The organism is Streptacidiphilus melanogenes, from assembly GCF_000787835.1.
Classification (GTDB): domain Bacteria; phylum Actinomycetota; class Actinomycetes; order Streptomycetales; family Streptomycetaceae; genus Streptacidiphilus; species Streptacidiphilus melanogenes.
The window spans coordinates 1-43,434 of the sequence record NZ_BBPP01000029.1; the positions used below are offsets into that span (position 1 = coordinate 1).

Here is a 43,434-nt window from a genome sequence, read left to right on the forward strand (position 1 = left end):
GCCAACGGCTGGTCGGGCTCGACGAGTTCGCCGGGCCCACTGGGCTCGGTGGGTTCAGTGGGTTCATTGGGTTCGCCCGGTTCGCTGGAGGCCGCCGAGCGGTCGGTCGTCGACGGGCACCCCTACCACCCGTGCTGCCGCAGCCGTCCCGGCTTCACCGTCGCCGACCAGCTCGCCTTCGCCCCCGAGCACGGAGCCGACGTCGCCCTGGAGCTGTTCGCGCTGCTGCCCGAGCGCACGCTCGCCGTAGGGGACTGGCCCGCGTGGCTGCGGGACGACCGCGGCGCGACACTGCTGCCCGTCCACCCATGGCAGGCCCGGGAGGTGCTGCCGGGCCTCGGCCTCTCGCCCACCGACCTCGCCCCCACCGGTCGCACCTTGCCCGCCGCGCCGCTGATGTCGGTGCGCACCCTCGCCCCGCTCGACGGCGGCCCACACCTGAAGACCTCGCTCTCGCTGCGGATGACCTCGGCCGTCCGGGACATCTCCGCCGGTTCGGTGCGCAACGCGCCCGCGATCTCCGCTCTGCTGGAGCGCCTGGTCGCGCCGCTGAAGGGCTCGCTGCGCATCACCCGCAACCTGGCGGCGGCCGCCGCCCTGGTCGACGGCGAACCCTGTGCCGACCTCGCAGTGATCGCCCGCGAGTCCCCGTCGGCGGTCCTGCGACCCGGTGAGCGCGTCATCCCCCTGGCGGCCCTGGCCGTCCACCCGCCGAGGACCGAGGATCCGGCCGCCTGGCTGCGCGCCTTCGCGCGCCTCACCTGGCCGCCGCTGCTGTCGCTGTGGGACGGCGGCGTCGCGCTCGAAGCGCACGGTCAGAACCTGCTGCTCGTCCTGGACGGCGCCGACCGCCCGGTGCGGCTCGTGTACCGCGACCTGAACGACATCCGGGTCAGCCCGGAGCGCCTGGCTCATCACGCACATGGCGGCGGCTCCGGACGAGCTCTGCCCGTCACCGGGCACGTGATCAGCGACGACCCGCTGGTACTGCGCCGCAAACTGCTGGGTTCCCTGGTCGGCAGCGCCTTCGGCGGCCTTGTCTCCGGATACGGAGGGGGCGACCGAGACCTCGAGAACCGCCTGTGGCGGGTGGTCGCCGCCGAGGCGCGACATTCGGCGGCCGAGCTGCTCCACGACCCGGCGGACCGCCGCGCGCTGCTTGAGGAACCGCTGCCGGTCAAGGCACTGGCCCTGATGCGGCTGGACGGCCGGACGGCCGGGGACCGGTGGACGGAGGTGCCGAACCCGCTCGCCTGATCCGTTGATCCGTGGTCCACCTCGGACGCCACGGCTGCACAGCTCCGAGGCGGCTCTGAGGTGACTCTCAGACGGTGCCCCTCCGCTGGACAGTGGTGATGTTGGTAAGGCTAACCTTGCCTGGTGAGCATCTGTGCGAGAGTGTCGGAGGAGCTGGCGGAACCGCTGGCCGGCAGCGCGCCGCGGGCCGCCGCCTGGCTGCTGATCGAGCAGTCCGGCCCGTGGGGGCCGCGCGCCCTCACCGAGAGCCACTTCCACCCCGAACTCGGCCGCGAACTGCAGGAGCTCACCCGCGGCACCGGCGTCGAGATCGCGCTGATCCGCCGCCCCGGCAAGCACGCCGACCGGCCGCCGACCGGTGAGCGCGCCGTCTACCTCGCCCACACCGCACCGGGCCGCAGCTGGATCCGCGCCACCCATCTGGCCGACCCGCACGTGCTGCGCGACCTCGACTTCGCCGCGATCGGCGCGGGCGACCACGGCGACTTCGGCGCCTCCTACGAGGGCGACCCGCTCGCCCTCGTCTGCACCAACGGCCGACGCGACCGCTGCTGCGCGCTGCTCGGCCGCCCGCTCGCGAGCGAGCTCGCCGCCGCCGGCCACGCCCAGGTCTGGGAGGTCACCCACCTCGGCGGTCACCGCTTCGCACCGACCATGCTGGTCCTGCCCTACGGCTTCACCTACGGCCGGCTGACCCCGCCCGACGCCAAGGAGGTCCTGGAGGCGACCCACCACGGCCGCATCGTCCCTGAGTTCTGCCGCGGCCGCTCCTTCTGGGACCGCCCCGGCCAGGCCGCCGAGCTGGCGGTCCGCCAGAACTACGCGATCGACGATGCCGAGGCGCTGACGGTCGTCCAGGCCGCCGACCCTGTCGCCGCCGACACCTGGACCGTCCACGTCCACCACACCGACGGCCGTTCCTGGCAGGCCGGAATCCACCGCTCCGCTGCCACCCCGGCCCGGCCCGAGAGCTGCCTGAAGGCCCCCACCACGCCCGACCGCTACGACGTGATCTCCCTCGCCCCTCTGACCGCCGCAGCCGCCTGACGGCGGTCGCCGGCCCGGGCCCGGCGCCGCCGGCGCCGGGCCCCAACGGTGCCCTGGTGCGGTGTCCTTATGCGCTTGCTTTCGAGCGGCTGCTCGCCTTGGCTCGAGCCGTGACAGAGAAACCGACCCTGCTGCGGACCGACCGCCTCCTCCTGCGCCCCTGGCGCGAGACCGACCTCGCCCCCTGGGCGGCCATGAACGCCGACCCCGAGGTCCGGCAACACCTGGGCGGGGTGATGACGCGGGACCAGAGCGACGCGTCCGTGCGCCGCTTCCAGGAGGAGTTCGCGGCGCGCGGCTACGGATGGTGGGCCGTCGAGGTCCGCGAGAGCGGTGCCTTCGTCGGGTTCGCCGGGCTGGACGACGTGGACGAGGAGATGCCGTTCACGGGGGTGGAGATCGGCTGGCGGCTCGACCGTTCGGCGTGGGGGCACGGCTACGCCACGGAGGCCGCGCTCGCGTGCCTGGACTTCGGCTTCGAGCAGCTCGGACTCGACGGGATCCTCGCCCTCACGACCGTCGGCAACCTTCGGTCGCAGGCCGTGATGCGCCGGATCGGCATGACCCGCGACCCCGCCGAGGACTTCGACGACCCGACCGTGCCGGACGGGCCGCTCCGGGCGAACGTGGTCTACCGGATCAGTCGGGAACGGCGCCGAAGGGATGCCGCACGTCAAGCCGGTCAGGCGCGTCGTGGCCGGTGAAGCCCGCGGAGGCCGGTGAAGCCGGTGATGCCGGTCGGGCACCTCGTCCCGGTGAGGCCGGCGAGGCCGGTCAGGCCGCGCGGTAGCGGTGCTCCGGGCGGCCGGTGGAGCCGTAGCGGAGTTCGAGACGGGCCATGCCCTCGCGGACCAGGTAGGAGAGGTAGCGCTGGGCCGTCGCCCGGGAGACGCCGGTGAGCTCGGCGACCTCGGCAGCCGAGAGGTCACGCCGGGCGGTGCGGACGGCGTCGCGGACCAGGGCGAGGGTCGGCGCGGAGTGGCCCTTCGGCGGCACCGTCGGGAGCGGCGCGGCGCGGCCCGCGCTGAAGAGCGCGTCGACGTCCGCCTGGTCGGTCTCCTCCGCGTCGACCAGCGCGTCCATCCGCTGCCGCAGTTCGGCGTAGGCGACCAGCCGCTGTTCGAACGCGGCGAAGCCGAACGGCTTGACGAGATAGCCGACCGCGCCGAGCTGCATGGCCTCGCGCACCGAGTGCAGGTCGCGCGCGGCCGTGATCATGATCGCGTCGGGGCGTCCCGCGTGGGTGACCGCCAGGTCGGGCGGCTGCGCGGCAAGGCGGCGCAACAGGTCGAGGCCGGTGCCGTCCGGCAGGTAGATGTCGAGCAGCAGCAAATCCGGGTGGAGCGCGCGGACGGCCTCCTCCGCCGCGGCCACGCTCGCCACCTGCCCCGCGACCTCGAAGCCGGGCACCTTGGCGACGTACGCCGCGTGGATGCCGCTCACCCGGAAGTCGTCGTCCACGACCAGGGTTCTGATCACCAGCGCGTCCTTCCCGAGTTCGGTCCTGCTGTCGTGCTTCTTCCCGCGTTCCCCGCGCCCACCGCGTTCCCCGCAGCCGCCGCATTCTCCGGGGGCACCGGAGGCGCGGCGATGAACACCGCTCCGAGCGGGGCCGGTTCCGTGTCGGGCAGCGGCAGGCGGACGGTGAAGACCGCCCCCTCGCCCTCGCTCACCGTGATCTCGCCTCCGTGCCGGGTGACCAGTCGGTGGACCATGGCCAGGCCGAGCCCGCGGCGGGCGGTCCCACGGTCGGGCCGGGTCGACCAGCCGTCCTCGAAGATGTGCGCGCGGGCTTCGTCGGGAACCCCGGGACCATTGTCCGAGACGCGGACCGTGATCTCGTCCCCGCTCTCCCGGATCAGCAGCTCGACCTCGGCCGGACCGCTCGCGGCGCGCCCGCCGCCGAGCGCCGGGGTGGCGGTGGCGTCGACGGCGTTGTCCAGCAGGTTGCCGACGACGGTGAGCAGCCGCCGCAGATGGCCCGGCTCGGCGCCGAGCTTGGACGCCGGGTCCAGTGTGAGCCGCACACCGCGCTCGGCGGCGACGGTGCACTTGGCCACGATCAGACCGACCATCAGCGAGTTGGCGATCCGTTCGCGGATCTCCGCCGCCTGCGTCCGGTCCGTCGAGGCCAGCTCGACCGCGTACTCGAGCGCCTGCTCCTGCTCGCCGAGCTCCAGCAGCCCGGCGAGGGTGTGCATCCGGTTCGCGAACTCGTGCTGCTGCGCACGCAGCGCGTCGGTCAGGCCCCGCACGGAGTCGAGCTCGCGCAGCATGCCGACGATCTCGGTGCGGTCGCGGACGGTGACCACCGCGCCCAGGGCGCGGCCGTGCAGCACCACCGGCATCCGGTTGATCGCCAGACAGTGGCTGTCGGTGAGGACGTGGATCTCGTCCGGTCCCAGCTCGCCCGCCAGGGCCCGTCGCAGGCGGCCCTCGGGCAGCAGGTCCTCCAGTCGGCAGCCCAGCGCGGTGCCGAGGCCGAGCAGGCGCCGGGCCTCGTCGTTGACCACGCTCACCTTGTCGCTCTGGTCGAAGGCGACCACGCCCTCGCGGATGCCGTGCAGCATCGCCTCGCGGTCCTGCAGCAGCCCGGCGATCTCCTCCAACTCCAGCCCGAAGGTGGTCCGCTTGAGTCGCCAGGCCAGCGCGTAGGAGGCCAGCACGCCGACGGCCAGCGCGATGCCGATGTAGAGCGCGAAGACGGACAGCTCGTTCAGCAGGCTGGGAACCACGTCCCGCTCGTCGATGCCGACGGAGACCTCGCCGATGATCCGCCCCGAGGAGTCCCGGAGCGGAGTCCGGGCGTTGGCGGACCGTCCCCGCGACCCGTTGTCGATGAAGAAGTGGTCGTGCCCGTCCAGGGCCACGACGGGCTCGGTGACGGCCTGGCCGATCTCGCCCACGATCGGATGGGAGTGCCGGACGTGCCGGCGGTCGATCACCACGACGTAGCGGGCCCGCGCGGCGTTCATGATCCGGGTGGCGGCCGTCTGGACCGGGCCGTGCGGGCCCCGGCCCGGATCTCCGGCACTCATGGCCGCGACGATCTGCGGGTCAGCGGCGGCGATCTCCGCGATGGAGAGCGCGCGTTGCTCGTTGACGTGGTCGATCTGGGACCGCTGCGCGAAGCCCAGCAGCACGAGGCCGACGACGCTGGTCACGGCGAGGATCATGAGTTGGCTCACCAGGATCCGGCCGGAGAGCTTGCGCCGCGAGAACAAGTCGGCCTCCAACCGGGGTGAACTGGGGCGAAAGCCCCGTTGCCACGCCCATGTCCCGGCGATTGTGCCTGGTGAGGCGGCCCTTGCCTACCCCCGTCACCGTGCGCAGAATGCGCAGAACCCTCGGTAACGCGAGAAATGCACAACTCCCACACTCCTGAGGCCGGTGGGAGCTACGCTGGAAGTCAGCCCCCGGGCGCGCCTCCCCCGTCGCGCCCGGGGGCCCCGCTGTTCCGTGCCGTTCCCCGTTGTTCCGTGCTGTTCCGCATCGTCCAGCCCGAGGCGGGGGCGTTCAGACCGCGCCGGCGCCGGTGAGCGCCCTGACCTCCAGCTCCGCGTAGGCGTCGGCCTCGGCCCGCTCGCGCGAGGTCACCGTGCCCAGCCAACCGGCCAGGAACCCGCACGGCACCGAGACCAACCCGGGGTTCTGCAAGGGGAACCAGTCGAAGTGCTCGGTGGGGAAGATCGCGGCCGCGTTGCCCGAGACCACGGGCGAGAGCACCACCAGGGCCAGCGCGGGGATCAGCCCGCCCCAGATCGCCCAGGCCGCGCCGCGCGTGGTGAACCGTCGCCAGAACAGGGTGAACAGCAGCGCCGGCAGATTGGCGGAGGCCGCGACCGCGAAGGCCAGCGCGACCAGCGTCGCCACGTTCAGTTTCTGGGCGTACAGGCTCAGGCCTATGGCGACACCGCCGATGACGACGGCCGCGATCCGGGCCACCGCCACCTCCTGCCGTTCGGTCCGCGGCTTCTCCTCCGGGCGACGGAAGGTGTGGGCCCACAGGTCATGGGCGAAGGAGGCGGAGGAGGCCATGGTCAGCCCGGCCACCACCGCGAGGATGGTGGCGAAGGCGACGGCCGAGGTCACACCGAAGAGAACCGTTCCGCCGAGCGAGTCGGCCAACTGCGGCACCGCCGTGTTGCCCGCACTGTTGGCGGCCTTGATCGCGGGCGCGCCGATCAGCGCGGCGGCGCCGAGGCCGAGCACGATCGTCATCAGGTAGAACGCCCCGACCAGGCCGACCGCCCACATCACCGAGCGCCGGGCGGCCCGCGCCGTCGGGACGGTGTAGAAGCGGGAGAGGATGTGCGGCAGTCCGGCCGTCCCCAGCACCAGGGCCAGACCCAGGCTGACGAAGTCGAGTTGGTCGGTCAACCCGTGACCGAAGCGCAGCCCCGGCAGGAGGTAGGCATTTCCGTGGCCGCTGCCCTGGGCGGCGGAGCGCATCAGCGAGCCGACGTCACCGTGGAAACGGAGCAGGACCAGAGCGGTCAGCAGAACCGTTCCGCTCAGCAGGAGCACGCACTTGACGATCTGGATCCAGGTGGTGGCCTTCATGCCGCCCACCGTCACGTAGAAGACCATCAGCACGCCGACGCCGACGATCGATCCGGCCCGCGCACTCGGGGAGTGAAGGTTCAGCAGCAACGAGACCAGCGTGCCCGCGCCCACCATCTGCCCCAGCAGGTAGAGCAGCGAGATCACGATCCCGGAGACCCCGGCCGCGATCCGGACCGGACGCTCCCGCAGCCGCATCGTCAGCACGTCGGCCAGCGTGTACCGGCCGCAGTTGCGGACCAGTTCGGCGACGAGCATCAGCACCAGCAGCCAGGCCACCATGAAGCCGATGGTGTACAGCAGCCCGTCGTAGCCGTACAGCGCGATCAGCCCGGTGACGCCGAGGAAGGACGCGGCGGACATGTAGTCGCCGCTGATGGCGAAACCGTTCTGCATCGGACTGAAGTCGCGCCCTGCTGCGTAGAAGTCCTCCGCGGCACGGCTGCGACGGCCGGCCCAGAAGGTGATGCCCAGCGTCACCAGGACGACGAACGCGAAGAGGCCTGCGGCCATGGTCAATCCTCCCTCGTGGGGCCCGCCGCGCTCCGCGGCGGCCTCACCGGAGTCGGTCCTGGGTCTCCCAGCGCAGGCCGAGCGCGGCGCGGTCCCGATGGGCGCGGGCGTGCCGGGCGTACAGCCAGGTGAGCAGGAAGGTGCTGGCGAACTGGAGCAACCCCAGCAGCCAGGCGGTGTTGAACGGTCCCGCGATCGGACGCGCCATCAACTGCGGCGCGGAGACGGCCAGCACGACATAGAGCAGGTACCACAGCAAGAAGGCGGCGGTGGCGGGCAGCACGAACCGTCGGTACCGGGCTCGGATCTCTTGGAACTCCGGACTCTCGTGGACGGCCCGGTAGATGGCGGCCCGGTCGGGGGCGTCATGGGCGGGAGCGTCATGGGCGGCGTCCACGCCCGCGTCAGGAGGTGGGCTGGTGTCCGCGTCGGCCGGTGCACCGCCGTGCTCGTCGACCCCGAGGGGCTCACGCTCGCGCCGCTGATCCTGTCTCTCCCGCGCCTCGGACGGCGCGGACCACCAGTCGAAGGACCCTTCCCCCGGCGACCTCGACGGCTCAGCCGTCGACAGTTGTTCGGCCGATGACTCGGCGGCCAGTTCTTGAGGACTCACGTCACAAGAATGGGCAGCCCACCGACCCACCGTGGCCCGGTGTACGGACGTTCACCCCATCAGGTGATGGAGTCCGTGCTTGTACGCATAGCCGACCGCCTGGGCCCGATCGCGGACTCCGGTCTTGGCGAAGAGGTTGTTGATGTGGGTCTTCACCGTGGCGACGCTGACGAACAGCCGGGTGGCGATCTCCTGGTTGGACAGCCCCGCCGCGATCAGACCCAGCACCTCCGCCTCACGGGCCGTCAGCCCGTCCGGCAGCGCCGTCGGCGTCGCGGCCGGCGCGTCGGCCGGCTGCGGACCGACCGGACCGGACGTCGGCGCGGACGCGGACGTGGGCTGCGACACCGTCGGCGACACAGCCGGCGGGACCGGCGGCTCGCCCGCGGAGAGCCGCTCCAGCAGCCGCGCCTGTACCTGCGGCGACAGCCCGGCCGCGCCCGACCGCACGTCACGGATCGCGCGGGCGATCTCCTCGCTGCCCGCGTCCTTGGTCAGATAGCCGCGCGCCCCCGCCTGGAGCGCCGGAAAAAGCGAGTCGTCGTCCGCGTAGGTGGTCAGCACGATCACGGCCGTGCCCGGATGCTCGGCCCGGATCCGACGGGTGGCCTCGACCCCGTCGACCCGCGGCATCCGCAGGTCCATCAGCACGACCTCCGGCGCGTGCTGAGCGACGAGGGCCACCGCCTCCTCGCCGTCCGCCGCCGCGGCGACCACCTCGATGCCCGGGAGCAGCCCGAGCAACATGACGATTCCCTCGCGCACGACCTGCTGATCGTCCGCGACCACCACCCGCACCGGCTGATCGTTCATCTGACCCATCGTAATCAAGAGATCCGCTGGGAACCCGCGGCAGGTCAGCCCTTGATCCGCAAGAACACCCGGAACCCGCCCGGCGTCGGCCCGGCCTCCAGTGCGCCCCCGAGCAGCTCCGCGCGCTCGCGCATGCCCAGCAGCCCGAGGCCGCTCCCGGTGGACGACAGCTCTCCCCCGCCCTTGCCGCCCTCGTCCACCACCTCGAGCTCGACACTATCGTCCAGGTACGACAACCGGACGGTGCAGGCGGCTCCGGGCGCATGCTTGCGGACGTTGGTCAATGCCTCCTGCGCGGTGCGCCGAACCGCCACACCCGCCTCGGCGGTGAGCGGGCGCGGCGTCCCGGTCACCTCCAGCCGGGCCGACTCGTCCCCGGTCAGCTTGACCAGGAACTCCCCGATCGGCGTGAACTCGCCGCGCAGCGCCGAGAGCGAAGCCCTGGTCTCCAGCAGGCCGTCCTGGGCCATCCGGCGCGCGGCCACGATGCGCTCGCGGATCTGTTCGCGCTCCGCCCCTCCGTCGACCATCAACCGGGCCGCCTCCAGGTGCACGAGCTGTGCGGACAGGCTGTGCGCCAGCACGTCGTGGATCTCCCGCGCGATCCGGGCCCGTTCGGCGAGCGCGGCCGACTCGGCCTCCGCCGTGCGCAACGCCCGCTCCTGCGAGAGCGTGCGCTGCGTCTGCGCCCGTGCCTCCCAGTCCTGCCGGGTGACGTAGCCGAGGATGCCGAGCCCGAGGATGGTGACGGCGTTGCCCCAGTTCCGCACGTCGTGGGGGACGACCACCATGAAGACGGTCGTGGACAGCAGGGTGAAGGGCGCTGCGGCGACGATCGGCAGCCGCTGGATGGAGCCGACCGCGATGGCGCACATGAAGATGATGCCCATGACGGGGGCATGGTTCAGTCCGCACAGAACGGCCTCGACGGCGACGAACGTCAGCCACGCCAGGCTGCGCCGCAGGTTCATCCGCGGCGCCGAGCGGATGAAGCCCGCGAAGGCGAAGACGCCCAGGGCGGTGTTCACCAGCACGATGAGGATCTGCTGGGTGTTCAGCTGCTCGTTGGCGAACGTCGCCCACAGCCCGCCGACCAGGCCGCCGATCCGGCCGATCCAGCCGGTCCAGCGCCGCGCCGTGGCGAGGCCCTCCCGGGCGAGAGCCTCCCGGGAGGGCCAGTCGGTCCAACTTTCCACGTCACTCCTGCCGCTCACGGCCTGCCCCGCGTCTCCTGGAGCATTCCGCACCTCAGAGCATTCCGGCAGAGCCACCGTAGGTACCGTACGCCGGGGCCGGCGCGAACTCCCGTGCCCGCCACGTCACCACGGCCCCGCGGACCAGGAGCAGCGCGGCCAGCGCGAGCAGCAGTCCGGCCTGGCCCTGCGCGACGCCGAGGGCGGCGGCCGCCGCGTAGAGGCCGATCCGGACGGCCAGCATCCCGATCCAGGCGAAGAAGCTGGCCGTGGTGCCCTTGGACCAGATCGTCCCGTCGGCATCGGCCCAGATCCGGGTGGTGAAGCCCCAGGCCGCGCCGAGTCCGATCTCGACCAGGACGCCGCCGATCAGGAACGCCGCGGACAGCGTCTCGTGGTGCGAGTCCAGCAGATGCGGGTCGCGCAGGGCCAGGAAGGCGAGCACCGCCGGGACCACCAGCAGCTTGCGCGGGTTGGGGTTCCAACGGCGGGCCTGGAACTGTCGGAAGACCACGTATCCGACCACCGCGATGATGAGCACTACGTTGGCAACGGCGGGCATCTCGATCGTCTCCTGCTTCGACTTCTCCGGCGTTCCGGCGGGGTTCCGCCGACACCTACGAAGCTACGGAGCCGCGGCCCGCCGGACCTCGGCGCAGGGATGGAGACGGGGGTGGAGAAGCGGTGCGGCCGCCTCTCCACCCCCGGGTGGACCCGTCGTCGATCCGTCGTTCCGCCGTTGTTCCGCCGCAGGTCAGACGTCGATGCGGGAGCGGTCGAGCAGGGCGGCCGAGTCGACGATGAACTCCTTGCGCGGCGCCACGTCGTTGCCCATCAGCAGGTCGAAGACCTTCTCCGCGCCGTCCAGGTCGCCGAGGTTGATCCGGCGCAGGACGCGGTGGCGCGGGTCCATGGTGGTCTCCGCCAACTGGTCGGCGTCCATCTCACCGAGACCCTTGTAGCGCTGGATCGGGTCCTTCCAGCGCTGGCCCTTGCGCTGGAGCTCCAGCAGCGTGTTGCGCAGCTCGCTGTCGGAGTAGGTGTAGATGTACTTCTCCTGGCCCTTGCGCGGGTTGGTCAGCTCGATCCGGTGCAGCGGCGGGACGGCCGCGAAGACCCGCCCGGCCTCGACCATCGGCCGCATGTAGCGCTGGAACAGCGTCAGCAGCAGGCAGCGGATGTGGGAGCCGTCGACATCGGCGTCGGCCATCATGATGACCTTGCCGTAGCGGGCCTGGTCGATGTCGAAGGTGCGGCCGGAGCCGGCCCCTATCACCTGGATGATCGCGGCGCACTCGGCGTTCTTGAGCATGTCCGAGACGGACGCCTTCTGCACGTTCAGGATCTTGCCGCGGATCGGCAGCAGCGCCTGGAACTCGGAGTTGCGCGCCACCTTGGCGGTGCCGAGCGCCGAGTCACCCTCGACGATGAACAGCTCGCTGCGGTCGACGTCGTCGCTGCGGCAGTCGGCCAGCTTGGCGGGGAGGGACGAGGTCTCCAGCGCGGTCTTGCGACGCTGCGCGTCCTTGTGCTGACGGGCCGCGACACGGGTGCGCGCGGCGGAGACCACCTTGTCCATCACCGTGCGCGCCTGGGCCTTGGCGTCGCGCTTGGTGGAGGTCAGGAACTCCTTGAGCTCCTTGGCCACCACGGCCGCGACGATGCGCTGTGCGGCGGAGGTGCCCAGCACCTCCTTGGTCTGGCCCTCGAACTGCGGCTCCGCGAGGCGCACCGTGACCACCGCGGTGAGGCCTTCGAGGGCGTCGTCCTTGGTGATGTCGTCCTCCGCGACGCGCAGCAGCTTCGCCGCGCGCAGCGCCTCGTTGAACGTCTTGGTCAGGGAGCGCTCGAAGCCGGCGACGTGGGTGCCGCCCTTGGGCGTGGAGATGATGTTCACGAAGGAGCGGACGGTGCTGTCGTAGCCGGTTCCCCAGCGCAGCGCGATGTCGACGCCCAGCTCGCGGACGACCTCCGTCGGCGTCATGTGGCCGAGCTCGTCGAGGACCGGCACGGTCTCCTTGAAGGTGCCCTGCCCGGTGAAGCGCAGCGTGTCGCAGACCGGCTTGTCGGGCGCCAGGAAGTCGCAGAACTCCGCGATGCCGCCGTCGAAGCGGAACACCTGCTCGTCGACGGATGCGCCGTCGACGCCGCGCTCGTCACGGACCACGATCGTCAGGCCGGGCACCAGGAAGGCCGTCTGCCGGGCGCGGTTGTGCAGGTTCTCGAGGGAGAGCTTGGCGTCCTTGAGGAAGATCTGCCGATCGGCCCAGTAGCGGACACGGGTACCGGTCTTGCCGCGCGGAGCCTTGCGGCTCTTGTCCAGGGTGCTGCCCGGCGTGAACGCCGCGTCCGGGCCCTCGCCCTTGAAGGAGCCGGGCGTGCCACGCCGGAAGCTGAGCGCGTGGACGTGGCCGCTGCGGTCCACCTCGACGTCGAGGCGGGAGGAGAGGGCGTTCACGACGGACGCGCCGACGCCGTGGAGTCCGCCGGAGGCGGCGTAGGAGCCGCCGCCGAACTTGCCGCCGGCGTGCAGCTTGGTCATGACGACCTCCACGCCGGACAGGCCCGTCTTCGGCTCGACGTCGACCGGGATGCCGCGGCCGTTGTCGCGGACCTCGACCGAGCCGTCGCCGTGCAGCAGCACGTCGATGTGGTCGCAGAAGCCGGCCAGGGCCTCGTCGACGGCGTTGTCGATGATCTCCCACAGGCAGTGGGTCAGGCCTCGGCTGTCGGTGGAGCCGATGTACATGCCGGGGCGCTTGCGGACCGCTTCGAGCCCCTCGAGGACGAGAAGGTGCCGCGCGGTGTAGTTGGAGCCGTCCTGCTGGGCACTGGCGGGCACGGTCTGTTCGGCGGTCACGCGGTCCTGCTCCTTAACCTTCTGAAACCTTCGGTCACGTGGGTTGCTTCAGTTACTTCGGTTGCTTCGGTCGACTTCAGTTACTGCCACTACTTCAGCTACTGCGGGTACTTCGGCTACTCGTTTGCGTGCTCGGTGCGGTGCGGTTCTCGGCGTTCGGAGTGACGGAACTCATGCCGACTTCCGCTGGCTGCGAACAAGCGCCCCTTCCCTGGCCTCCGACCCGGGGGCCAAGGCACCATGGCAGGAATGCTGCCGGGATGCAGGCTACCGGTGCGTGGGCTGGGGCTATTGCTTCACGCTCGTCGTGGCTTATGCTACGCGCACCTCGCACGAGCGTTCGATAACACGTTCGAGTGAAGGTCGGTCATCAACGGCGGCAGGCATGAACCGTGCGCGCTCCGGGCACGTCCTCCACAACGACAACGCATCGCAACGCACCACCGCACAAAGCACCACCGACAGCATCGCTACCAAGACCGCCGTCTCCATCCCCGGCCCGGCACCGCTCAAAAAGAAAGACCGAGCGGGAACGAATCCGGCCTGGTTGGATGTTGACCCTGGTAAGACAGCTCGTCGAGCTAGAGAAGAGGCGACGTGACTACTAACGTTCTCACCCCCGCGACCCCGCTGACCGCGGCCGACCGCTGCGACCGTTGCGGCGCTCAGGCCTACCTCCGCGTCGTGCTCGTGTCCGGTGGAGAGCTGCTCTTCTGCGCTCACCACGGCCGGAAGTTCGAGCCCGAGCTGAAGAAGATCGCCGCTGAGATACAGGACGAGAGCGGCCGACTGACGGCCACCCCGGCATCTGCGTCGACGGACGAGCGCTGACCTGATGTGGTCACGCGGGCACGCCCAGTGCGCAGGCCCGGGTTCAGCGTCTCCTTGACGACGAGCTGAACTGACGAACAGAGCTGTCTGAGACGGTGGGCGGCGGACCGAAAGGTTCGCCGCCCACCGTCGTTCTATCGGCCGGTCGACCCTGTGGCCTTCGTCACGTCAGATCGCCCACCACTGCGCAGGGCGTGCGGCCGATCCGCCTCTCCGAGCCTGACCGGCTCAGAGCCGACCGACTCGGAGCCAGCCGGATCAGAGCTGGCCGGATCAGAGCTGGCCGCGAACCGCGCTCACCATCGCCGAGAGGCGGGTGTAGACACCGGGGTGGCCCGGCTCGGCACACCCCTCCCCCCAGGACACGATGCCGACCAAGCGGCCGGCCACCACCAGTGGCCCGCCACTGTCCCCCTGGCAGGCATCCCGGCCCCCAAGAGCCTGCTGCCCTGCGCAGGCCATCGTGCGCGGGTCGAAGGTGCCCGACGGCCCGGAGTGGTAGTCGGCCGAACACGTGGCGTTCGCCACCATCGGCACCTGGACCTCGTGCAGCGTGGTCGGGTAACTCCCGTTGCCGTGCAGGTCGCCCCAGCCGAAGACGGTGGCGTCGGTCCCCGCCGCATAGGGGGCCGTGGCGCCCTGACTCACCATCGGCAGAACGCTGCCCGGATCCTGCGGCTCGGCGAGCGTGAGGACCGCCACATCCCACTGGTTGGTGGACAGCTCGTAGTTCGGATCCACCCAGGTGTCGACGACCGACACCTCCCGGCCGGCGGAGCCCGCCAGATCCGTGCGCCCCAGGACCACGGAGAGGTCGGGCCGGTCCACCCGCTGTCCGGTCGTCTCGTCATAGAGGCAGTGCGCCGCAGTCACCACCTTGGTCGGGCTCACCAGCGTGCCACCGCAGAACTGCCCGGAACGCAAGTCGCCATACACCGACCGGCTGGCCACGGCGACCATCCAGGGGTGGTCGGACGTGCTCGCCGCCACCCCACCGACGATCGCCTCCGCCGGTGTCGCCGGGACCGCCAACGCCGCCGGCAGTGCCGCGAACAGCACCATCATCGTCCGCCTGCGCCCAGGTCCTGTCCGCCTGCCGGGGGTTGTCAGCCTGGCTCCCACCCTGATCCTTCCGTCGCGACCCGCACTCCTGTCGCGCCTCAGGGTAGCGACATGGACACGCTGTGTGCCCGGTCGCCGCGCACAAACCAGCCTGAGCACATCTGTGCCCCGGGTGACGGTCCGTCGGCCCCCCGGTTGCCACGCCCGAAAAGTGCCACGCCCGAAAAGCGAAAGGCCCCCGCCCGCCAGAACGGCGGAGCGGGGGCCTTGTCGGTCTCGTCAGTCGAGGTAGTCGCGCAGAACCTGCGAACGCGACGGGTGGCGCAGCTTCGACATGGTCTTGGACTCGATCTGGCGGATGCGCTCACGGGTGACCCCGTAGACCTTGCCGATCTCGTCCAGCGTCTTCGGCTGACCGTCGGTCAGACCGAAGCGCATGGAGACCACGCCGGCCTCGCGCTCGCTCAGGGTGTCCAGCACCGAGTGGAGCTGCTCCTGGAGCAGGGTGAAGCTCACCGCGTCGGCCGGGACCACGGCCTCGGAGTCCTCGATGAGGTCACCGAACTCGCTGTCGCCGTCCTCGCCGAGCGGCGTGTGCAGCGAAATGGGCTCGCGGCCGTACTTCTGGACCTCGACGACCTTCTCGGGCGTCATGTCCAGCTCCTTGGCCAGCTCCTCCGGAGTGGGCTCGCGACCGAGGTCCTGGAGCATCTGGCGCTGGACACGGGCCAGCTTGTTGATGACCTCGACCATGTGCACCGGGATGCGGATGGTGCGGGCCTGGTCGGCCATGGCGCGCGTGATCGCCTGCCGGATCCACCAGGTCGCGTAGGTCGAGAACTTGTAGCCCTTGGTGTAGTCGAACTTCTCGACCGCACGGATCAGACCGAGGTTGCCCTCCTGGATCAGGTCCAGGAAGAGCATGCCGCGACCGGTGTAGCGCTTGGCCAGCGAGACCACCAGACGGAGGTTGGCCTCCAGCAGGTGGTTCTTGGCGCGGCGCCCGTCCTCGGCGATGATCTCCAGCTCACGCTGCAGGCGCGGCGCCAGCTTGTCCTCGGAGGCCAGCTTGTCCTCGGCGAAGAGACCGGCCTCGATGCGCTTGGCGAGCTCGACCTCCTGCTCCGCGTTGAGCAGCGGGACCTTGCCGATCTGCTTCAGGTAGTCCTTGACCGGGTCGGCGGTGGCGCCGGCCACGGCGACCTGCTGCGCCGGAGCGTCGTCCTCGTCCTCGTCGGAGAGCACGAAGCCCTCGGACTCCTCCTCGCCCTCGGCCGGCTCGGCGCCCTCGGGCGCCGCCGTCGCGGCGGGGTCCTCGAGCAGCTCCTCCTCGCCGAGCAGCTCCTCCTCGCCCTCGGCACCCTCGGCCTTGCCAGGAGCAGCCTTGACGGCGGTCTTCTTGGCAGCGGTCTTCTTGGCGGCCGGGGCCGCCTTCTTCGCCACGGCCTTCTTGGCCACGGCCTTCTTCGCCGCCTCGGACGGAGCAGCCACCAGGGTCGCCTCGACCGACGTCACGGTCTCGGTGACCGAGGTGGTCACCGGCGCCGCGGCGGCAACGCGCGGAGCAGCGGTACGGGTCGTGCTCGCGGCAGCCGCAGGACGCGGAGCGACGGGCTTGGTGGCCGTCGTCTTCGTGGCAGTGCTCTTCGCCGCGACGCTCTTTCGGGGGCGCTTGGGGGCGGACGACTCCGCAGCGCTCACCATCAGCGTCACACCCTCCTCATCGAGGACCTGGTTGAGGCTGCGCATGACGTTCTTCCACTTGGTGACCGGGATCTGGTCCACCTCGAAGGCATGCCGCACGTCATCACCGGCGATCTGCCCCTGAGCCTTACCCCGCTCGATGAGCGCCATCAGAGCGGCGGACTCGGAGATCTCGGGAGGGAGCGAACGGGATGTGCTGGCCGACACGAACAACCTCTCGGACGTGAGTGGACAGAAGGCCGGCCGCATGGCGGCCCTCTGGAAACTGCAAATGCTGTTGATCTGGCGGATCAGTACGGATCTGTCACCGCCCTCGTACACATCGCTCCGCACGGCAAAGCGTTACGCCCTACTTACGTGGCGCAGGTCACATAGTTCGAGAGACCCTTGCCAACGGAGGTGTACCCCGTTCAACGATGCCAGATCCGGGCTCATTCCGAGTGTCGCCTGAATCGGGTAGCGCGAGCAGCCTGGTGAGCGCCGGAGAACGAAGCAGGCCGCCGCGGTCATGGCGCGATGGCGGCTCATGACAGCGGCGGCCTGCTGAAGGTGCGGGGCGGAGCAGCCCCGAGGTCTGCGATCGGTGTCAGCGTCTGCGATCGGTTCAGCGCGTCTTCAGTGCTCGCGCGGACCGGGGACGAGCGGGTCGACGTCCGGGTGCACCGTGAGCAGGGCCCGCATGGCGGACTCCGCGGCGGTCCCGTCACCGGTGGCCAGAGCGTCGACCAGCCGGACGTGCAGACCGACCGAGGGCTCGGAGGGCCGGTCGCAGGCGGTGACCGGGCCGCCCGAGACATGGAGGGCAGAGGCGACGATCCCGGCGAGGTGCTCCAGCATCTTGTTGCCGGCGAGCTCCATCAGGACCATATGGAACTCGGCGTCGGCCCGGCTGTAGGTGAGCGCATCACCCTGGGCGGCGGCGTGGCCCATGATCTCGGTCATGTCGTGCATGCGCTGCCGGATCTCGTCCCGGCCGTGTCCGGCGGCGAGGCGGGCGGCCAGCGGCTCGATGGCCCAGCGCAGCTCGAAGAGCTCACGGCGCTGGTCGTCGCGCTGCGGCCCGAAGGCACGCCACTCGATGATGTCGGGATCGAGCAGGTTCCAGTCCGCCACGGGGCGGACCCTCGTGCCGACATTGGGACGGGCGCTGACGAGGCCCTTGGCCTCGAGCACGCGCAGGGACTCGCGGACGACGGTGCGGGAGACCTCGAACCGCTGCCCGATCTCCTCGGGCACAAGCGGGCGGTCGGCTCCGAGATCACCGGAAACGATCATTTGACCGAGCTGCTGGACCAGCTGTCCGTGCAGTCCGCGTCCGCGGCTTCCGGCGGCGCGGCGGCCGACGCGGCCGAGCTCGGGGTCCGCGCTCTCCCAGTGCAGCGAAACACCGCTCGTGGCGTGGGACACACCAGGGGCCGAGCTGTGCGGGGCGCCGACGGGAAAGCGGTCCAGCTGAGTGGACGTCATCTGGGCGGGGGGCATCGTGGGGTGCGCAACGGTACTCACGTCTCCTTTGTCGGCGATGGCGAGCGCACCCTTGAGGAATTTCGTGAAAAGCACACGAAAGGGTGATCGCGCATCACTACACAATTGACGCCATATCGGCTGTTATTGCCCCTTTGATGCGCCGGTGCGCCCGCTCGTGCTTCGACGTCCCCTCGACACGCTCCCCGCGCTGCCCCCTCCGCGCCTGGGCCCGACACACGTTGACGCCCGTCCGACCCCCGTCACGCCCAGGTCCGGGCAGCCGCAGCCCACGCCCCGAGCCGGACGGCCACGGCCCTCACAACGCGCTACGGCGCGGCAGCAGCACGAGGTAGGCGAGCAGCAGGACCAGCACCGGCGCGGCCACAGCGACCGCCAGGCCGGCGTCGGAGACGGCGGTCCCGCTGTGCAGCCCCGACAGTGCGCCGTAGAGCCACGCGTGGGTACCGTCCACCGGGAACAACCGGTGCCAGTGCAGCGCGCCCTGCTTGCCGCCGCCGCTCACGGCCGCGCTGCCGAGCAACGCGGAGGCGACCGGCTCGATGAGCACCGGCACAGTGATCAGCACGAGCATCCCCGCCGCGGCACTGCGCAACAGCACGGCCCCGAGCAGCCCGATCCAGCCTCCCGCCACGACCAAGGCGAGATAGCCCCCCAGTGCGGTCGGCACGTGGCCGTGGAGCGCCGCGGTCTCCAGCCGGACCGCAGCCGCATGACGGCCGAGGTGGAGCACGACCGCGTCGACGACGAGCGTCCCCACCCCGAGCAGCACGGCGAAGGCACCGACGGTCACCAGTTTGGCCAGCAGCAGCGCCAGACGCCGCCGCAGCGGCCGAAGCAGGACGAGCGGCGCGGGGTGTCGGAACTCGTGTCCGGCGGAGAGCGCCCCGAGCACGCCCGCCCCCAGGGCGGCGATAGGCAGCGGGAGCAGCGGCAGGCCCGCCGTGAGCACCCTGAGCGGATCGGCCGCCGGTGCCCCGGCCACGGCCCCCTGTCCCAGCGTCAGCACCGCCACCGCGGCACTGGCGCCCAGCACCACGAGAGGAACCAGCCAACTGGAACGCACGCCGATCAGCCGCCGACGCTCGTAGGTCAGTGCGTGCACGGGTCGCTCGCTCTCGTGTTCCCGCGCTTGCGCGCGGTCGTGGTTCTGCTGCTGCCCTGCCGGGTGCCGTGCAGCTGTTGCCTTGTCGTGCTGCTCCCAGCGCTTCGGCCCACCGCCGCGTCTCTCGTGAGTTCACGGTGTTGAACCGCCGGACGCCGAAGGCCGTGGCGGGACCGGTGACGCTGCCCTGGAGTCCGTGGCCCGGACAGCGGGCCTCCCGTCGGAGCGGCCCGGCCGGGTGCCGCCCCTCCCTGGGGCTCGCGCTCGACCGGGATCACGGGCTCCTGCTTCGCTCAGTCGTCCTCGTCGAGGTCCTCGCCGAAGAAGAGCGGATGCAGAACCCTGGCGGCGCGGCGAGCCGGCAGGACATGGGTGCCCGGGGTGGGCGGCGTGGGGACGATGACCTGCGTGGTGACGGTCTCGCCCGGCCCAAGGGCAACGGTGGCCTTGGCCAGCGATGCGCCCGACGGTTCGGGCGGCCGCGGCCCCGGCGTGGGGGCGTGCTCGACGACGCGATCGGCCAGCTCGTGGAGCAGGATGCCGTGGCGGAAGGCCAGCTCGCCGATCTCGGTCCTGGCCAGTCCTTCGACGGAGATCACGTTGCCACCCTCGTGCCGGACCGTGGCCCCGGCCGCCGACAGCAGATCCGCCAGGCGGGCCACCTGCGGCCCGCGGACGCTGACCTCGTCGCGCAGGCGGGTCCGGCTGAACTCCTCCACAGGCTGGTCCGCCAGGAGGCGGCCGAGCTCCAGGGTGACCACGCGGTCGGCGAGCTGCGCCGCCTGCTGCGGGCTGCGCAAAGTCACCAGAACTGCCCCGCCGCCGGCCGCAAAGGCGCGCAGGAAGGCGTGGAACCACTCGACGTTCTTGGGCGACAGACCCTCTGTGGGCTCGTCCAGCAGGAGCGTGCTCGGATCTCCCAGCAGCGCCTGTGCCAGCTGCAGGCGCCGGTTCATCCCGGGCGAGTAGGTGCGCAACCGGTGCTCGGCGGCGGGCCCGAGACGGGTCTGCTCCAGTAGTTGGTCGGCCCGGCGGGCGGCGACCCCGGCCGCCGCCGCCATCATGCGCAGATGCGCCCGAGCCCGCCGCCCCGGGTGCCCTGCGGGCTGGTCGGCCTCGCCGAGGACCACGCCGACCTCACGTTCCGGACGGGACAGCCGCCGGTAGGGGCGCCCGTGGAAGAGCGCCGTGCCCTGGCCGTGTTCAAGGCCAAGCGCCAGCCGCAGGGCTGTGGTGCGTCCCGACCCTTCCGGGCCCAGCAGGGCCGTGACCTGGCCTGCCCGTGCGTCGAAGGACAGATCGAGCAGGGCTGCCGCCCGACCACGTCTGCCCGCCTTGGTCAGACCGATCGCCTGAAACGGGTGGTGCACCTGCCGCACCTGCCGATCCGGAACGTCCGGGTCGGTCTGGGTCTGGGCCTGGACAGTCTGAGCCACGGTCGGACACCTCCGCGCTGATCACCCCCAACGCCAGCACGATAGACCGACATAGTGACTTTGCGTGGCATTGACCCGTACGGCGCGTAGCCGCTCGGCCTTCGTCCGGATCAGCTCTCGGGACGCAGCATCGGCGGATTCAGTACCGTGGCTCCGCCGGCTCGGAAGAGCTGCGCAGGTCGGCCGCCCTGACGGGTCGTCGTACCGCCCGCGGGGAGCAGGAATCCTGGCGTTCCTGTGACCTTCCGGTGGAAGTTGCGCGGGTCCAGCTGCACGCCCCAGACGGACTCGTACACCCGGCGCAACTCGCCGACGGTGAACTCCTCGGGGCAGAAGGCCGTGGCCAGCGCCGAGTATTCGATCTTGGACCGGGCCCGCTCGACGCCGTCCGACAGGATCGCACTGTGGTCGAACGCGAGAAGCATCCCGTCGTCGTCCTTGCTTCCGAGCAGCTCCTCGACCGGCGCCCAGCGGGCGCTGCGAACGTCACCGCCGGGCCGGGGGGTCGGCAGGTCCGGCGCGAGAGCCAGATAGGCCACGCTCACCACGCGGAGCCGCGGATCGCGCTGCGGAGCCCCGTAGGTGGCCAGCTGTTCCAGGTGGGCTCCGACGCCCGGCCCCTGCCCCGGGGCGCCGTGGGCGCGCAGGCCGGTCTCCTCGGCCAGCTCTCGAGCGGCCGCCTCGACGAGCCCCTCGTCCGGTCGGACGAAGCCGCCGGGCAGCGCCCAGAAGCCCTGGAAAGGCGGTTCACCCCTGCGGACCATCAATGCGCACAGAGCATGGTCGCGCACGGTCAGGACCACCAGGTCAACGGTGACCGCGAAAGGGGGGAAGGCCGACGGATCGTAACGCGACATGCGCCGCATCATAGTCGTCTCAGTGACGATAAACAGCGGGACCTAATCGCTTGATCGGCCCAGGCAACGCGGCAGCCTGCCCCGTCTGCGTCGAGCGGACCGACGGGACCGGGCCGCTCGTTCGGCGCGCAGAGTGGCACAGAGTGTGTCCGGCACCGCACCGCAGTTGATCGCCTCGTAGAGCAGGCCCGCGAAGGTGTAGGTCGGATCGACGGCCAGCGCCCGCCCCAGCGCCACCCTGGCCGTGACCGTGTCGCTCGTCACCCAGGCAGTCCAGCCGAGCAGCGAGAGCGGGGCGGCGGCGTGGGCCTCGAACGGGCCGACGCAGCGCCGGGCGAGATACCGCCAGAGCCTGGCCGCGTGCGCGACGTCGGGCGGATCCAGCCACTCGGCCGCACGGTCGCGGGCGACTCGGTCCTGCAGACCGAGGACGATCCGCGCCGCGTCGTGGTCGTCCAACTCGCAGTCGCCACGACCGAAGCGCCGCACGGCGGCGTCGACCAGAGCTGCCGTGGCCTCGCGCAGCCGTTCACGGCCGCCTTCCCGGTCGAGCTCGGCCAGCACGACAGGCGTCTCCCGCTCGAACGCGTGCAGCAGCGTCCCCACTGTCTCCGGGGCCAGAGGCTCCAGCTCCCGGTGCAGCTCACGGAGGCTGCCGCGGACCTGGATCCCGGCGAAGGCCGCAGCCGCGGCGACCGCCGAGGTACTGCCGGGCGGCCGCACCAGCGCACCCTCCTCCGGGCAGCAGGCCGGATCGGTGCAGGTGTAGGAGAACCACCGACCGTCGGACACGCACAGTGACTCGTGCACGGGGACACCCGCCGCCTTGAAGCCCTCGGCCAGCAGCGCTGCGAGCGGACGCAGGCGCTCCGCCACCTCGCGCGCCCTGCCACCCGGCTTCGGGTCCTGGCAGAAGTAGAGGATCACGGCGTCCGGGGGACGGTCCCGCTGCTCCGACAGCGCGAGCAGGAAGCCGACCACCTCCTGCGCCGCTGCGGGCCAGGCGGCCGGCGCCGGGATGTCGACCCGGACGGAGCCGCCCTGTCGGCGCCTCGTTCCCTGGAGGCCGAGCGCCACCACGCTGTCGCTCGGATAGAAGCCGAGCAGGTACGGAAGGGCGTCGGCCATGTCGGCCGGGCTCTTCATCCGGACCACGGGCTTCTCGAAGGCGGAGAAGGCCGGGACCGGTTCGTTCGACGGGGGTTGCGGCGACGCCGGCGGCGGGGTGCTGTCTTCGTTCATGCGGCGAGCGTGGCGAGCCGCAGGAGTTCGCGCACCCAGCCGACCCCGGATCTGTGGACAAACCGGGGGTGTGGAAAACCCTGCCACCCGATCGAGTGGGCTTCGGGGTGAGCGAATCGTTTCTCCACAGGCTTGACGTGACGGGTTCGCCTTTGTCGGCCCGGCCGACTATCAATGACCGCATGGATGACACCCAGCTCCAGGACCGCACCGCCGTGCGGGCGCAGGCCGACGCGGTACTGCGCTCGCTCGCCGGCGGCGACGCCCGTCTGCGCGAGGACCAGTGGCGCGCGATCGAGGCGCTCGTCGTCGACCGGCGCCGGGCCCTGGTGGTGCAGCGCACCGGCTGGGGCAAGTCCGCCGTCTACTTCGTCGCCACGGCCCTGTTGCGGGCCGCCGGCGCCGGGCCGACGGTCATCGTGTCGCCGTTGCTCGCACTGATGCGCAACCAGGTCGAGTCCGCCGCTCGGGCGGGGATCACGGCGCGCACCATCAACTCCTCCAACACCGAGGAGTGGGAGTCGGTCCACGCCGAGATCGCCGGCGGAGAGGTCGACGTCCTTCTGGTCAGCCCGGAGCGGCTGAACAATCCGGAGTTCCGGGACGAGGTCCTGCCCCGGCTCGCCGCCGCCACCGGTCTCCTGGTGGTCGACGAGGCACACTGCATCTCCGACTGGGGCCACGATTTCCGCCCCGACTACCGCCGGCTGCGCACCATGCTGGCGGATCTGCCGGCCGGTGTCCCGGTCCTGGCCACGACGGCCACGGCCAACGCGAGGGTCACCGCCGACGTCGCCGAACAGCTCGGCACCCACGCCGGCCCCGCTGCGGGGTCCGGCACCCGAGAGGAGGCTCTGGTCCTGCGCGGCCCGCTGGACCGCGAGAGCCTGAGCCTCGGAGTCATGCACCTGGGCGACCCCGCGCACCGGCTCGCCTGGCTCGCCGACCGGTTGGACGAGCTCCCCGGCTCCGGCATCATCTACACCCTGACCGTGGCGGCTGCCGAGGAAGTGACGTCCTTCCTGCGCCAACGCGGCCACCAGGTGGCCTCCTACTCGGGTCGCACCGAGGACGCCGAGCGGCAGGCCGCCGAGAGTGATCTGCTCGCCAACCGGGTCAAGGCGCTGGTCGCCACCTCCGCCCTGGGCATGGGATTCGACAAACCGGATCTCGGCTTCGTGGTCCACCTGGGGTCGCCCAACTCCCCCATCGCCTACTACCAGCAGGTCGGTCGGGCCGGGCGCGGCATCAAACACGCGGAGGTGCTGCTCCTGCCGGGCGCCGAGGACTCCGCGATCTGGCGTTACTTCGCCTCCCTCGCCTTTCCCCGGGAGGAGCAGGTCCGCACGACACTGGAGGCGCTGGCCGCCCACACCTCCCCTGCGGGGGAGCCGCTGCCGCTCTCGACCCCGGCCCTGGAGGCACGGGTCGACCTGCGGCGCACCAGGTTGGAGACCATGCTCAAGGTCCTGGACGTCGACGGCGCGGTACGCCGCGTGCGCGGCGGCTGGGTGACCACGGGGCAGCCCTGGGCCTACGACGCGGCCCGATACGCCCGGGTCAACGAGACGCGGGCGGCCGAGCAGCAGGCGATGCTCGACTACGCGTCCGCGGGCTCGTGCCGAATGGAGTTCCTCCGTCGCCAACTGGACGACCCGGAGGCGGCGCCCTGCGGGCGGTGCGACAACTGCACCGGCGGGCACCGCTCCACGGAGGTCACGGCCGAGACCCTGGAGGCCGCGCGGGCCGCGCTCGGCCGACCGGGCCTGGAGATCGAGCCCCGCCGCATGTGGCCGACGGGCATGGCGGCGGTCGGCGTCCAGCTCAAGGGACGGATTCCGGCAGGCGAACAAGCCGCAGCCGGGCGCGCGTTGGGGCGTCTCTCGGACATCGGCTGGGGCACCAGGCTGCGTGCCCTGCTCTCTCCGGAGACGCCCGACGCCCCCGTCCCGCCTCAGGTGCTGGACGGCGTCGTCACCCTTCTGGCGGATTGGTCCCGAGGTCCCTCCGCCTGGGAGCAGCGCCCCTCGGCCGTTGTGGCCATCGCCTCGCGCACCAGGCCAGAACTGATCGGCAGCCTGGCCGCAGGGATCGCCCGAGTCGGCAAGCTGCCGTTGTTGGGCCAGGTCGAGTACGCCTCCGGGGCCGATCCGCGCCGCGGCGGGCGCGGCAACAGCGCCCAGCGTCTCCAGCAGCTCCACGACGCCTTCGTCCTGTCACCCGAGTTGGCATCGGCCCTGGCTGCGCAGGGTGAGGCGGGCCCGGGCGGTGGCCCGGTGCTGCTGGTCGACGACTACGCCGACAGCGGCTGGACCCTCGCAGTCGCCGCCCGCCTGCTTCGCAGGGCCGGGGCTTCGGGGGTCCTCCCCCTGGTGCTCGCGCAGTCCTCCTGACTTCGGGCCGACGCCCAACCGAGGGCGGGCACAGCCGAACGGCCGAGAGCCGAACGGTGGAGACGGGACGGCACGCCGATGGGACTTATCTGTCGGATCGCCAGAAGCAGGGACACTTCCGGCGGGATCACCGTTGCCGGTCTGCTCAGAGCCGGTGAGAATTGGCAGGTATCCCGGCCAGACGGTCCGTCCTTGGCTGGTGTGCGAGGTGCCCGCGCTCGGGCACGGGGAAGGAGGATCTTGAGCATCGGCCATCCCCTCGAGTTGTCCAGGGAGCCGCACACGTCGACTCCAGCACGCTCGGTCGACCTGACCACCTGGACGGAGGCCGGGCTACCGACGCTGCTCGACCCTCGATCAGTGGTGGGAGAGCTGCACCGGATCCATCTCCCCCACCCCGGGGTCACCGTCCTCGGCGTGCTGAACGCCGACGGACACGTCGCAGCCGGCGCCTCGTTCGTGGTCCCCGAGCGGATCACCGACGGGTGGCACCTGCGCAACGTCCTGCTCGCGCACCTGCGTCACGTCGTTCCGCACGGCCTGCGCCGGCGCTCCCCGATGCACAGCACAGTCGTGCTGCAGTGCCGCGACTCCCCGGCCGACTGGACCGAACTCGACGGCGCCTGGATGTGGGCACTGCGGGACGCGTCGGTTCTGCACGGTCTGCGCTGCGGCGCGTACATCACTCTGACCGAGAACGGCTGGCAGGTCCTGGGCGAGAGCCGACACGGCCGCAGCCCCCAGGCCGGCTCCTGGGCTCGGCGGACGGTGAGCACCGTCCGGGAGCTGCCCAGCAGAGAACACCTCCCGGCGCTGACCGCGTCCACGGAGAGCCGACCGCGGGCCGCACTGCTGCCCGCCGCGCCGGTCGCGCAGATGGCCGCGCAGTGAGCTCGTCGCGCCGGGCCTGAACAGCGCCAGGTCCGGGAGCACGCCTCGTGTCGTGCTCCCGCCCCCTGCCGGGCGCCTGCGAAGAGGCGCCCCGGCCGACAGCTACCGCTGGACGGGCAGCGGGGTCTCGCCACAGACGATCAGCAACGAGCCGGCGCGGGCCAGCGCCACCGCGAGTGCGTCCTGCACGACGCCGGTGTCGCCACCGTTCACGGCGAGCACCACGACCTCACGGCGCGCCGGTCGGCAGTCCGCGGCGGCGGCGTAGAACACGTCGTCCCCCGCCTCGAACTGTGCCCAGTAGCGCTCGGCCCCGAAGCTCTGCTCATGCTGCTGCCAGGGGTGCGGCTCGGCGGTGGTGAGCACCAGGATCTGACCCGGAGCCCGTCCCGTGTCGAGCAGCAGGTCGACTGCCTCGTCAGCCCGGTCCAGCGCGGCCTCCGGCAGGGCCGGGAGCAGCTGCAGTTCGGGCAGGGTGGGCAACGAGTCAGCACCCCGACGGGCCTGGGCGCCCGGCTTGGGGGTGCGCGTGGGACCAGCCGGAGGGCCGGGGACGGGACGCCGGGCCGGCGGTCCGGGCCGGGGCCCGGGTCGCGGCGTGGCGGCCACACTGGTCGGGGAAGGGACTGTGGTCGCGGCGGTGCGGGCTACCGGGTCCGTCTCGTCGGTGGATGGAACGCCCTGGCCCGAGTCGGTCTTGTGGATCTCCAGCTCCTCGGCACGATTTCTGGCGACGCGCTCGACGGCGCCGGACAGCGCCCCAGAGCTTACTCGTTGCCTTTGAGCAGCCGATAGGGGGGATCGCCCGTTGCGCCGGACGATGGCCGAACATGCATCCGGCAGCCTCCTGAAAGCCCGTCACCGGTCGCTTTCAGGACATCGAAGACGGATACCGGAACAGTCGCCACCGCTCTGCGACGCGCCGTCAGAAACCCAGCGACAGCTGCTCGCCCGCGTCGACGGGCTCGCGGTACACGCGCAGATGCCGCCACTCCGGCAGCTCGTCCAGGTAGGCCCAGGAGAGGCGGTGATGTCCCGTGGGCCCGAGCCGCTCGAGCGCGGCGCGGTGCACCGGTGAGGGATAGCCGGCGTTGTCGGCGAAGGCGAAGTCGGGGTACTGCTCCCCCAGTTCCGCCATCATTGCGTCGCGGCGCACCTTGGCGATCACCGAGGCCGCCGCGACGGCGACACAGGACTGGTCGCCCTTGATCACGGTCCGGACCCGCCACGGGCCGCCCAGGTAGTCGTGCTTGCCGTCCAGGATGACCGCGTCAGGCTGCTCCGGCAACGCCTCCAGGGCGCGCACGGCAGCAAGCCTCAGAGCGGCGGTCATGCCGAGTTCGTCGCACTCTCCCGGGCTGGCATGCCCAAGGGCGAAGGCGTGGACCCAGTCGGCCAGCACCGGCTCGAGCTCCTCACGCCGCCGCTGGGTGAGCAGCTTGGAGTCGGTGAGCCCGGCGGGTGGCTTGCGCAGGCCGGTGATCGCGGCACAGACGGTGACCGGACCTGCCCAGGCTCCGCGGCCCACCTCGTCGACACCGGCGACCAGCCGGGCGCCGGCCCGGCGCAGGGAGCGCTCGACGGAATGGGAGGGCGGATCGACGGGCATGCACTCAGCCTAACGGCCCGGCCGAGGCCCGAACGCCCCCGTCCTCGCACCCGGTCGGCTCCGATCAGCCGCGGTCACCCCGAGCCGACGACGCGGGACGCAGGAGGACCGGGAGCAACACCTGGTCGACGAGGGCCTGCGCGTCCTCCTCGGTGAAGCCGCCCGGCTGGGTCTTGGCGCGGTACATCATCATCGCGGGCACGATGTCCAGCACCGTCGGCGTCGCCACCTCCAGGCTCGCCTCGCCGCGTTCCACCGCCGCCTCGACCACCTGGAGCAGAACGAGATGCGCGGGGTCGAGGATCTGCCGGTGCACCAGGCCGATGAAGGCGGCGGCCCGCTCGTGGTCGAGCTCGCTGATCACGGCCCGGGCGGCGCAACCCGTGCGGGAGGCCATCGCCGCACGTAGGGCCCCGATGACGGCGAGAAGGTCGGCGCGCAGGCTTCCGGTGCCCGGAGGCTCCGGAGCCGGCGGCAGGCTGGCGCTCAGGGCGTCGAGCACGAGTTGCTCCTTGCTGCCCCAGCGTCGATAGAGGGATGCCTTCCCGGTCTGGGCGGCGGCCGCCACCGCCTCCATGCTGAGCCGGGCGTAGCCGGTGACGATCAACTGCTCGAGGGTGGCCTCGAAGATCGCCCGTTCCAGCGCCGGACCACGACGCCGGACCACGACGGGATACGTCGTCCTGCGCATTGCCTGATCACCCCCGAACATGGCGCCGCCTGACCGGGCGGCGGGCTAGATAGAGGGTTGTGTCCGTATTTGTCCGGGTCTAGTGTCGAGGTTAGTGAACGCATCCGTTCATTCCAAGCCCTTCCTTTCCCAGCCACCGTGGCGTACATCCCAGGGGGACCCGTGGCCACTTCGAAGACCCTCACCCGCAGCGTTCCGGCCCAGGCCAGCCGTGGTCAGCATCCGGGGATCTCCCTGGCGGTCATCGCGACCACGCAGCTGATGGTCGTGCTGGACATCACCATCGTCAACATCGCGCTACCGCACATCTCGACGGCTCTGCACTTCACCCCGACCAGCCTGTCGTGGGTGCTCAACGCCTACACACTGACCTTCGGCGGCCTGCTGCTCCTGGGTGGCCGCATCGGCGACATCCTCGGGCGCAGACCGACACTGATCACGGGCGTGCTGATATTCAGCTGTGCCTCCCTGCTGGGCGGACTGGCCACCGCGTCCTGGATGTTGCTGGCCGCGCGTGCCCTCCAGGGGATCGGCGGCGCCATCGCCTCACCGACCGCCTTCGCACTGATCGCCACCAACTTCAAGGAAGGCCCCGAACGCAACCGGGCCTTCGGCGTCTACTCGGCCGTGGCCGGCGCGGGTGGCGCGATCGGGCTGCTGCTCGGCGGCATGCTCACATCCTGGCTCTCCTGGCGCTGGGTGCTGTTCGTCAATGTGCCGATCGGCTTGGCGCTTGCCGCACTCGCCCCCCTGTACATCAACGACTCCGAACGCCACCCGGGGCGCTTCGACCTGCCAGGCGCACTGACCTCGACCCTTGGCATGGTCAGCCTGGTGTACGGCTTCATCCGCGCAGCCGACAAGGGATGGACCGACACCTGGACGCTGGCCTCCTTCGCGGCAGCCGTCGTGCTGCTGGCCGCCTTCCTGCTGATCGAGTCGCGGACCGAGCAGCCGATCACCCCCTTGCACATGTTCCGCAACAGAAACCGTTCGGGCGCCTACGTGCTGATGCTCTGCCTGGCCGCCGCAATGTTCGGGATCTTCTTCTTCATGACCCAGTTCATCCAGGACGTCCTGGGATTCAGCCCGATCCGGGCCGGGCTCGGGTTCCTGCCGATGAGCCTGTCGATCATCCTGGCCGCCCAGATCTCCGCACGGTTGCAGACGCGCTTCGGAGCGAAGCCGTTCATGATCCTCGGCACCGTGCTCGTCAACGCGGGGGCCTACTGGATCACCCAGCTGGACGTGCACAGCAGCTACATCGGCGGCGTCCTCGGCCCCACGATGATCTTCGGTCTCGGCATGGGCTTCATCTTCGTCCCGGTCATGCTCACCGCCGTCTCGGGCGTGGCGCCGCACGAGACCGGCTCGGCCACCGGACTGCTCAACACCACCCAGCAGGTCGGCGGCTCCCTCGGGCTGGCCATCCTGGTGACGGTGTTCGCCACAGCCCAACGCAACGAGGCCAAGGCGATCTACCCCCGTCATGATCCCAACCAGATCTTCGTGCACGGCATGACCACGGCGTTCCAGATGGCCCTGGTCTTCACCGGCATCGCCCTGTTGATGGCCCTGTTCGTGATGAAGCCGCCACAGAATCTGGGAGCCTCCGCGCCGCCCGCACCGTCGGCCGACCCATCGGCCTCCTCGGATCCGCCGCACGCCACATCCGCCTGAGGCCACTCCGGCTCGACGCCCAGAGGCGCATTCATTAGCAGGCGTGAACGGTCTCGTGCAGCAATCATCGCTGGTGCTTCACGGCAGTCGCCGCCCAGGCTGGAGTGCATGAACGACATCCACTCCGGGGGCGGCGACCTCCCCTTGGGCCGCTGCCTGGCCGCCATGGTCACCCCGTTCCGGCACGACGGATCCCTCGACGCCGACGGAGCGCAGAAACTCGCCGTCCACCTGGTCGATTCCGGCTGCGACGGCCTGGTCCTGAGCGGCACCACGGGCGAGTCCCCGACGACCTCCGACGACGAGAAGGAGCGCCTCGTCCGCGCCGTCGTCGAGGCCGTCGGCGGACGAGCCCGGATCATCGCCGGGGTGGGCAGCAGCGACACCGCCCACACGACCGGGTCGGCCCGCGCAGCGGAGCGTGCGGGCGCAGACGGCCTGCTGGTGGTGACGCCGTACTACAGCCGTCCCCAGCAGGAGGGCGTGAGACGCCACCTGCGCGCCGTCGCCGACGCGGTCTCACTCCCGGTGATGCTCTACGACATTCCGCACCGCACCGGGACCCGGCTCTCGGCCGAGACCCTGCACGATCTGGCCGAGCACCCACGCATCGTGGGAGTCAAGGACGTCAGCTACGACCTCGCCGGGGCTGCACGCGTCATCGCCGCCACGGGCCTGCACTACTACTGCGGTGCGGACGAACTGAACCTGCCGTTGCTCGCGATCGGCGCCGTCGGCGTGGTCAGCACCGTCGCCAACGTCGCCCCCGCAAGGACACGCGACGTGCTCGACGCCCACGCGAGGGGGGACAACGCCGAGGCGCTGCGCCTGCACCAGCAACTGCTTCCGCTGGTGCAGGCGATGATGGACGACGCGCCAGGCACCGTCACCGCCAAGGCGTTGCTCAACGACTCCGGGCTGCATGCGGGCCCGGTCCGGCTGCCGCTCGTCGACGCCGACCAGCCGCTGCTCGACCGGCTCCGCACGGCGCTTCAGGACGCCGGCTGCTCGCGGTAGTCGGCCAGGCACTCCGCCGTCTTGGTCGCGGTGAACTCCACCACGTCGTACTGGGCGACCCCACCCTTGGCGAAGGGGTCCTCGGCAAGCACCCGGTCCAGTGCGGCCCGGTCCAGGCCGCCTGCCAGCAGCACGCCGCCGGTGCGCGGCACCTTCGCACCCGAGGCGAGCAGGACGCCCTTGGCGTACTGCTCGTCCAGCCAGGCACGGTGCTCCAGCAGCAGCGCGTCCACCTGCTCGATCGGCGCGGTGTACGAGAGGGTGACGACGAACACGTGAGGCTCCTTGCCCAGGTGGACCGAGCGATCAGGTCCAACGGTCGAACGGACGATCAAGCGTATAGCGCCCGTCCGGACCGAGGTTGAGGGTCCTCATCTCCCCGTTGTCGGGATTGGAGAGCGCCTCGAACTCGTCCACGCTCCAGTGGAACCACCGCATGCAGAACAAGCGCATCAGCAACCCGTGGCCGACCAGCAGCACGTTCGGGGGATAGTCGGCCCGCTGGAAATTGCGGTGCAGGGTCTCGAAGAAGGCACCGACCCGGTCGTAGGCGTCGGCGCCGGACTCCCCCTGCGTGAACCGGTAGTAGAAGTGGCCGTACTCGTCCCGCAGCTTGCGCTGTCTACGAATGTCCTCGACGTCCTGCAGGTTTCCCCAGTCCTGCTCACGGAGCCGCGGCTCCTCCATCACCCGTATTCGGGCGGACTCCAGATCAAGCAGTTCGAGCGTCTGCCAGGTCCGGGTGTAGGGGGAGACGTAGACCTGCACCCGCTCCACGCCGAACAGCCCGCGGAGCTCGACGCCCGCAGCTCTGGCCTGCTCGCGCCCGCGTGCGGTCAGGGTGAGGGCATGGTCGGGGACACGCTCGTAGATCGTCTCGTCCACGTTCCCTTCCGACTCACCATGTCGGATCAGGACAATTCGCCTCGGCCGCGCCATACCGGCCACCGTAACCCAGGCGGCACCGAGGAGCCTTGCCGTCTCACCGCACCGAGCTGTCCCAACGCCACTGCCCAAGCCGGGCCAAGCCCGGCAGCTCGCCGCGCCCCGTGGCCCACAGCAGCGTCTCCCACGGGTCGAAACCACCGGGTGCGTCAGGGAAGAGCCGGTGCAGCACGCGCTCGCACAACTGCGTCGGCGGCTCCCAGTCCAGCCCCAGGCCCCGGGCCAGGTCATCAGCGTGGACCAGGGTCTCGACCAGCCCCATGGCCGCCGAACCTTCGGCGTCGGCGGCGCCGAAGATATGGAACGCCCTGGCCTCGGGAGCGGCCGTGCGCACCATGGCGACCAGCAGGGCCCCGCATGCCTCCAGCACCCGGACGAGCCCCTCGGGCCCCGCCTCACGCTCGGCGAAGACCACGCTCCTGGGCTTCCCCGGCGCCTGCCGCACCACGACGAACGGGACCGGCGAAGCTGCCTCGTCGCCCGGCACCGGAGAGCCGAGCTCCGCGGCATATGCGAACAGGTCGTCGGCCAGGTGCTCCGCCGTCTCCCAGCAGTCCCAGCTGAGGGGTCCCGCCGCACTGCGCCAGTCGGCGGCGAGCGCGGCAGGCTGCCGCAGCATCGCCACCGCGAGCCCGACCCCGAGCGCGAGATCGTCAGCCGTGACCGGCCCGGGGTGTGTGCCTGGATCGTGGACGCCGGTCATCTTCGGTGCTCTCCTGTCGTCGGGTACCGAGGGGCGTGCCTTCGGTGATGGACTTCGGCCGATGCTCAGCCCTGGTCGAGGACGGCGGCCTGCTCGGTGACCGCATTCGGGAGCGGCTGGAGCCCGTCCGTCAGGACACGAGGGTCCACGGCCCGGCCATCCGACACCGGGCCAGGCCCGCCACCACGAGTCCGCGGGTGCCTGCCAACTCGTCCCGGAGCTCGTCGCCCGCCCCGTGCTGGTCCTGACTCACGGGCGCACCCTGGTGACCCGCGTTGATTCGCGGCAACGCACTTGCGCCCGCGCCACGGAACGGCGAGAGGGGCGCCAACTCGACGTTGACGCCCCTCTGGTCAGGCATGACCCGCCGGTCTACCCGGAATCAGCTGCAGCCGCTGGTCGAGCCGCAGCCCTCGCAGACGTAGCAGCTGCCGGCGCGGCGCATCTTGGTGCCGCAGGAGAAGCAGAGCGGGGCATCGGAGTTGACGCCCTGCTGGATCTCCAGCAGCTCCGCGGTGTTGTGCGGGGCCGGAGCCGCGGCGACCGGGGTGGTCTGGATGACCACCGGGGCCGAGGCGCGCGGAGCGGACTGGGCCAGGCCCTCGACGTCGACGTCCTCCTCGTCGGTCGGCTCGTAGGAGCCGGTCTCCAGGTGACGCTGACGCTCCTCGACGGAGTGGATGCCGAGCGCGGAGCGGGTCTCGAAGGGCAGGAAGTCCAGCGCCAGGCGGCGGAAGATGTAGTCGACGATCGACTGCGCCATCCGCACGTCCGGGTCGTCGGTCAGACCGGCCGGCTCGAAGCGCATGTTGGTGAACTTCGAGACGTACGTCTCCAGCGGCACGCCGTACTGCAGGCCCACCGAGACGGCGATGGAGAAGGCGTCCATCATGCCCGCGAGGGTCGAACCCTGCTTGGACATCTTCAGGAAGACCTCGCCGAGGCCGTCGTCCGGGTAGGAGTTGGCGGTCATGTAGCCCTCGGCGCCGCCCACCGTGAAGGAGGTGGTGATGCCGGGACGACCCTTGGGCAGGCGCTTGCGGACCGGACGGTACTCGACGACCTTCTCGGTCACCGGGGCCGGAGCCGAAGCGGCCGCGGGCTCCACGGCCTTGCTCTCCGTCGACGCCTTCTTCTTGGCCGACAGCGGCTGACCGACCTTGCAGTTGTCGCGGTAGATCGCGAGCGCCTTGACGCCGAGCTTCCAGGCCTCGAAGTAGATCTCCTCGACCTCCTCGATGGTCGCGCTCTCCGGCATGTTGACGGTCTTGGAGATGGCACCGGAGATCCAGGGCTGGATCGCGGACATCATGCGGACGTGGCCCATCGGGGAGATGGAGCGCTCGCCCATGGCGCAGTCGAAGACCTCGTAGTGCTCGGGCCTCAGACCCGGGGCGTCGACCACGTTGCCGTGCTCGCCGATGAAGGCGACGATCGCCTCGACCTGCTCGTCCTGGTAGCCGAGGCGCTTCAGCGCGCGCGGGACCGTGCCGTTGACGATCTGCATCGAGCCGCCGCCGACCAGCTTCTTGAACTTGACCAGCGCCAGGTCGGGCTCGACCCCGGTGGTGTCGCAGTCCATCATCAGGCCGATGGTGCCGGTCGGGGCCAGCACAGAGGCCTGGGCGTTTCGGAAACCGTTCTGCGCACCGATCCGGACGACGTCCTGCCAGGCCTCGGTGGCCGCGGCCCACACCGGGGTGTCCAGGTCGTCCATGCGCTTGGCGACGTCGTTGGCCTCGGCGTGCTGGCGCATGACCCGCTGGTGCGGCTCGGCGTTGCGGGCGTAGCCGTCGTACGGGCCGACGATGCCGGCCAGCTCGGCGGAGCGCTTGTAGGCGGTACCGGTCATCAGCGAGCTGATGGCTCCGGCGAGCGCGCGGCCACCCTCGGAGTCGTAGGCGTGGCCGGTGGCCATCAGCAGGGCGCCGAGGTTGGCGTAGCCGATGCCCAGCTGGCGGAAGGCGCGGGTGGTCTCGCCGATCTTCTCGGTCGGGAAGTCGGCGAAGCAGATGGAGATGTCCATCGCGGTGATGACCAGCTCGACGACCTTGGCGAAGGTCACCGCGTCGAAGGAGTCGTCGTCGCGGAGGAACTTCATCAGGTTCAGCGAGGCGAGGTTGCAGCTGGAGTTGTCCAGGTGCATGTACTCCGAGCAGGGGTTGGACGCGTTGATGCGGCCGGACTCGGGGCAGGTGTGCCAGTGGTTGATCGTCGAGTCGTACTGGATGCCCGGGTCGGCGCAGGCCCAGGCGGCCTCGGCCATCTTGCGGAACAGGCCCTTGGCGTCGACGGTCTCGATGACCTCGCCGCTCATGCGGGCACGCAGACCGAACTGGTCGCCCTTCTCCACGGCCTGCATGAACTCGTCCGAGACGCGCACGGAGTTGTTGGCGTTCTGGTACTGCACCGACGTGATGTCGTCGCCGCCCAGGTCCATGTCGAAGCCCGCGTCGCGCAGGGCGCGGATCTTCTCCTCCTCCTTCACCTTGGTCTCGATGAAGGCCTCGACGTCAGGGTGGTCCACGTCGAGCACGACCATCTTGGCCGCACGCCGGGTGGCGCCACCGGACTTGATGGTGCCGGCGGAGGCGTCGGCGCCGCGCATGAAGGAGACCGGGCCGGAGGCGTTGCCGCCGGAGGAGAGCAGTTCCTTGGAGGAGCGGATGCGGGAGAGGTTCAGGCCGGCACCGGAGCCGCCCTTGAAGATCATGCCCTCTTCCTTGTACCAGTCGAGGATCGACTCCATGGAGTCGTCGACGGCCAGGATGAAGCAGGCGCTGACCTGCTGGGGCTGAGTGGTGCCGACGTTGAACCAGACCGGCGAGTTGAACGAGAAGACCTGGTGGAGGAGGGCGTAGGTCAGCTCGTGCTCGAACACCTCGGCGTCGGCGGCGGTGGCGAAGTAACCGTTCTTCTCACCGGCGGCGCGGTAGGTCTTCACCACGCGGTCGATGATCTGCTTCAGGCTCCACTCGCGCTGCGGGGTGCCGACCGCGCCGCGGAAGTACTTGCTGGTGACGATGTTGACCGCGTTCACCGACCAGAAGTCGGGGAACTCGACGCCGCGCTGCTCGAAGTTGATCGAGCCGTCGCGCCAGTTGGTCATGACGACGTCACGACGCTCCCAGGTCACGCCGTCATAGGGGTGGATGCCCGGGGTGGTGAAGATGCGCTCGACCGTCAGCCCGGCGCCCGCCTTGGCCTTGGCGTCGGCCTTGCCCTTGGCCGCTCCGTTCCGGCCGGCGCGGGAGCCGCTCGTGGTGTCTGTCATTGCCGCCTCCTCCTGGGCAAACGCCCTGAGCGCCCCGCTGCTTCCCGGGGTCGCCTGCTGGTTCGTGTCTTGCTGATCAGCACCGCGTTGAGAGAAGAAGTGCTGAGAAGGTGCCGCGCGCACCCTGGAACGTGCCGAGGGTTCAGGGCGTGGGCGCGGGCACGGGGGGCCGCTCGCCGGGGAGCTCGGTGCGGAGCTCGGCGATGGCGTCCTCGAAGTCTTCGAGCGAGTCGTAGGCCCGGTACACCGAGGCGAACCGGAGGTAGGCCACGACGTCCAGCTCCTTGAGCGGGCCCAGTATGGCCAGACCGACGTCGTGGGCCGACAGCTCGGCGCTCCCGGTGGAGCGGACCGCCTCCTCGACCCGCTGGCCCAGCAGCGCGAGGGCGTCCTCGGTGACGGGCCTGCCCTGGCAGGCCTTGCGGACCCCGTTGATCACCTTGTCGCGACTGAAGGGCTCGGTGACCCCGCTGCGCTTCACCACCATCAAGGCGGCGGTCTCCACCGTCGTGAACCGGCGGTTGCAGTCGGGGCACTGGCGCCTGCGTCGGATCGAGCTGCCGTCGTCGGTGGTACGGGAGTCCACGACTCGGCTGTCCGCGTGACGGCAGAAGGGGCAGTGCACGTCCCGCTCCCCTCCTGACTGTGGCTGTGCTCGCTCCGCGGCAGACCACAATCTGTGGGCTGCGGTCCCCTATCTAACCACTAGATCTGGTGTGTCACGCACCATCTCACCGCCGCGTGTCGTGTCGGTCGGTTCACGCTTCGCGATCGGCGCAGGTCATGCCTCAAGGGCCGGCGACCGCCCGCGGCACGACGCGCGAGAAGGGTCGAAGAGGGGGTTTCGAGCACGCTCGGAGGTGATCCGTGAGAGGATTCGACTCGAACAAGCGATCGTACGAGCGAGTAGAAATACACCCGAAACCTTGATCAGTTCAGGGTTTCTGGCAATAATTCACTCGAACGTGTGTTTGGCGCAACCTTTCGATAGGACCTACCGTTGGCCTATTCAAGGGAGAACGTCCGTAGGTAGAGAGGGGCCGCCGTGACCATCGCCGAAAGCAGCACCGTCCCGGTGCAGGAACGCTCCCAGTTCGCCACCCAGGAAGAATCGCGAAACCCCGCCTCCGGCCTCGTCCCGGATCAGGCTAGCGGCCCTTCCGTCACGCACTCCTCGGGACACTCCTTGGATATTCAAGAAAGCCCCGCACGCGCCCTCCCGGGGCGCCCGCCGGGCATCCGCACGGATGAGGCGGGGCTGACCGAACGCCAGCGCCGCGTCATCGAGGTCATCCGGGATTCGGTGCAGCGGCGCGGGTATCCGCCCAGCATGCGGGAGATCGGTCAGGCCGTCGGCCTCTCCAGCACCTCCTCCGTCGCGCACCAGCTGATGGCGCTCGAGCGCAAGGGCTTCCTGCGCCGCGACCCACACCGCCCGCGCGCCTACGAGGTACGCGGCATGGAGGTGGCCCGTCCGGTCCCCGAGGCCAACAGCGGTCGTCCGGCCACGTCCTACGTCCCGCTGGTCGGCCGGATCGCGGCCGGTGGCCCGATTCTCGCCGAGCAGTCCGTCGAGGACGTCTTCCCGCTGCCGCGGCAGCTCGTCGGCGACGGTGAGCTCTTCGTGCTGAAGGTCAGCGGCGATTCGATGATCGAGGCCGCGATCTGCGACGGCGACTGGGTCACCGTGCGCCGCCAGCCCGTCGCGGAGAACGGCGACATCGTCGCCGCGATGATCGACGGCGAGGCCACCGTGAAGCGCCTCAAGCGCGAGGACGGACATATCTGGCTCATGCCGCACAATGCCGCGTACGAGCCCATTCCAGGCGACAACGCGACCATTCTCGGCAAGGTCGTCGCTGTCCTCCGCCGTCTCTGATCAACGGCTCCTCATCCGGGGCCCGAACAACCTGGGCCCCGACCGGCATCACGCGCCGGCCGGGGCACCGTGGGGACGTGGCGCAGCCGAATCCGGGCGGTCCGGATTTCGCTCGCGCCACCACACTTCTTCGAGCAGCACTCCTTGGGGCAATTGCCGTCGGGTGTATCTCCTCCCCGACCGGGCAACCCGTGGACCACGGCAGCCCGTAGCCGGCAGTCCGGGTCGCAGTCATCGCCCCCGCCCGTGACGCACCAGGCGTGGACGACGAGCTGCTACCGGGCCCGAACGGGTGGGGCCGAGGCGTTGATCGCGGCGAGGGAGCGACGGACCTGGTTGCGGTCCGTGGTGTACCAGAGGTCCGGCATGGACGAGCGGAAGAATCCGCCGTACCGGGCCGTGGCCAGGCGCGAGTCCAGGACGGCGACGATGCCGCGGTCGTCCGCGGAGCGGACGAGGCGGCCGGCGCCCTGGGCCATCAACAGCGCGGCATGCGTGGCCGCCACCGCCATGAAGCCGTTGCCGCCGTGCTCCTCGACGGCCTTCTGGCGGGCACTCATCAGCGGGTCGTCCGGGCGCGGGAACGGGATCCGGTCCATCACGACCAACTGGCAGGCCGAGCCCGGCACGTCCACGCCCTGCCACAGCGAGAGCGTGCCGAAGAGGCAGGACTCCGCGTCGGCCGCGAAGCGCTTGATCAACTCCCCCAGTGTGTCCTCGCCCTGGAGCAGGATCTCCCCCGGAACGCGGTCGCGCAGGGCCTCCGCCGCCGCCTGGGCCGCGCGCATGGAGGAGAAGAGACCGAGGGTACGACCGCCCGCCGCACCGATCAGGTCGGCGAGCTCGTCCAGCATCTCCGGACGCTCCGGATCGCGTCCCGGCGGGGGGAGATGGCGGGCGACGTAGAGGATGCCCTGCTTGCGGTAGTCGAAGGGCGAGCCGACGTCGAGGCCCCGCCAGACGGGAGCCGCGCCCGTGCCCTCGATCGTCTCCCCCACGTCGTCGCGCCCCGTGGAGGAGAGGCCGAGCGAGGATGCGACCCCGGTGAAGTCGCCGCCGAGCTTGAGGGTGGCCGAGGTCAGCACCACCGAGCGGTCGGTGTAGAGGTTCTCCCGCAGCAGCCCGGAGACACTCAACGGGGCCACCCGCAGCGAGGCCGGAGCTGCCAGGAAGCGGTCGTTGCGGTCGATCCAGACGACGTCGTAGACGCTGCCCTCGAGCAGCCGGTCCGTGGTCTCGTGGATGGTCTCCAACGAGGCCATCGCCTGCTTGCGCACGGCGTCCTCGTCACTGACGCCGCGGTCGCGGATCTCACCGAGCGAGGTGATCACCTCGCGCGCGGCCTCCCGGATCGCGGCGACGGCAAAGTGGAGGTTCTCCGGGAGCTCCTCGACGCGTCCGCCGTCGGCGATCTCCATCAGGCCGTGGTAGTTCTCCGCGGCGGCCTGGAGCTTGTCCACGGCCTTCTCGTTGGCGAGCTTCGCGGCACGCTTGACGGCGCGGTTCACCCCCGTGGTGGTGAGCTCGGCGGTGGCGATGCCGGTGACCCGCGAGACGAGCTCGTGCGCCTCGTCGACGATCAACAGGCCGTGCTCGGGCAGGACGGGCGCACCCTCGAGCGAGTCGATGGCGAGCAGGGCGTGGTTGGTGACCACCACGTCGGCGAGCTTGGCCCGCTCGCGCGCCTTCTCCGCGAAGCACTCGCCGCCGTACGGGCACTTGGTCGCACCCAGGCACTCCCGGGAACTGACGGAGAGCTGCTGCCAGGCCTTGTCGGAGACACCGGGTGACAGGTCGTCGCGGTCGCCGGTCTCCGTCTCGTCGGCCCAGTCGCGCAGCCGGACGATGTCCTGCCCCAGCTTGCTGCTGGGGCCGCCCAGGACCTCGGCCGGATCGAAGAGACCGGCCTCGTCGTCACTGGGTGAGCCCTCGTGGACCCGGTGCAGGCAGACGTAGTTGGAGCGGCCCTTGAGCATCGCGAACGTGGGCTTGCGACGCAGCAGCGGACGCAGCGCGTCGACCGTGCGCGGCAGGTCGCGTTCGACCAGCTGCCGCTGCAGGGCCAGCGTGGCCGTGGCGACGACGACCTTGTCACCGTGGGCGAGGGCGGGGACGAGATAGGCGAGTGACTTGCCCGTGCCCGTGCCCGCCTGGACGAGCAGCTGCTCGCCGTTCTCGACCGCGGCGGCGACGGCCTCGGCCATCGCCACCTGGCCGGGACGCTCGGTTCCGCCGACCGACGTCACGGCGGCGTGGAGCAGCTCGCGGATGCGCGAGGGGGCGTCCGCGCCGGTGGCAGCGGCCTCACCGGAGGGCGTGTCGGGCTGCGCGCCGGACGGCTCGGAGGTGGCGCCGGAATCGGCCGGGTCGGGCTCAAGGATGCTGTCACTCATGGCCCTCCCACCCTAGAGGGCGCCACCGACAAACCGCGGCCGGACGGGTGCGGTCAGGCTCGGATCCACCAGCACGGGTTCGTCCGCGCGGGCGGCGCGCAGCACCTCGGGGACGAACTCGGCGACGGCCAGGCCCGGATCGGCCTCGCCCGCGTCGGCGAGGAGCTCGCCGAGCGGCCCCCAGATCGCGCTGTGGCCGGCCCCGGTGTACGGGCCGCTCGGCCCGCAGTGGTTGGCCAGCACCGTGTAGGACGTGTTGTCCATCGCCCGCGCCGGAAACATGAAGGAGTTGGCCTTGGCGGAGAAGCCGGCGCTGAACATGCCGCCGTTCAGGTAGGCGTGGCAGCCGTCCAGAGCCGCGGCACGGGCGTGCTCGGGGAAGGAGGAGTCCCAGCAGATGCTGAGGCCGAGCCGCCATCCGTCGAGGACCAAGGTCGTGCCGCAGGCCCCGGGGGCGAACCCGGCGACGCGCTCGCTCGGTGTCGCGTGCTGCTTGTCGTAGGTGGCCGCCGGCTTTCCGTCGCGGTCGAAGGCGAGCGCGGAGATGCGGAGCGTGCCGTCCTCGGCGCAGGTCGGCGCACCGACGACCAGGGCGGTGCGGTGGGCGGCGCAGGCCTCGCGCAGGGGGTCGAGGCGCGAGTCGGCTGCGCCGGTGGTCTGACGGTCCGGGTCGGCCGTGATGCCCGGAAGCTCGTAACCGGTGAGGAAGAGCTCCGGCAGGACAAGCAGGTCGGCGCCGCGATCGGCGGCGCGGCGGACCAGGTCGGCGGCGGTGGCCGCGTTGGCGACGAGGTCGAGCGAAACGCAGGCGGCCTGCCCGGCGGCCACGGTCAGCGGCTCGGCGGGCAGCGACAGTTGATCATCCATGGCGCGGAGCCTAGCGTCATGGAGGCGCAGCTGTCAGGGGTGAACCAGTGCTGCGGGGCTTTCAGTCGCGGCGAGGTGCGCAACGTGCACGGACCCGTCCGCGAGGTCCACCGCTCGCGCGTGGGCGGCGGAGCGCGCGGCGGAGCCGGTGGCGGAATGGGTCGCGGCATGGCCCGTGGCATGCGCGGCGGCGCGGGTGGCCGGGCGCGCGGCGGCGTCCGCGGGCACGTCCCGTGCGCTACGCGGACGGCCGAAGGTGGTCCACGCCGTCGCCTCGGGGAGCCGATGCACGGGTCGGCCCAGCACCTGGGTGCAGACGGCGTTGAGAATCACGGCGGCGCGGTGTGCGCCGAGGCCGAGATCGGGTGTGCCGACGCCGTGGGTGTGGAGTTCGGCGTTCTGCACGTACAGCCCGGCGGTGACGTCCGCCCGCAGGCGCACCCGATGGTCGAGGCCCACTCGGTAGCGGCCCTTCGCGTCCCAGTCGACCAGGTCCCGGACGGGGTCGAGCAGGGCAGGCCTGCGGGCGGCGTAGCCGGTGGCGAGCACGACGAGGTCGGTGCGGAGTACGTACTCGGCACCCGACTGCGGGTGGGCGCAGCGCAGTTCGAGCCCGCCGCCGGTGTTGCCACAAGCTGCGAGCACCTCCGTCCCCGGCACGATCTCGACGTCCGCGGCACCGCCCGCGGTGGTGCGCTCGTAGATGGTCTCGTGGACGGCTGCCAGGGTCTCGGCGCTGGCCGCCTTGTACAGCTGCCACTGGCGCGGCACGAGCGCGTCGCGGGTGTGCTCGGGAAGCGAGTGGAAGTAGCGCGTGTAGTCAGGGGTGAAGTGCTCCAGGCCGAGCCTGGAGTACTCCATCGGCGCGAGCGCCGTGGTGCGCGTGATCCAGCGCAGGTGCGGGCCCGCGTCGCCGCCACGACGCCGCAACAGGTCGAGGAAGACCTCGGCGCCGGACTGACCCGAGCCGACCACGGTGACGTCCCTGAGTGGACCGGGTCCACCGGCGTTGTCAGTGGGGCGCGCTAGCGTCAGGGGTGAGCGGGGAGAGGTGAGGTACTCACCGGAGTGCACGGCCGGGCCGGCTGCGGCCACCAGTTCGGCGAAGGCCGTTGGGATGACGGGCTCGGTGCCGACGCCGAGCACGAGATGGCGTGCGAGGTAGGGCTCCCGCCCCGGCACCTCGACCTCGAAGACGCCGCGGTCCGCGTTCCAGCGGACCGCCTTGACGGGGCTGTCGAAGCGGCAGTTCGGCAGGCGGTCGGCGGCCCAGAGGCAGTAGTCCGCGTACTCACGGCGGGTCAGGTGCCACTGCTCGGCGAAGTAGAAGGGGAAGAGACGGTCCCGGTCGGCGAGGTAGGCGAGGAACGACCAGGGGCTGGTCGGGTCCACCAGCGAGACCAGGTCCGCGAGGAAGGGCACCTGCATGCGGGCGCCTTCGATCATCAGACCCGGGTGCCAACTGAACTCCGGTTTGGCCTCGAGGAAGACGGACCGAAGGCCGGGCACCCGGTCGGCCATGGCGGCGAGTGAGAGGTTGAACGGGCCGAGACCCACGCCGACGAGGTCATGGACCTCACCGGTGCGGCGGTCGTCTGCGCAGGCGCGAGGCTGCGCCGATCGGCGGGTGGCGGCTCCGTCCGGTGAACGTGAGGGATCCACTGGCAGGCTCCTTTCGGATTCGGACGGTCACGGTGAACGAGGGAACGGAGGATACGGAGGGAACGGAAGGGAGAAGGGTGGTGGGGAGGCCCGAAGAGCGGGCATCGAGAAACCCGCACGGCAGCGAAGCCGCGGCGACACGCGCGCGCCGCGTGCCACGTGCCGCGTGCCGCGTGCCGAAGGCTCTCCGGGTACTGCGCCGCGGCAGGTGGCTGCGGACCGCCATCCGTCAGTGCGGCCGGTCGTAGACCATCAGGGCGGCGTGCTTCTCCGGAAGCAGAAGCTCGGAGTCGAGACGGAAGCCGGCTCGCAGGAAGGCGCGCACGGACGGCAGGTTGCGCACGTCCGGCTCGGCGACGATCCGTCGGGCCGCCTGTCTCTCGCGGAGGATGCGCCGGGTGAGCGCGGCCAGGAGGGTGCTCCCGACCCCACGGCCACGTTGAGCGGCCGGACCGATCAGCAGGTGGAGGCCGGTGTCGTGGGGGCGGGCGGGGTAGTGCCGGGCCAGTGGGTCCACGTCGGCCCGGTAGATCTCCCAGTAGCTCATGGGCCGCTCGTCGAGCAGGCCGAGGCACGGCACGCTGCGCCCGTCGCCGTCGAGTTGGGCGCGCACGTGGTGCTCGGTGAGCTCGGGCGGGCCGCAGAGTTCCCAGAACGCGGAGACCACCGGATCGTTCATCCAGTCCACCAGCAGCGGCAGATCACGCGGCAGGCGCACGGGCTGGAGGCGGAAGTCGCCGTGCCGGGTGTGCATCACGCCCCAGCGGGCCACGCCGTCGAGGAGATCGCCGCGTCGGACCCAGTGCGGTCGCTGCCAGGGCGGGTGTGCGGTTCTGGGATACCCGGGGG

At 71.0% G+C, this 43,434-nt stretch carries 37 protein-coding genes; 9 read left to right on the forward strand and 28 right to left on the reverse strand.

The window, feature by feature from the left end; translation table 11 throughout:
* From TR49_RS26315 to TR49_RS26325, 3 genes are all read left to right on the forward strand, one after another.
* A partial coding sequence (locus TR49_RS26315) for an IucA/IucC family protein (protein WP_084725434.1) occupies nt 1–1,257 on the forward strand: 1,257 nt, incomplete at its 5' end.
* Between the two features lie 123 nt (nt 1,258–1,380).
* Nucleotides 1,381–2,304 (forward strand): ferredoxin family protein, encoded by a 924-nt coding sequence (locus tag TR49_RS26320; RefSeq protein WP_042386145.1) that lies wholly within the window; start codon nt 1,381–1,383, stop codon nt 2,302–2,304.
* A gap of 110 nt (nt 2,305–2,414) precedes the next feature.
* A complete protein-coding gene (locus TR49_RS26325) occupies nt 2,415–3,008 on the forward strand; it encodes a GNAT family N-acetyltransferase (protein ID WP_042386147.1) in 594 nt (197 codons plus the stop codon).
* Between the two features lie 70 nt (nt 3,009–3,078).
* On the opposite strand, the gene TR49_RS26330 is transcribed toward TR49_RS26325, so the two are convergent.
* The 8 genes from TR49_RS26330 to TR49_RS26365 form a co-directional block, all read right to left on the reverse strand.
* Complete coding sequence (locus TR49_RS26330; RefSeq protein WP_042386149.1) at nt 3,079–3,783, reverse strand: response regulator; 705 nt, start codon at nt 3,781–3,783, stop codon at nt 3,079–3,081.
* Complete coding sequence (locus tag TR49_RS26335) at nt 3,780–5,528, reverse strand: ATP-binding protein (protein ID WP_236653534.1); 1,749 nt, start codon at nt 5,526–5,528, stop codon at nt 3,780–3,782. Before TR49_RS26335 ends, TR49_RS26330 begins: the two co-directional genes overlap by 4 nt.
* A gap of 292 nt (nt 5,529–5,820) precedes the next feature.
* Nucleotides 5,821–7,380 (reverse strand): monocarboxylic acid transporter, encoded by a 1,560-nt coding sequence (locus tag TR49_RS26340; RefSeq protein WP_042386152.1) that lies wholly within the window; start codon nt 7,378–7,380, stop codon nt 5,821–5,823.
* 43 nt (nt 7,381–7,423) lie between these two features.
* Nucleotides 7,424–7,993: a DUF485 domain-containing protein gene (locus TR49_RS41760; protein ID WP_236653535.1), complete on the reverse strand. Its 570-nt coding sequence runs from the start codon at nt 7,991–7,993 to the stop codon at nt 7,424–7,426.
* A gap of 51 nt (nt 7,994–8,044) precedes the next feature.
* On the reverse strand, nt 8,045–8,806 hold the full coding sequence (locus tag TR49_RS26350) for a response regulator transcription factor (RefSeq protein ID WP_042386252.1): 762 nt from the start codon (nt 8,804–8,806) through the stop codon (nt 8,045–8,047).
* 44 nt (nt 8,807–8,850) lie between these two features.
* On the reverse strand, nt 8,851–10,002 hold the full coding sequence (locus tag TR49_RS26355) for a sensor histidine kinase (RefSeq protein ID WP_042386154.1): 1,152 nt from the start codon (nt 10,000–10,002) through the stop codon (nt 8,851–8,853).
* A 52-nt stretch (nt 10,003–10,054) separates the two neighbouring features.
* A complete protein-coding gene (locus TR49_RS26360) occupies nt 10,055–10,561 on the reverse strand; it encodes a CcdC protein domain-containing protein (protein WP_042386157.1) in 507 nt (168 codons plus the stop codon).
* 192 nt (nt 10,562–10,753) lie between these two features.
* Complete coding sequence (locus tag TR49_RS26365) at nt 10,754–12,859, reverse strand: DNA gyrase/topoisomerase IV subunit B (RefSeq protein WP_042386161.1); 2,106 nt, start codon at nt 12,857–12,859, stop codon at nt 10,754–10,756.
* 597 nt (nt 12,860–13,456) lie between these two features.
* Here TR49_RS26365 and TR49_RS26370 point away from each other — a divergent pair.
* Entirely contained in the window at nt 13,457–13,690 is a 234-nt protein-coding gene (locus TR49_RS26370; RefSeq protein WP_042386163.1) for a DUF7455 domain-containing protein, read from the forward strand.
* Nucleotides 13,691–13,963: 273 nt separating this feature from the next.
* Here TR49_RS26370 and TR49_RS26375 read toward each other — a convergent pair whose 3' ends face one another.
* The 7 genes from TR49_RS26375 to TR49_RS26405 form a co-directional block, all read right to left on the reverse strand.
* Nucleotides 13,964–14,755 carry a S1 family peptidase gene (locus TR49_RS26375; RefSeq protein ID WP_052434650.1) on the reverse strand — a complete coding sequence of 264 codons (792 nt, stop codon included), beginning with the start codon at nt 14,753–14,755 and terminating at the stop codon, nt 13,964–13,966.
* Nucleotides 14,756–15,031: 276 nt separating this feature from the next.
* Complete coding sequence (locus TR49_RS26380; RefSeq protein WP_084725438.1) at nt 15,032–16,669, reverse strand: RNA polymerase sigma factor; 1,638 nt, start codon at nt 16,667–16,669, stop codon at nt 15,032–15,034.
* 402 nt (nt 16,670–17,071) lie between these two features.
* Nucleotides 17,072–17,923 carry a FadR/GntR family transcriptional regulator gene (locus TR49_RS26385; RefSeq protein WP_439654129.1) on the reverse strand — a complete coding sequence of 284 codons (852 nt, stop codon included), beginning with the start codon at nt 17,921–17,923 and terminating at the stop codon, nt 17,072–17,074.
* Between the two features lie 316 nt (nt 17,924–18,239).
* Complete coding sequence (locus TR49_RS26390) at nt 18,240–19,046, reverse strand: hypothetical protein (protein WP_042386170.1); 807 nt, start codon at nt 19,044–19,046, stop codon at nt 18,240–18,242.
* Nucleotides 19,047–19,339: 293 nt separating this feature from the next.
* Nucleotides 19,340–20,482 (reverse strand): ATP-binding cassette domain-containing protein, encoded by a 1,143-nt coding sequence (locus tag TR49_RS26395; RefSeq protein WP_052434651.1) that lies wholly within the window; start codon nt 20,480–20,482, stop codon nt 19,340–19,342.
* A 110-nt stretch (nt 20,483–20,592) separates the two neighbouring features.
* Entirely contained in the window at nt 20,593–21,339 is a 747-nt protein-coding gene (locus TR49_RS26400) for an NUDIX hydrolase (RefSeq protein WP_042386259.1), read from the reverse strand.
* 42 nt (nt 21,340–21,381) lie between these two features.
* A complete protein-coding gene (locus tag TR49_RS26405; protein WP_052434652.1) occupies nt 21,382–22,581 on the reverse strand; it encodes a DUF4192 domain-containing protein in 1,200 nt (399 codons plus the stop codon).
* Between the two features lie 182 nt (nt 22,582–22,763).
* Between TR49_RS26405 and TR49_RS26410 the strand changes: the two genes are divergently transcribed.
* Both TR49_RS26410 and TR49_RS26415 read left to right on the forward strand, forming a co-directional pair.
* Entirely contained in the window at nt 22,764–24,974 is a 2,211-nt protein-coding gene (locus tag TR49_RS26410) for a RecQ family ATP-dependent DNA helicase (RefSeq protein WP_042386172.1), read from the forward strand.
* A 360-nt stretch (nt 24,975–25,334) separates the two neighbouring features.
* The gene (locus tag TR49_RS26415; protein WP_052434653.1) at nt 25,335–25,865 is read left to right on the forward strand and encodes a hypothetical protein; all 531 of its coding nucleotides are present in this window, start codon (nt 25,335–25,337) and stop codon (nt 25,863–25,865) included.
* A 102-nt stretch (nt 25,866–25,967) separates the two neighbouring features.
* Here the strand turns inward: TR49_RS26415 and TR49_RS47070 are convergent, their stop codons facing one another.
* From TR49_RS47070 to TR49_RS26430, 3 genes are all read right to left on the reverse strand, one after another.
* Nucleotides 25,968–26,576, reverse strand: coding sequence for a hypothetical protein (locus TR49_RS47070; protein ID WP_439654131.1), 609 nt, complete (start codon nt 26,574–26,576; stop codon nt 25,968–25,970).
* A gap of 214 nt (nt 26,577–26,790) precedes the next feature.
* Entirely contained in the window at nt 26,791–27,474 is a 684-nt protein-coding gene (gene rnhB / locus TR49_RS26425) for a ribonuclease HII (RefSeq protein WP_042386175.1), read from the reverse strand.
* A 64-nt stretch (nt 27,475–27,538) separates the two neighbouring features.
* Nucleotides 27,539–28,165, reverse strand: coding sequence for a TetR/AcrR family transcriptional regulator (locus tag TR49_RS26430; protein WP_052434655.1), 627 nt, complete (start codon nt 28,163–28,165; stop codon nt 27,539–27,541).
* A 162-nt stretch (nt 28,166–28,327) separates the two neighbouring features.
* On the opposite strand from TR49_RS26430, the gene TR49_RS26435 reads away from it, so the two are divergent.
* Nucleotides 28,328–29,845, forward strand: a complete 1,518-nt coding sequence (locus TR49_RS26435) for an MFS transporter (RefSeq protein WP_042386178.1) — start codon at nt 28,328–28,330, stop codon at nt 29,843–29,845.
* Nucleotides 29,846–29,953: 108 nt separating this feature from the next.
* Entirely contained in the window at nt 29,954–30,862 is a 909-nt protein-coding gene (gene dapA, locus TR49_RS26440; RefSeq protein WP_042386180.1) for a 4-hydroxy-tetrahydrodipicolinate synthase, read from the forward strand.
* Here the strand turns inward: dapA and TR49_RS26445 are convergent.
* The 6 genes from TR49_RS26445 to nrdR form a co-directional block, all read right to left on the reverse strand.
* On the reverse strand, nt 30,838–31,137 hold the full coding sequence (locus TR49_RS26445) for a YciI family protein (protein ID WP_042386181.1): 300 nt from the start codon (nt 31,135–31,137) through the stop codon (nt 30,838–30,840). The genes dapA and TR49_RS26445 overlap by 25 nt on opposite strands.
* A 31-nt stretch (nt 31,138–31,168) precedes the next feature.
* Nucleotides 31,169–31,801, reverse strand: a complete 633-nt coding sequence (locus TR49_RS26450) for a histidine phosphatase family protein (RefSeq protein ID WP_042386182.1) — start codon at nt 31,799–31,801, stop codon at nt 31,169–31,171.
* Nucleotides 31,802–31,844: 43 nt separating this feature from the next.
* On the reverse strand, nt 31,845–32,510 hold the full coding sequence (locus tag TR49_RS26455; protein ID WP_042386183.1) for a hypothetical protein: 666 nt from the start codon (nt 32,508–32,510) through the stop codon (nt 31,845–31,847).
* A gap of 130 nt (nt 32,511–32,640) precedes the next feature.
* Complete coding sequence (locus TR49_RS46455) at nt 32,641–32,763, reverse strand: hypothetical protein (RefSeq protein WP_268874119.1); 123 nt, start codon at nt 32,761–32,763, stop codon at nt 32,641–32,643.
* Nucleotides 32,764–32,892: 129 nt separating this feature from the next.
* Entirely contained in the window at nt 32,893–35,784 is a 2,892-nt protein-coding gene (locus TR49_RS26465; protein ID WP_042386186.1) for a vitamin B12-dependent ribonucleotide reductase, read from the reverse strand.
* A gap of 142 nt (nt 35,785–35,926) precedes the next feature.
* Nucleotides 35,927–36,409: a transcriptional regulator NrdR gene (gene nrdR / locus TR49_RS26470; protein ID WP_042386189.1), complete on the reverse strand. Its 483-nt coding sequence runs from the start codon at nt 36,407–36,409 to the stop codon at nt 35,927–35,929.
* Between the two features lie 561 nt (nt 36,410–36,970).
* On the opposite strand from nrdR, the gene lexA reads away from it, so the two are divergent.
* Nucleotides 36,971–37,663 carry a transcriptional repressor LexA gene (gene lexA, locus TR49_RS26475; protein WP_042386266.1) on the forward strand — a complete coding sequence of 231 codons (693 nt, stop codon included), beginning with the start codon at nt 36,971–36,973 and terminating at the stop codon, nt 37,661–37,663.
* A gap of 275 nt (nt 37,664–37,938) precedes the next feature.
* Here the strand turns inward: lexA and TR49_RS26480 are convergent, their stop codons facing one another.
* The 4 genes from TR49_RS26480 to TR49_RS26495 form a co-directional block, all read right to left on the reverse strand.
* Complete coding sequence (locus tag TR49_RS26480) at nt 37,939–40,056, reverse strand: ATP-dependent DNA helicase (RefSeq protein WP_084725442.1); 2,118 nt, start codon at nt 40,054–40,056, stop codon at nt 37,939–37,941.
* A 12-nt stretch (nt 40,057–40,068) separates the two neighbouring features.
* Nucleotides 40,069–40,923: a carbon-nitrogen hydrolase family protein gene (locus TR49_RS26485; RefSeq protein WP_042386191.1), complete on the reverse strand. Its 855-nt coding sequence runs from the start codon at nt 40,921–40,923 to the stop codon at nt 40,069–40,071.
* Nucleotides 40,924–40,956: 33 nt separating this feature from the next.
* Entirely contained in the window at nt 40,957–42,585 is a 1,629-nt protein-coding gene (locus tag TR49_RS26490; protein ID WP_063770171.1) for a lysine N(6)-hydroxylase/L-ornithine N(5)-oxygenase family protein, read from the reverse strand.
* Nucleotides 42,586–42,814: 229 nt separating this feature from the next.
* Nucleotides 42,815–43,434 (reverse strand): GNAT family N-acetyltransferase (locus tag TR49_RS26495; protein ID WP_152627466.1); only part of this gene is annotated, 620 nt, incomplete at its 5' end.

Excerpts from the sequence above, each read along its gene's own strand:
- TR49_RS26350 (WP_042386252.1), bottom strand. The coding sequence starts at position 8,806 with ATGAACGATCAGCCGGTGCGGGTGGTGGTCGCGGACGATCAGCAGGTC.
- rnhB (WP_042386175.1), bottom strand. The coding sequence starts at position 27,474 with ATGCCCGTCGATCCGCCCTCCCATTCCGTCGAGCGCTCCCTGCGCCGG.
- TR49_RS26455 (WP_042386183.1), bottom strand. The coding sequence starts at position 32,510 with ATGACCGGCGTCCACGATCCAGGCACACACCCCGGGCCGGTCACGGCT.
- dapA (WP_042386180.1), top strand. The coding sequence starts at position 29,954 with ATGAACGACATCCACTCCGGGGGCGGCGACCTCCCCTTGGGCCGCTGC.
- TR49_RS26450 (WP_042386182.1), bottom strand. The coding sequence starts at position 31,801 with ATGGCGCGGCCGAGGCGAATTGTCCTGATCCGACATGGTGAGTCGGAA.
- TR49_RS26485 (WP_042386191.1), bottom strand. The coding sequence starts at position 40,923 with ATGGATGATCAACTGTCGCTGCCCGCCGAGCCGCTGACCGTGGCCGCC.
- TR49_RS26340 (WP_042386152.1), bottom strand. The coding sequence starts at position 7,380 with ATGGCCGCAGGCCTCTTCGCGTTCGTCGTCCTGGTGACGCTGGGCATC.
- TR49_RS26400 (WP_042386259.1), bottom strand. The coding sequence starts at position 21,339 with ATGTCGCGTTACGATCCGTCGGCCTTCCCCCCTTTCGCGGTCACCGTT.
- TR49_RS26360 (WP_042386157.1), bottom strand. The coding sequence starts at position 10,561 with ATGCCCGCCGTTGCCAACGTAGTGCTCATCATCGCGGTGGTCGGATAC.
- TR49_RS26405 (WP_052434652.1), bottom strand. The coding sequence starts at position 22,581 with ATGAACGAAGACAGCACCCCGCCGCCGGCGTCGCCGCAACCCCCGTCG.
- TR49_RS26480 (WP_084725442.1), bottom strand. The coding sequence starts at position 40,056 with ATGAGTGACAGCATCCTTGAGCCCGACCCGGCCGATTCCGGCGCCACC.
- TR49_RS26385 (WP_439654129.1), bottom strand. The coding sequence starts at position 17,923 with ATGACGTCCACTCAGCTGGACCGCTTTCCCGTCGGCGCCCCGCACAGC.
- TR49_RS26465 (WP_042386186.1), bottom strand. The coding sequence starts at position 35,784 with ATGACAGACACCACGAGCGGCTCCCGCGCCGGCCGGAACGGAGCGGCC.
- TR49_RS26430 (WP_052434655.1), bottom strand. The coding sequence starts at position 28,165 with ATGCGCAGGACGACGTATCCCGTCGTGGTCCGGCGTCGTGGTCCGGCG.
- TR49_RS26375 (WP_052434650.1), bottom strand. The coding sequence starts at position 14,755 with ATGATGGTGCTGTTCGCGGCACTGCCGGCGGCGTTGGCGGTCCCGGCG.
- TR49_RS26410 (WP_042386172.1), top strand. The coding sequence starts at position 22,764 with ATGGATGACACCCAGCTCCAGGACCGCACCGCCGTGCGGGCGCAGGCC.